The organism is Psychroflexus aestuariivivens (genome assembly GCF_004010055.1).
GTDB classification, from domain to species: Bacteria; Bacteroidota; Bacteroidia; order Flavobacteriales; family Flavobacteriaceae; genus Psychroflexus; species Psychroflexus aestuariivivens.
Genome location: NZ_RQVT01000011.1, coordinates 1 through 46,401, shown reverse-complemented (window position 1 = coordinate 46,401; position 46,401 = coordinate 1). Strand labels below are relative to the sequence as shown.

The 46,401-nt window shown below is 33.9% G+C and carries 47 protein-coding genes and 2 pseudogenes; all 49 read right to left on the bottom strand.

Features of this window, described 5'->3' with window-relative positions; genetic code table 11:
- Positions 1-402 precede the first annotated feature (402 nt).
- A complete protein-coding gene (locus tag EIG86_RS02055; RefSeq protein WP_127844485.1) occupies positions 403-1,395 on the bottom strand; it encodes a sugar-transfer associated ATP-grasp domain-containing protein in 993 nt (330 codons plus the stop codon).
- A 315-nt stretch (positions 1,396-1,710) separates the two neighbouring features.
- Positions 1,711-2,667, bottom strand: a complete 957-nt coding sequence (locus tag EIG86_RS02050; protein ID WP_127844484.1) for a GDP-L-fucose synthase family protein — start codon at positions 2,665-2,667, stop codon at positions 1,711-1,713.
- 13 nt (positions 2,668-2,680) lie between these two features.
- Complete coding sequence (gmd, locus tag EIG86_RS02045; RefSeq protein WP_127844483.1) at positions 2,681-3,826, bottom strand: GDP-mannose 4,6-dehydratase; 1,146 nt, start codon at positions 3,824-3,826, stop codon at positions 2,681-2,683.
- Positions 3,827-3,870: 44 nt separating this feature from the next.
- On the bottom strand, positions 3,871-4,890 hold the full coding sequence (locus EIG86_RS02040; RefSeq protein ID WP_317129901.1) for a mannose-1-phosphate guanylyltransferase: 1,020 nt from the start codon (positions 4,888-4,890) through the stop codon (positions 3,871-3,873).
- 9 nt (positions 4,891-4,899) lie between these two features.
- Positions 4,900-5,241, bottom strand: a complete 342-nt coding sequence (locus EIG86_RS02035) for a phosphomannose isomerase type II C-terminal cupin domain (protein WP_127844482.1) — start codon at positions 5,239-5,241, stop codon at positions 4,900-4,902.
- A 107-nt stretch (positions 5,242-5,348) separates the two neighbouring features.
- Positions 5,349-5,702 carry a four helix bundle protein gene (locus tag EIG86_RS02030; RefSeq protein ID WP_127844481.1) on the bottom strand — a complete coding sequence of 118 codons (354 nt, stop codon included), beginning with the start codon at positions 5,700-5,702 and terminating at the stop codon, positions 5,349-5,351.
- Between the two features lie 537 nt (positions 5,703-6,239).
- Positions 6,240-7,367, bottom strand: coding sequence for a hypothetical protein (locus tag EIG86_RS02025; protein WP_127844480.1), 1,128 nt, complete (start codon positions 7,365-7,367; stop codon positions 6,240-6,242).
- Positions 7,368-7,509: 142 nt separating this feature from the next.
- The gene (locus tag EIG86_RS02020; protein ID WP_127844479.1) at positions 7,510-8,661 is read right to left on the bottom strand and encodes a glycosyltransferase family 4 protein; all 1,152 of its coding nucleotides are present in this window, start codon (positions 8,659-8,661) and stop codon (positions 7,510-7,512) included.
- A 157-nt stretch (positions 8,662-8,818) separates the two neighbouring features.
- On the bottom strand, positions 8,819-9,943 hold the full coding sequence (locus EIG86_RS02015) for a glycosyltransferase family 4 protein (protein ID WP_127844478.1): 1,125 nt from the start codon (positions 9,941-9,943) through the stop codon (positions 8,819-8,821).
- 51 nt (positions 9,944-9,994) lie between these two features.
- A complete protein-coding gene (locus EIG86_RS02010; RefSeq protein ID WP_127844477.1) occupies positions 9,995-10,180 on the bottom strand; it encodes a hypothetical protein in 186 nt (61 codons plus the stop codon).
- A gap of 64 nt (positions 10,181-10,244) precedes the next feature.
- The gene (locus EIG86_RS02005) at positions 10,245-11,303 is read right to left on the bottom strand and encodes a glycosyltransferase (protein WP_127844476.1); all 1,059 of its coding nucleotides are present in this window, start codon (positions 11,301-11,303) and stop codon (positions 10,245-10,247) included.
- Positions 11,303-12,217: an ATP-grasp fold amidoligase family protein gene (locus EIG86_RS02000; RefSeq protein WP_127844475.1), complete on the bottom strand. Its 915-nt coding sequence runs from the start codon at positions 12,215-12,217 to the stop codon at positions 11,303-11,305. Before EIG86_RS02000 ends, EIG86_RS02005 begins: the two co-directional genes overlap by 1 nt.
- A gap of 65 nt (positions 12,218-12,282) precedes the next feature.
- Positions 12,283-12,531 (bottom strand): annotated as a pseudogene (locus EIG86_RS01995) (transposase); the annotation flags it as partial.
- Positions 12,532-13,200: 669 nt separating this feature from the next.
- A complete protein-coding gene (locus EIG86_RS01990) occupies positions 13,201-14,070 on the bottom strand; it encodes an ATP-grasp fold amidoligase family protein (protein WP_127844473.1) in 870 nt (289 codons plus the stop codon).
- Between the two features lie 90 nt (positions 14,071-14,160).
- A complete protein-coding gene (locus EIG86_RS14085) occupies positions 14,161-14,319 on the bottom strand; it encodes a hypothetical protein (RefSeq protein WP_157983103.1) in 159 nt (52 codons plus the stop codon).
- On the bottom strand, positions 14,316-14,579 hold the full coding sequence (locus tag EIG86_RS01985) for a hypothetical protein (protein WP_127844472.1): 264 nt from the start codon (positions 14,577-14,579) through the stop codon (positions 14,316-14,318). The genes EIG86_RS14085 and EIG86_RS01985 overlap by 4 nt, the downstream gene beginning before the upstream one ends.
- A 61-nt stretch (positions 14,580-14,640) precedes the next feature.
- The gene (gene asnB / locus EIG86_RS01980) at positions 14,641-16,527 is read right to left on the bottom strand and encodes an asparagine synthase (glutamine-hydrolyzing) (RefSeq protein ID WP_127844471.1); all 1,887 of its coding nucleotides are present in this window, start codon (positions 16,525-16,527) and stop codon (positions 14,641-14,643) included.
- Position 16,528: 1 nt separating this feature from the next.
- Positions 16,529-17,662 (bottom strand): hypothetical protein, encoded by a 1,134-nt coding sequence (locus EIG86_RS01975; RefSeq protein ID WP_127844470.1) that lies wholly within the window; start codon positions 17,660-17,662, stop codon positions 16,529-16,531.
- Between the two features lie 5 nt (positions 17,663-17,667).
- Positions 17,668-18,651, bottom strand: coding sequence for a sulfotransferase domain-containing protein (locus EIG86_RS01970; RefSeq protein WP_127844469.1), 984 nt, complete (start codon positions 18,649-18,651; stop codon positions 17,668-17,670).
- 3 nt (positions 18,652-18,654) lie between these two features.
- Complete coding sequence (locus tag EIG86_RS01965; RefSeq protein WP_127844468.1) at positions 18,655-19,833, bottom strand: glycosyltransferase; 1,179 nt, start codon at positions 19,831-19,833, stop codon at positions 18,655-18,657.
- A gap of 292 nt (positions 19,834-20,125) precedes the next feature.
- On the bottom strand, positions 20,126-21,430 hold the full coding sequence (locus EIG86_RS01960) for a hypothetical protein (RefSeq protein ID WP_127844467.1): 1,305 nt from the start codon (positions 21,428-21,430) through the stop codon (positions 20,126-20,128).
- 487 nt (positions 21,431-21,917) lie between these two features.
- Positions 21,918-22,997: a hypothetical protein gene (locus EIG86_RS01955; protein ID WP_127844466.1), complete on the bottom strand. Its 1,080-nt coding sequence runs from the start codon at positions 22,995-22,997 to the stop codon at positions 21,918-21,920.
- Between the two features lies 1 nt (position 22,998).
- Positions 22,999-23,721: a sulfotransferase family protein gene (locus tag EIG86_RS01950; protein ID WP_127844465.1), complete on the bottom strand. Its 723-nt coding sequence runs from the start codon at positions 23,719-23,721 to the stop codon at positions 22,999-23,001.
- Entirely contained in the window at positions 23,699-24,550 is an 852-nt protein-coding gene (locus tag EIG86_RS01945; RefSeq protein ID WP_127844464.1) for a capsular polysaccharide synthesis protein, read from the bottom strand. The genes EIG86_RS01950 and EIG86_RS01945 overlap by 23 nt, the downstream gene beginning before the upstream one ends.
- A gap of 65 nt (positions 24,551-24,615) precedes the next feature.
- A complete protein-coding gene (locus EIG86_RS01940; RefSeq protein WP_127844463.1) occupies positions 24,616-24,816 on the bottom strand; it encodes a hypothetical protein in 201 nt (66 codons plus the stop codon).
- Positions 24,813-25,823: a glycosyltransferase family 2 protein gene (locus EIG86_RS01935; protein WP_127844462.1), complete on the bottom strand. Its 1,011-nt coding sequence runs from the start codon at positions 25,821-25,823 to the stop codon at positions 24,813-24,815. Before EIG86_RS01935 ends, EIG86_RS01940 begins: the two co-directional genes overlap by 4 nt.
- Entirely contained in the window at positions 25,814-26,620 is an 807-nt protein-coding gene (locus EIG86_RS01930) for a sulfotransferase domain-containing protein (RefSeq protein ID WP_127844461.1), read from the bottom strand. The genes EIG86_RS01935 and EIG86_RS01930 overlap by 10 nt, the downstream gene beginning before the upstream one ends.
- The gene (locus EIG86_RS01925; RefSeq protein ID WP_127844460.1) at positions 26,613-27,587 is read right to left on the bottom strand and encodes a hypothetical protein; all 975 of its coding nucleotides are present in this window, start codon (positions 27,585-27,587) and stop codon (positions 26,613-26,615) included. Before EIG86_RS01925 ends, EIG86_RS01930 begins: the two co-directional genes overlap by 8 nt.
- A complete protein-coding gene (locus EIG86_RS01920) occupies positions 27,584-28,792 on the bottom strand; it encodes an ATP-grasp domain-containing protein (protein WP_127844459.1) in 1,209 nt (402 codons plus the stop codon). The genes EIG86_RS01925 and EIG86_RS01920 overlap by 4 nt, the downstream gene beginning before the upstream one ends.
- A complete protein-coding gene (locus EIG86_RS01915; RefSeq protein ID WP_127844458.1) occupies positions 28,793-29,875 on the bottom strand; it encodes a DegT/DnrJ/EryC1/StrS family aminotransferase in 1,083 nt (360 codons plus the stop codon).
- Positions 29,876-30,312: 437 nt separating this feature from the next.
- Complete coding sequence (locus EIG86_RS01910) at positions 30,313-30,453, bottom strand: ATP-binding cassette domain-containing protein (RefSeq protein WP_157983102.1); 141 nt, start codon at positions 30,451-30,453, stop codon at positions 30,313-30,315.
- Positions 30,454-30,505: 52 nt separating this feature from the next.
- On the bottom strand, positions 30,506-31,855 hold the full coding sequence (locus EIG86_RS01905; protein ID WP_127844456.1) for a capsular polysaccharide export protein, LipB/KpsS family: 1,350 nt from the start codon (positions 31,853-31,855) through the stop codon (positions 30,506-30,508).
- Between the two features lie 29 nt (positions 31,856-31,884).
- Positions 31,885-32,934, bottom strand: coding sequence for a pseudaminic acid synthase (gene pseI / locus EIG86_RS01900; protein WP_127844455.1), 1,050 nt, complete (start codon positions 32,932-32,934; stop codon positions 31,885-31,887).
- Complete coding sequence (locus EIG86_RS01895; RefSeq protein ID WP_127844454.1) at positions 32,931-33,647, bottom strand: PIG-L deacetylase family protein; 717 nt, start codon at positions 33,645-33,647, stop codon at positions 32,931-32,933. The genes pseI and EIG86_RS01895 overlap by 4 nt, the downstream gene beginning before the upstream one ends.
- Positions 33,625-34,302: a formyltransferase family protein gene (locus tag EIG86_RS01890; protein ID WP_127844453.1), complete on the bottom strand. Its 678-nt coding sequence runs from the start codon at positions 34,300-34,302 to the stop codon at positions 33,625-33,627. The genes EIG86_RS01895 and EIG86_RS01890 overlap by 23 nt, the downstream gene beginning before the upstream one ends.
- Positions 34,299-35,306, bottom strand: coding sequence for a GNAT family N-acetyltransferase (locus EIG86_RS14080; protein ID WP_157983101.1), 1,008 nt, complete (start codon positions 35,304-35,306; stop codon positions 34,299-34,301). Before EIG86_RS14080 ends, EIG86_RS01890 begins: the two co-directional genes overlap by 4 nt.
- Positions 35,293-36,012 (bottom strand): acylneuraminate cytidylyltransferase family protein, encoded by a 720-nt coding sequence (locus EIG86_RS01880; protein WP_127844452.1) that lies wholly within the window; start codon positions 36,010-36,012, stop codon positions 35,293-35,295. The genes EIG86_RS14080 and EIG86_RS01880 overlap by 14 nt, the downstream gene beginning before the upstream one ends.
- On the bottom strand, positions 35,997-36,740 hold the full coding sequence (locus EIG86_RS01875) for an SDR family oxidoreductase (RefSeq protein ID WP_127844451.1): 744 nt from the start codon (positions 36,738-36,740) through the stop codon (positions 35,997-35,999). Before EIG86_RS01875 ends, EIG86_RS01880 begins: the two co-directional genes overlap by 16 nt.
- Positions 36,733-37,641: a Gfo/Idh/MocA family oxidoreductase gene (locus tag EIG86_RS01870; protein WP_127844450.1), complete on the bottom strand. Its 909-nt coding sequence runs from the start codon at positions 37,639-37,641 to the stop codon at positions 36,733-36,735. Before EIG86_RS01870 ends, EIG86_RS01875 begins: the two co-directional genes overlap by 8 nt.
- A complete protein-coding gene (locus EIG86_RS01865; RefSeq protein WP_127844449.1) occupies positions 37,626-38,468 on the bottom strand; it encodes an aldo/keto reductase in 843 nt (280 codons plus the stop codon). The genes EIG86_RS01870 and EIG86_RS01865 overlap by 16 nt, the downstream gene beginning before the upstream one ends.
- A 33-nt stretch (positions 38,469-38,501) precedes the next feature.
- Positions 38,502-39,878: an aminotransferase class I/II-fold pyridoxal phosphate-dependent enzyme gene (locus EIG86_RS01860; protein ID WP_127844448.1), complete on the bottom strand. Its 1,377-nt coding sequence runs from the start codon at positions 39,876-39,878 to the stop codon at positions 38,502-38,504.
- A 5-nt stretch (positions 39,879-39,883) separates the two neighbouring features.
- On the bottom strand, positions 39,884-40,237 hold the full coding sequence (locus EIG86_RS01855; protein ID WP_127844447.1) for a four helix bundle protein: 354 nt from the start codon (positions 40,235-40,237) through the stop codon (positions 39,884-39,886).
- Between the two features lie 32 nt (positions 40,238-40,269).
- Positions 40,270-41,289 carry a UDP-N-acetylglucosamine 4,6-dehydratase (inverting) gene (gene pseB / locus EIG86_RS01850; RefSeq protein ID WP_127844446.1) on the bottom strand — a complete coding sequence of 340 codons (1,020 nt, stop codon included), beginning with the start codon at positions 41,287-41,289 and terminating at the stop codon, positions 40,270-40,272.
- Positions 41,290-41,317: 28 nt separating this feature from the next.
- Positions 41,318-43,114, bottom strand: a complete 1,797-nt coding sequence (locus EIG86_RS01845; RefSeq protein WP_127844445.1) for an ABC transporter ATP-binding protein — start codon at positions 43,112-43,114, stop codon at positions 41,318-41,320.
- 68 nt (positions 43,115-43,182) lie between these two features.
- A complete protein-coding gene (locus EIG86_RS14305) occupies positions 43,183-43,311 on the bottom strand; it encodes a hypothetical protein (RefSeq protein WP_262707793.1) in 129 nt (42 codons plus the stop codon).
- A gap of 432 nt (positions 43,312-43,743) precedes the next feature.
- Positions 43,744-44,766, bottom strand: coding sequence for an NAD-dependent epimerase (locus EIG86_RS01840; RefSeq protein WP_127844444.1), 1,023 nt, complete (start codon positions 44,764-44,766; stop codon positions 43,744-43,746).
- An 86-nt stretch (positions 44,767-44,852) separates the two neighbouring features.
- Positions 44,853-45,044 (bottom strand): annotated as a pseudogene (locus tag EIG86_RS01835) (four helix bundle protein); the annotation flags it as partial.
- 15 nt (positions 45,045-45,059) lie between these two features.
- Complete coding sequence (locus EIG86_RS01830; RefSeq protein WP_127844442.1) at positions 45,060-45,323, bottom strand: GIY-YIG nuclease family protein; 264 nt, start codon at positions 45,321-45,323, stop codon at positions 45,060-45,062.
- A 24-nt stretch (positions 45,324-45,347) separates the two neighbouring features.
- The gene (locus EIG86_RS01825) at positions 45,348-45,500 is read right to left on the bottom strand and encodes a four helix bundle protein (RefSeq protein WP_127844441.1); all 153 of its coding nucleotides are present in this window, start codon (positions 45,498-45,500) and stop codon (positions 45,348-45,350) included.
- Between the last annotated feature and the right edge of the window lie 901 nt (positions 45,501-46,401).

Below are 46,401 nucleotides of genomic sequence, written 5' to 3'. Positions count from 1 at the left end.
CTCTAAGAAAATCTACGGAATCCCCCGCCACAGATGAAAAATAACTCACTCGATTTCATCGAGTTCAAACAGATTTTCATCTTCTCATCCTACGCTGCTTCCTTGATTTTTAAAAGTTTTTTTGATAAGCCGGTTTTCTCAAATGCTTTGATTTCAGATGTTAGACTCATAAATTTGAAATATCCTGCTGTCAGTTCGAGTGTTTATTACGACCAGCGAGGGCATAATAAATGTACTTCGACTATGCTCAGTAGAGCTATCGAGAACTATTAATGATCTAGTTAGAAAGACTTCTCGATCCTATTTTCCTTCTGCTTGCCGCATCAGTAAAATCACTCGAAGTGATATTTTGTTGATTAAATTTCAGACAAAAACTAATTACTAGTCACTGCCAACTACTCACTAACCCTTAAGTTTCTCTTTCAAGCCCTGATTCACTGGTAATTGCCAGACCAATTTACACCAATCGTGGTTGCCTTCGATTAGTCCAGGGCCGTTAGGGGTTAAGACCACATCCCAGCCGATGGATTTGTTTTGTGGATGCAACAAGCTGGCCTCTTTGACCATTGCCATGATTTCATTCCAGTATGGAATTTGAAAACCTGGTAATTTTGTACCGGTGATAGGGTGGTGCGTTTCAGGTGACTTGGTAATGTCTGAATAAACACCAGGTCCACTAATGATTCCTGTGGCTTCATCTATGGGAGCAGCTAAGTTGCCTGCAGCTAAATTATCGACTTCACAATCTACTGAAATACGCATTCTACAACCTAAGACTGAATAATTATTATCTTCATCCAACTTTGTGAAAATTCTAATGGTATTCACCGCCGATGGTGATAATTTATTGATTGACTCGTGCTGCTGTATGTAAGTTTCCACCATATCGAACTTATTGGTTTTCATATAATTCAACATGGATGATGGCGTTAATTCACTGGTTGGTTTAATGGCCACCCCTGCGCCACACTTGCCACTGGCTTCTTTGAATACAATTTTCTCGTGCTTATTCAGAAAATCGTCAATAAGCTTGGCATCGGCTTCCAATTCTTGCAAAGTATGCACTTGATTTACCACATACTTGCCGTAAGATTTTAAAAACAAACGTTTATCATCTAAAATCTGTCGTTCATTAGGTGGATTGGCTTTTAACTGAAACTCATATAAGGTTCCAGTCCCAGCCCATTTTAGTTTTTCTTCATGACTTTTATGCAAGAAATTAAATTGGTAAAATTCCAAAATGGAAATATTGTATTTCAAGGAATTTCTTAGAATCATCGACCACTGTTTAGCTTCAGAAAGTCCGTGTTTTCCTTTGGTATGCGCCATAAATTTCTTCAGCAATTTCCAATTGAGTTGTTTCAGGTAATATGCGAAATATAATAGTCGTTTCATTTATTTTTTTTGATATATATGGAGTGGATGACTGTTTAATTAGTAGACTGGTTAACTGGTATACTAGTGAATAGTGACTAGTAATTTGAGGCTTCTTTGTTGCAGGTTATTCTGATATTTTCTTAAGATCATCAGATGTTAGATTTCAAATGTCAGACTTATAAATTTAAAATATCGAATTTGAAATGGAAAAATTTGATATTTTAGGCTTAATTCCTAAAGCTTACCGCCTAAAGGCTCTTTTATCATTTCTCTATTTTAATAATTCCAGATTTCAAACGAAATAGTACTTGTCATTCACTCAATAAGCTAAAACTAAGCGTTCAATTTAACTTCTTTATAACTGTCACTGTGTTTCAAAAACCACTCATAAGTTTGTTTAATGCCTTCGTCTAAACTGACTTGATGATGCCATCCTTGTTCATGAAGTTTAGATACATCTAAGAGTTTTCTTGGCGTTCCATCTGGTTTTGTAATATCCCATTGGATTTCGCCTTGATGGCCAACAATAGCCTGTATTTTTTCTGCCAATGCTTTGATACTTAAATCTGTTCCCGTGCCCACATTATAGAGATGTTCTTCCAGTCGATTTTCCAAAGCATACAGCACGGCTTGTGCCAAGTCATCTACATATAAAAATTCTCTTTTCGGTGTTCCTGACCCCCAAAGTTCAACTGGTGCATGGGCATTAAGTTTGGCTTCATGAAACTTACGAATCATCGCTGGTAAGACATGCGAAGTTTTTAAGTCAAAATTATCTTGTTCACCATAAAGATTTGTTGGCATTAGGCTCACGTAATCCTTGCCATATTGTTGACGAATGGCCTGACAAGCTTTAACGCCTGTAATTTTAGCGATGGCATACCACTCATTCGTTGGTTCTAAAGTATCGGTCAACAAGTAGTCCTCTTTAAGTGGTTGTGGTGCTAGTTTTGGATAGATACAAGACGAGCCTAAGAAAATAAACTTTTCAACCTCGTGCTTCAATGAGGTATCGATTAGATTATTTTGAATTTGAAGATTCTCCATTAGGAAATTATATGGATAATCCTTATTGGCTAAAATACCGCCGACTCGTGCTGCAGCATCAATGACTACCTCTGGTTGTTCTTTATTAAAAAAGCTTTGAACAGCCTCCTGATTTCTTAAATCTAAGTCTTTACTGCTTCGTCCAATCAGATTAGTGTAGCCTTTAGCTTCCAAAGCTCGCCAAATCGCACTGCCCACCATTCCTCTATGTCCAGCAATGTATATTTTGCTCGTTTTATTCATAGTGTCTTTGTCTTTATTCAGCTTGTTTTAAGACGGCATAACCGCTTTTTTTCAATTCTAAGTCGCGTTTAAATAAAATCACATCTGAAGCGACCATTTCTTTAACTAAGGCTTCTAAATCATACTTTGGTTTCCATCCCAATTTCTCTTGTGCCTTACTGGCGTCTCCAATCAATAAATCAACTTCTGTCGGTCTGAAGTATTCTGGGTCGATAGATACCAAAACATCACCTTTCTTTAACTTGGAATCCTTGGTTGCTAAGCCTGTCACGCTTTCGAAAATCTCAGCATTGAAATCCTCAAACCGTCCGACTTCTTGTTCATCTTTACCTTCAAAACTAATCTTGATGCCTACCTCAGCAAATGACATACTGATAAAATCTCTGACTTTTGTGGTTTTACCTGTTGCCAACACATAATCTTCAGCTTCATCTTGCTGAAGTATTCGCCACATGCCTTCAACGTAATCTTTAGCATGCCCCCAGTCTCTTTTGGCATCTAGATTTCCCATAAACATTTTATCCTGTAAACCTAAAGCAATTTTAGAAACTGCTCTGGTGATTTTACGCGTTACAAAGGTTTCGCCTCTAAGTGGAGATTCATGATTGAACAATATGCCATTACAAGCGAACATATTATAAGCTTCACGATAATTTACTGTAATCCAGTAAGCATATAGCTTAGCAACTGCATAGGGTGAACGCGGATAAAAAGGAGTTGTTTCACTTTGAGGAACTGCCTGTACCAAGCCATACAACTCTGATGTAGAAGCTTGGTAAATTTTAGTTTTCTTCTCCATTCCCAATAAGCGAACAGCTTCTAAAATTCTCAATGTTCCTATACCATCGGCATTTGCTGTATATTCTGGGGTATCAAAACTCACTTTGACATGACTCATCGCTGCTAAGTTATAAATCTCATCGGGTTGAGTCTCTTGAATAATTCGAGTTAAATTCATCGAATCTGTCAAATCCCCATAATGTAATTTCAAGCGAATATCTTTAGCATGAGGATCTTGGTAAAGATGGTCTATACGGTCGGTATTGAACAAGGATGCTCTTCGTTTGATACCGTGCACCATATAGCCTTTTTCCAAAAGTAGTTCAGCTAAGTAGGCACCATCTTGACCTGTGATTCCTGTTATTAATGCTGTTTTCATTGTCTTGTTTATTTTAATAAAAGCTTATTTTTTTATCCGTTAGTTTAAGTCAATTCTGGATGTGCTGTTTTAATCGAATTATGAATCTGTTTGACATCCTGGGCTTGATTTTTATCTACCAAAAGGACTGCATCCTTAGTTTCTACGTAAATATGCTCAGAGACATGCGGCAGTTCAATATGCTTATTTGAATTTAAGATCAAGTTTTGAGACTGGTCAAAGCGTCCTAAGTCATGTAATTTAAAGTAATCATAAATCGCTGAAAATGATCCCAGATCTGACCAATAAAAATCGGCAGACACCACTTTGATATTTTTTGAACGTTCCATCACGGCGTAATCTACACTAAGTTCAGGAATCTGCTCACTCTCATGTTCTGGTAAAAAGTCCTTTTGTCTGGCTTCGTAAGCTATACGACTTTTTTCATATATCTCTGGTTCAAATTGTTTCAATGCCTCTAAAAATACTTTAGCTTGAAAACAAAAGATACCAGAATTCCAAAGGAAGTTTCCAGCTTTGATGTATTTTTCTGCTAAATCTTGATTTGGTTTTTCCTTAAATCCTAAAACATCTAGACCTTTATGCTCGATATAACCATAGCCAGTTTCTGGTTGATTAGGTTTCACTCCAAAGGTCACAATTGCGCCTTGTTCGGCGAGTTGAAAAGCGTATGTTATGGCTTTTTCATAATTTTCTCCTGCATCTATCACATGGTCGGCTGGTGTCACCAACAACAAATCTTCAGGATTAGTTGCTAAAGCAGCAAACGCAATAGCTGCTGCCGTATTTTTAGGCACTGCTTCTATAATTTCATCATAATTGAAGCCATAGTCTCCTGAAGCCTGTGTTCTTGAGTGCTTATAATTATCCTTGTTTCCCACAATGATTCCTGCATCTACCAGACCAGCATTTCTTTCGATGCACAGTTGAAATAGAGATTTGCCTTGAATGAGTGGTAAGTATTGTTTAGGGCAGGACTTGCGTGATAAGGGCCACAAACGGCTACCTACGCCACCTGTCAATAAGATGTGTTGTTTCTTCATAGAATGTGCGCTGTCTTCCAAATTTAGAATTTAGGAGCGTTGATAATCATCTTCCAAACGAACAATATCATCTTCTCCAAAATAAGTTCCCAATTGTACTTCCACAAAAATAAGCTTTTCTTGACCAATATTCATAATTCTGTGCTTTGCTTTTAATGGGATTTGTATCACATCTCCAGATTTATAATCCGTATCGACGTCATCCAAGGTGATTCTTGCTTCCCCTTTGACAATTGTCCAGACTTCTGACCGTTTGTGATGGTATTGATAGGACAGTCGTCCTCCAGGTTTCACTTCTATGCGTTTCACCTTATGCGTGGGACTGTCTTCTAATACGAAGTATGCGCCCCATGGGCGTTCATCGTGTTCCATATTGTTTGGTTTTTAGATTTTGTTGATGGTTTGAGATATAAGCTGTTGGCTTTTGGCTATTGGCTGTAGGCTGTAGGCTGTAGGCTATTAGCTGTAGGCTTATTGCACTATGAAGTTAACTTTTTACTTAAACTAAAAATTTTCTTTTTGAGAGTGTTAATATTATTGTCTAACTCTTGAAACTTAATTTCATCTAAATACCCTAAGTCTTTAGACAAAAAAATGAAATATTCTAATTCATGTGCTGATCCAAGCGATATTTGAATGAAGCGATTAAATTCCTTATCTGAGTACCTACCTGCTCCTTCACTGAAATTAGAGGGTATAGAATAAGCCGCTCTTTGCATTTGAGATATTAACTGATACTTCTCACTATTTGGGAAATTTTTTGTGATATGATAAATCTCTAAAGTGAGTTGATGACTTAACTTCCAAATATCATATTTTTTAAAATTTCTCATTATGATGAAGTTTAGATTTGATTTTCCTCTTATAGCTTTTAAATTCTTGGCTTAATTAATGGCTTACAGCTTATTGCCTACTGCTTAAAGCTTTTATCTCTATAATTGTGATTTTAGGTTGCAAGCTACAGGTTTAGGCTTCTCTGTCAGTTCGAGTGGCTTGACATAAAAACAAGGCATCTCTGATGCTGGTAGTTTTTAGTCAAGGTGTATCGAGAACTATTTTTGATCTAGTTAGAATCACTTCTCGATAATATTTTCCTGCTGCTGACCGCATCAGTAAAATCACTCGAAGTGACAAACCGATACTATTTTCCTGCTGCTTGCTACATCAGTAAAACCTCTGAAATGAGGGCTCTGGGTTAAACCTGTCAGGTCTTGGAGACCTGACAGGTTTAAGATTTTTCAATGCGATTATAAAATATTGAATTTAAGATGTTAGTCTCATAAATTTGAAATGGAAAATTTGAAATATTCAAGCCTACTGCTTATAAGCCTTTAGCTTAAGGCTTTTATTTCTACAATAGTGATTTCAAATTACAGGTTTGAACCTGCATTAATTTCTTCGGCTAGTTGATCGACTGACATGAACTCAACCTCTGGATATTTTTGTACTACTTTTTGGAGTAAAGCTTTTAAGATTATTAAACCCTTTGTTCTATTTTCAGGGTCGATATGCCCGCAATAATTGACACGATGTGAACTGACAATTACTGGTTTATTGAGTCTAAACGCAGCTTGAATTTGCTTAAACGTAAACTCAACCCAATCAACACCTCTATCTTCCGTGGGTTCAAAAACCACATTTCTCACCATCGTAATGTGTTCTTGATTATTTTGATATCCTAACTTATTTTTTTCCTGAATAAACTCATTTTGACCAAGATGTCGCTGCATACTTCTTGACTTATCAATTGAAATTACACCTTGTTGATTGATATAATTATAGAGTTTAGGGTGCAACTGCTGAGCTGGGGGCGTAAAAGTTACCGACTTATAGCCATAAACTTTTTCAAAACATCGTAAGCCGTCTTTAATTATGGATTTATGATATTCTACTTCCTTTTCATCCCAAAACGCAAAGGCTTGGGTAAAACCCACAGTGGGTTTTTCTGCAAGTTTTGGAATACCTGCATAAGAACGATTTTCCAAATTAGCCATCAGGTGTGGATGTTCAATATTGAGCAAATCTTGAAACAAACTGACATTCAAATGTTCCCGACCGTGAAACTGAGGTTTAATAAATTTGTTGGCGATGCCTTCCTGCAACATCTCGAAAGCACCTTCATAAGCCAAATCGTCTGCCGCTAGTTTTTTGTAGGTTTCTGGCAACAATTCGTATTCATATTTGCGTCTCTCTTTCAAAACCTTATCAAAATCGATATTTGCCGATAAGGCATAAGATGTAAAAATCGCCGGGTTTAGGTATTTGTCTTTAATACTGCCCAAGACCTCGAATAATTGTTCATAATCTTCTCTCGTATCCAATGCATCCAAGTAATCAAAACGCCCACTCAACTGCACGCCTTTTGACTTGAGTTTCTCCACACTACTTGGACTATGCAGCCTTATATTGCCATAATCATCCACAGCAAAACATAATATCTTACGCTTGGTGGTCCATCCGCCTATATTCTTAATATGATTGGCTAAAGTTTGTTTCATTGTTAAGTATTGAGTTTTTTGTATTCTAGTGTTTTGTTGTAACACAGTGTTTCTCGGGGTTTGTTCACTGTGTTGCATGGTGTCTTTTCTCCTTGTAAGTCTGTGATATTTTTACGCTGTGATATAGTTCATTTATTTAAACTTATTGGTATAAATATTTATTAACAAATTTATCTGCATTTGAACGTTTAAAATCTTGAGCCGCATCCTCTGCATTTCTAGACATGAGTCTCTGTTGTTCTTTATTTGTACTCAAATTTTCAATCCAATTTGCTGCGTCCTTTAAGTGTTGTTTTGTAAACAAACTAGCATGTTGATAGCGTTTGGCATATACTGATAGTTGACTGTCTTCAGCAGCAATATACAATGCCGGGATGCCATAACTCATTAAGTTGAATGACTTACTAGGCACACTACCTTTGCTTGTTTTTTCATCTAAAATAACCACCCCTAAGTCTGCTGCTGACAAAGAGTAAGGAAACATCTCATCTGATTGAAAGGGCAAAAACATACAATTGGGTAAGTTTTTATATTTAACCAATTGCTCTAAATAATTTTTCCTAGGTCCTCTACCGATGATTTGAAATAGAATCTTTGGATTGTGTTGAAGTTCTTCTGCGATGTCTACCAAAACTTCAACATTATGTGTCAAACCGATATTACCTGAATATTGCACTATAAACTTGTTGTCTAATTGATGTTGATTGATGAACAAATTGTCTTGCTTTGCAATTTTCTGATTCTTCTGAAAAATCGACCAAATTGGCTGAATGATTATTTTATCTCTGTTGACATAGGTTTCTACCAAATCTGCCATTTTTTCACTAATGGTAAATAACCGGTAAGTTTTTTTAAAGGATTTTCTGTTAAGGTATGACCATATTTTATACACTGGATGGGATTCCTGCATCCCTGTAATTTTAAATATATCTGGATAAACATCCCATATTACCATGCTAAAACGGTGCGGTAGTATTAAATTTAAAAGGTAGCCCATTGGTGGTACAGACACAAACATCACTTCGTGTTTACGGTATTTGGTCATGAGCAACCACCACATATTGAATAGTGCTTTTAAAAATGAAAGCATTTTTTTTGCCGTTGGGGCTTCATGCCATTGGTTGATTTTGTGCCAATGAATATCTGGGTCGAGTTCTTCTCCTTGTGCATGTACTGATCCTGCAATGAGTACGACTTCATCAAATTTTTGATTGAATGCGTTGGCGAAGCCAATCGTAAGATAATTGGCTGCTTGGTTGAGTATGACTAGCTTTCTAGGCTGAGTGTCTGGCATTGTTTAAGTGTTTATTTACCACTGTGTTTTTAGGGTTGTTCTACCACTGTGTTTCACGGAGTCTTTTCACGGTGTCGCAAGGTGCTTTTTTTACCTCGATGTGACGCAAAGTTTTTACACTGTGTTTCACGGTATATTTATACTGTTTAACACAGTCTTACTCTGTGGTTCTTTTGGCCAACGATTTACACAGTTCAATATACTTCTTTGCCCGATCCTGTGGGCTGTCGAAAGTTTTTAACTGCTCATCTCCCTTAGCTACCAAATCTTTTTGCAGTTCTGTATTCTCTAACAATTTTTCTATCTGATCCGCTGCCGATCTTGCATCTTTTGGCTCAAAATATAAGGCCGCTTCACCACAGATACTTTTTGCAAATCCAAGGTCTGTGGTGACAATAGGCTTTTTCATCATCATAGCTTCCGGATAAGAGGCTGAAAAACATTCGGCTAAAGTTGGTAAAAACAAGGCATCGCATTCATGATATAAAGATGGACAAGCTTCTGGTGGTATCGGTCCCACATTGTGAATTTGTGGATGATGACCAATGTAAGTTTTATAATCATCAGACTGTAATGTCAATACAAACTCTATATTGTTAATCCCTTTTTGTTTTAATTCCTCAAGCATTTCGGGAATTAACTCCAAGTTTTTATGAGGATAATAAGAGGATATGCAAATCAAACGAAATACGTCTTTTGGCTTTTCTGGCAATCGTTTGGGATACACTTCCCAATCTTTATAATAATTACTGGCGGTATTCGTGACTGTAAAGACTTGATCAGTATCTAGTGCTTTACGCACACGCTGATTCACATCATCAGTTTGGGTGACATAGGCTGCGGCGTCTCGTTTGAAATAGTAAAAATGCGCTTTCCGTTTTAAAGCTAACTTTAGCTTAGATTTCCAAGACATCTCTTGAACATAAGGCGACTCTGGGTAAATGTACAGAGGCAAATTAAAGCCTATAATTTGTGGTGCTTTAGAATGAAAATAAGTTGGTCCAGAGGTCGAGATCAACACGTCTGGAATGATTTGGTGTTCTAAAGCTGACAGCTGATTTTGGATTAGCTTGATTTTTTTAAAATTGATGACACCAAAATCAAAGTGGTAAAACTGAAAATTATCAGGAAAACTGTCTGTTTTAATGGACTTACTTACACCATAACCTATCCATACATGGTACTCATGTTTAGGAAAATTTTTGCATTCATTAATGAATGATAAGGCGACTTGTATGGCACCCCCAAAACGTTGATGGGCGGTGTTAATGATTATTTTCAAGGTATCGGTATGTTTCTGAGTCTTATACTATGTTGAATATACCACGGTGTTTCACGGTGTATTTTCGCGGTTTAGCACGGTGTAAACTTCAACAGAGAGTTTTACAATGTATTTTAGTGGTGTTGCTCCGTGTATTTTATACCACGATGTTACTCGGCTTTTTTTCAGAGTTTCTTTGTTTGATTTCATCACAGGATTTCTCCTTGATACACTGTGGCAAACTCTAAGATATAACATGGTAGAATTCGTTTTATACCCCAACTAATTTAAGCACTATGTTTTTCAAATTTCTTGCTCTCGCTTATAAATCAGCAGTAATAAATTGGTAGAACTTTTCAGCAATTTGATCAGCTTCAAACAGTTTCATTTTTTCTCTAGCATTCTTTCCGAATTTTTCTCTTAGGGCTTGATCTTGCATTAAATGTTTTAGTTTATCTTGAAATAGTTCATGATCACCTACTGGAATTAGAAATCCGTTTACGCCATCATCTATGATATCAGAAGGCCCTGCAATACAGTCGTAAGCTATACAAGCACAACCCGCTGCCATAGCTTCTCCTAGAGCATTAGGAAAACCCTCAACGGTAGAAGTGAATGCGAAAATGGAAGCACGTGAATAGTTTGATTTTATATCTTTTACTACCCCATGAAATACAACTTGCGAGGCAATATTTAATTGTTCGGCTAAGGCACTGCATTTTTGTTTCAACGGACCGTCTCCGGCAAAATGAAGTTTCCAACCCTTGTTTTTCAACTCACTAAAATAGCGAATCAACCAATCTTGGTTTTTATTACCTCCAATACTTCCAACATTTAAGATTATATTTTCTCTTTCAAGTTTAGGATAGTCTAAATCTATGGGGTTACCTATCACTTCAGTTCGCTTGAAATCGTATTTATCTTTTAATAGTTCAATGGATTGCTTTGTTTGTAACAACACTCCTGCAGCGAATTTATAGGCAAACGGATTTAAAAGACCGTAACGACCTTTTAAGCTTGAAAGCGGTGAAGTTCTGTTGGCTAAATAAATGGGGGTTTTTATTCCCGCAAGGAAAAACATCACGTACGGATTATATTTTTCACCGAAAGAACAGATGACATCGGGGTTAATTTCTTTGACCGTTTTTCTCAACCATCCTCCGTTGGTGAAAAAGCGTATTTTCTTGTTTTGCCGTGTGATTTTCTCTGGTGACTGAAGTAATTTTACTTCCTTATGTAACGAATAAAAAGGAGGCTCGGAGTCCAAGCTGATCAAGGTAATTTGATAATTATCTGTTCCCCGATTAGCCAATAAAGAGGCGACACGCTCTAGGCCGCCAGCTTTTAAGGAGGGAACTAGGAATGTTACACATTTCCTCATCAATTACTGTAAATTTTTTCAACCTTTAAATCTTTATAGCTATAAAATGATTGCCATAAATTGCCAAAATTCAAATCGTCTTTATACGTAGTAAAAGGCTCATAGCCTGATCCATGATGAAAAGTTAACTCCCCAAAATAAACCTTCCCATTTGTATCATATAGGTCAACTCTAACAAAGTCAAAAGGTTTTGATAATCGTTCTGCTATCGAAATTAATTCAGCAAGATTGTTTGGTGGTGATATTGTTTCTATTTTCATTGGATATAAAGTTGAAAAATTTTGTTTTGACCAATTCGGCTTATAAAAACTCCTTGAATGAAAAGTGTGTCTGTCATGATCAACTTGAATATAATGTACTTCACCATGAAAACAAAAAAGTTTATAATCCAATAAATTTGAACCCAAGCAGTCTTCGATAATAATTTTAGGTTTTAAATTCCTATATTGGACTTCTCCAGTCGTGGCATCTAAATTAGTAGTTAAACATTTATCAATCCATTGATTAACTTGGTCTAAATCAAAATCTTCTTCGTTATTAATGATAATTATCTCACCTGATAAATGAGTTGGTTTCATGATAAAAGGTGGTGAAAGTTGATCCAAATTCTTTTTCTCCAACTTGTCTTTTATAACTAATTGTGTGGGAACTATATATTGCTCCCCTATTACACTACTGATTATTTCTTTTGCGGATTCTTTGTCCACCAATGGGCTTAATTTCTTATGCTGATTTATACATTTTGAGTGTATTGTTTTCTCATTAAATGTTTTGGGATTACTTATGTTAGGCCAATATGTATGTTTTCCGAATTTTTTATGAATTCTAAAATGCTGAATTTTATAAAACAATCTAGGATTTATTTTTAAAAAAATTTGGTATATATATATTTTAAATTTATTTACATTTTTCATATAAATTATTGTTATCTAGAGTTTAGACAAAAAATAGGATTTTCTCAGAAAGTCAAAATTTGAAATTAAAGATTTCGGCAAGTTTTACAAGATTTGTTATAAAAGAGAATAACTCTAATCCAACTGTGAGGTGTATTACTGAGCTTATCTTTAATATTGTTGAGGTCATAAGCTTGTTTGGCTTGTCCAAATTTCCCTTCTATCTGATTTCTTTCATTATATTCTTCCTTTTGTTTTTTCTTTTGATAATCGGTTAAGTCTAGCTTTTTCCCTTCTGGAATCACTTTCATCTCGATTTTTCTTTCTTTATACCACTTTCTATTTTGTTAGAGCCATAGATTTTATAAACTTGTTAAAGTCCGTGAAATTTATTTGCTCGTCAAAATCTAATTGATTGGCTAAGGCACTGCATTTTTGTTTTAACGGACCGTCCCAGCAAAATGAAGTTTCCAAGCATTGTTTTTCATCTCACTAAATATCGAATCAATTAATCTTGGTTTTTATTACCACCAATACTTCCAACATTTAAGATTAAATTTTCTCATTCAAGTTTAGGATAATCTAAATCTATAGGGTTGACTATTACTTAAGTTCGCTTGAAATTGTATTTATCTTTTAATAGTTTATAGTCAAACGGATTAACAAAAACCATAACGTCATTTTAAACTTGAGAGCGGTGAAGTTCTTTTGCCTGAATAAATCAGTATTTTTATTTCCCGTAGATATATCTTCATGTAAGAATTATATTTTTCGCCAAAAGAACAGATGACATTCTGGTTAATTTCTTTAATTGTTTTTTGCAACCTAAGACCATTAGTAAAAACGTATTTTCTTGTTTTGACTCGTGATTTGGTTTGATGGCTGATGTTATTTAGCTTCTTTATGTAAAGCATAAAAAAGCAGGCTTAGAGTCCAAGCTAATCAGCGTAATTTGATGACCTCTTACTTTCAAGTTAGCTTAAAAAGGAACAATAATTGTTATTTTAGTCATCCTTTTTTATAAGACTTAAATCAATTAAGTCACCGAGTTTTTTGTCCCACTTTTCGTCATTCCATTTCATGTAACCACCCCAAGGTCTGAAAGTATATTCACCGAATAAAATTCCATCAGGTGTGTCGTATAAGTCTATGCGCACATAAGGGAAAGGCTTAGATAGTTTTTGTGCAATTTCCAGCATTTCGTTCAATTTTTTAGGACGTTCAACAATCTTATGTTCACTTGCGAAATACCACATATCTAGGAATTTCCACTCTGTATTATACCAAGTTTCTTTTGCTCCCTCCGCACGATCACTGATCATTTGAATAAATTGCGGTACACCATGGAAGCAATGTATTTTATAATCATTCAACAGTGAATTACCGGTACCGTCAGACATAAGTGGCTCTATCAAAATCCTAGGCTTTATATTCTTGTATTCCCATTCCATGTTGGAATAAAAGAAGTTCACTTTCATTTTACGGTCAAAATGTCTTTGAAGATCTTTAAAATCAACTTTAGATTTATCACGAATAAATCTTGTACCGCCACTGTCGTGATTTGCTTTGATAATCACAGGTGCATCAGGTAAATTTTCTGCATGTAATTCCTTTGGCGATTGAAGTACTTTAAGTGTAGGAATAACGAACGGTGATCCCAAAATACTTCTCACTCTGGTTTTAACTCCTATTTTATCCACACATTTTGTGTAAATAGGTCTACGATCATGATGTTTTAAATATTGTAACTTTTCAGTAAATGTTTCGGGATGTTCAAGTGAAAGCGTTTTACCAGTACGTTGTTTATAACGGAGTTTTAAATATAATACATCCCCTATTAACCTATAAGTATAATATAAGAGCTTTTTTTTCATCTTTTGATTTTTGAAGTATATTAATTTTATTTACAAAAAATTCGGATCATTTTACCAGTTGAAGTTTAAAACGACAATTATACTTAATCTTTAGGTTATATTCCGATTTCTTCCTATCAACACCAAGGATACTTCTACATTTTCTCTTTGCGCAAAATCATTAAGCAAAATAGACATCACACGCTCCATACCACCAATACCTAATGCATGAATAATGCAGCTTATTTTTTTTGTTTTAGTCGTATTCAAAATAAATTGTGTTTTGCGTACCTAGCCCGTGTCAGAAGCCGATATTCCAATTTAGCCTTTTGAGCTTGTATTTTTGAATGATACAATTTAGGCGATTCGAGTTGATCTTGATATGTCAATGCAAATTTTGTGTAGGATACCATCCAGCAAATCAATTCCAAATAGTCAAAGTTATGTTTGGGATAGCGTTTGATTTCTTGCATGATAACTTTAAAAGCTTCTATATTCACGTATGATAAGTGATCTTTATTTGCGATCACATAATTCAAAATTTTATCATACAAATCATACTGAATAATATCTGTGTAATTGTGGTGTTTTTTATGCTTCCCATTTTTCCCACCACATCATAAACATTAAGAGTTTCCAAATGATTGGCGTATAGTGGAGTTTATTTAATTTAAATTTATTAATTAATAAAAGTGCATATTCCGTATTGATTATTTCAACTTGGTCTAACTTTTCCTTACTTAAATATTCATCTACATAAAATGACAAATCTTCTCTAAGCCATTTTAGTACTGGAATTGAAAAACCAGTTTTAGGACGTTCCATCATAGATTTTGGTACATAGTCATGAACTATATCTTTTAAGATGCGCTTGGATATTCCGTTATTATATTTAAAATCTATAGGTAATCTTGCCACGTATTCAGCCAAACGATGATCTAACATAGGCTCTCTGCCTTCTAATGAGTGTGTCATAGTTGCTCTATCTACCTTTGTTAAAATATCATTATGTAAATACGATTGATAATCCACAATCATCAGTTGTTCAATAGATTCTAAATTTGTATTTGCTATTTCAAATCCTAATTTAGGATTGGCTTGTGTATTAAATAATTTTCTAGTGTGAAAATTAGGCATTTTCCTAGCTGACTCATAAAGTTCTACAGCAAGTTTTTCGCCTTTACCTTTAAAGTTGTTAGATAAGGATTCTAATATGTGTTTTGGTCTTTCTTGATTATTTGGCATTACAGAAGAAATCCCTTTTAACAAACCTGAAGTCCATTTATTTTGAAAAAGACTCCATTTAGATAACTTTCTCATCTTCTCTGGAAAACGCCAATATTGACTATAACCCGCAAAAATTTCATCACCACCATCGGCAGATAATGAAACTGTAACCTCTTGCTTTGCAAACTTACTCACCAAAGTTGTTGGTATAGCTGAACTATCTGCAAAAGGTTCATCATAGTAATAAGCTAGATCAGGAATTAATTCTTGGGCTTCTTTTTCTGTACAATAGTACTCATAATGATCTGTGCCTAAATATTTTGCTGTTTCTTTAGCAAATGGTGCTTCATTATTCCCTTCTTTGAACCCAATGGTAAAGGTTTTAATTGGCTTTTCAGATTTGTTTTGCAATATAGCAGCCACTGAAGTACTGTCATAGCCCCCACTTAAAAAAACCCCAACAGGCACATCTGACACCATTCTGTAAGCATAAGATGACTTTAACAACTCATGTACCTCATGTTTAGCTTCTTCATAGCTGATTTTTGACTTTTCTTTATTGTAATAAGTATCTATTGACCAATACTTTTTTTTCTTAAGCTCTAAATTATTTAAATTATAAGTAATGTACTCACCAGCATTAACTTTATAACAATTTTTAAAAATACAGTGTGGACTCGGTACGTATCCAAAATCAAAATAAGCATGAACGGCATTGATGTTAAGATCTTTTTTAAATAAAGGGTGCTCATGAAAAGCTTTCAACTCTGATGCAAATAATAACAAATGCTCATGCTGGTATACAAATAAAGGTTTCACTCCAGCGCGATCTCTACATAAAAACAATTCATTGTTTTGTTGATCATAAATAGCAAAGGCGAACATGCCGATGAATTTATGAATTGCTTGTTTCCCCCAAACTTTGTAGGCTTGTAAAATAACTTCTGTGTCAGATGAAGTATTGAAATGATGTCCCAACTCCTTCAGTTCATCTTTAATCTCCTTATAATTATAAATTTCACCATTAAACACTATTTGCAAATGTTCAAATTGCATCGGCTGATTTGCTACAGATGTTAAATCTATGATAGACAAACGTGCATGCCCTAAACCAATATAATAATTACTTCTTTTTAAAAGCAAATGGTCTTGACTATCAGGCCCCCTATGTTTCAAAGTTCCAACCATAGCTCTCAAATGCGCTTCCGTGCTTTTTTGTTTTATATCAACAAATCCTACTAGACCACACATATTATTTATTTATCAAGTTGATAAGTTGATCTGAAGACATAAATTCTACATGTTTCCATTGTTTTGTAATTGCCATTAATAAAATATCTAATTTTTTAATATTCTCAGTTCTATTTTTATAATTTAAGCCCCCAATATAGTTTAGCCTGTGTGAACTAATGATTGCAGGTTTATTGTACTTAAACGCCAAGTTGATTTGCTTGAGCGCTTCATTAACTACATCTACTTGAGGGTTTTCAGCAGGTTCAAACATCACATTTCTATTCAAATACACTTGCTTTAAGGCATTAATCTGCCCAGTAAAATGATATTTTTTTTTAACTTGAAAACCTGTTTGAAGCGGAACTCTTTGTACATGCGTCCCCTGTATACCTTTTATTTTATTTTCTACTAATATTTGTTCTAGATTAGGATGCCAAACATAACAAGGGGCAATAAAAGTTTGTGAATTGAAACCCCAAGCTTTAAAAAACAATTCTTGAGACTCTCTTATATTTTTGGAATAGTCATGATACTTCCCTTTAGTTTCGAAACTACCATAAGTATCCAAATTATCTCTTCTACCACTGACTTTACCAGAACCTGTTACAGTATACATTTTCTGTTCAAAGGCATCTAAAAATCGTTGTTCTTTTGCTTGTAATCTTTTTAACCATAACTCCACATTAATATGCTCTCTACCGTGGAGTTGGGGTTGAAATAATTCTTTTTGAATCCCTTCTTGCAACAAATCCACGACTTGATCTGCATCCTCATAACGTGATAAAGTCGTTTGAAAGGTTTCATAATGATATTCTTGAAAATCTGATGCTTTGATTTTATCAAAATCAGGATTCGCTACTATATTGTTTAATGTAAATTTTGCTGGATGGTTAAACTGATCCTTATACTTCAATAAAGTTTCTGCTAAAACACTTACATCTTCATTACTTTCAATTCTATCATTTCTATTGTAAGGACAATTATCTACCGGATACCCTTTATTCAACAAATATTTGTAAGCGTCTTTATCGTACATTCGTGTGGCTCCCCAATCATCACTTTCAAAGACGACAATCTTTCGTTTGGTATGCCAACCTGATAGATTAGTAAGGTTTTGTTTTGCTATTTCTAAAATCTTATTAATTATTCTCATTCGCTTTAATAATAATTCACTTCTGACAAATCACGATTTAACAAATGACCTAATGCTATATTTGAAGGCTTATAGTATTCCAGTAATTTTGACTTTAATTCTTCTGTCAGTACAATTTCATCACCTCTAACTGATTTAGAATATTCACTTTTACTTTTGTAAGACTTACTTAATAAATTTCTAAGTTTTAAATTAGTTGATGCTCTCAAATCTACAGCTATAGACTGTGGCCATAACAACCTCATATAATTATTCACTTTCACTTTAGCTTTTTCTTCGGAACTAAAGGGTCTTAATTTCCATGTATGTTTTGAAGATTTTCTTGAACTTGAATTGGCATTATTAGAGAACATCGTCTCTACTTCAAAGTTTTTTAGTTCACAAAAAAATTTCAATTCTTCCCAGAATTTTTTAGTTTGAATGTCTTCCATCAGCAAAACACAAACCTGATCTTTACTAAAAGATTCATATAAGTCACTTACCCAAGCTACATAATCCAAATGCTTATTGTTTTGTTTGATATGATTATCAATATATCTTTCAAAATCATATTGTGAAGCTTTAATGTTGGTAACCGAAACCTGCGCATATTCAGAAGCCAATCTTTCAAACTGATTGCGTATGACCATGACAATTTTCACCTCGCCTTCAGTCCAAATATTTCGAGAAAAGTATTTCAAAAATGGGATGATTGGTCGTTCTTTAAACTTATTACGGTTTGCATACATTTCTGAACTCGCAATAAGGGGTGTTTCGTCAATACAGTTTAGGTTAGAAAATTCACGAACCTCATCAGCCCATTGTCTAGTTTTATTCTTACTCCATGTTATACTCGGACCTACGGGAGAAATACGTTGCAATTTTTTGGCTAAGTTATTTGGCATCGTCTTAGCCGTACCAAGATAACTTTTCTCGTTAATAAATACTCTATTTTGTAGCGTTGTTGATGCACATTTAGGATGTCCAATATGAAATATAATGTCTTTCATAAATTAAGGTTTCAATAACTCACGGTTAAAAAAAGAAATCCATTCTTGACCAACCTTGTTAATTTCAAATTCCTTCGCATTATCCAATGCCGTTTGCATGAGTTGATTTTGGCGTTCTTGATTTTTGGCTAAGGCAACCACTTCCCTTGCCATATAATCCACCTTAAATGGCGGAATCAACACACCGCTTTGACCTTCTTTGACTGCCCATGAACAAATGGGATAATTGTCATATACCACTGGAATACTGGCATAAGATTGGGCTTCAATCAAAGTATTTGGAAAACCCTCAAAGGCTGAGGTCATAATATAAATCGGGGAGCGTTTATAATAGGCCTCTGGGTTTTGTTTGCCATACAAGGTGATTCTTGGAATCTGTTCTTTTTCAATTTGTTGTTTTAAATCTTCATAGGCATCCCCATTACCGACTACATCGAATTGCCAATCTGGCAATTCATGCATGACTTGTTTCCAAAACGGCAGTATTAAATCTGCTCGTTTTTGTTTATAACTCAGACGGCTTAACCATAAGATGCGTTTGTCTTTAGGCGGCACTTCTGGCAATACACTTGGAATTGAATTCGGAATTAAATGGGTTTTGTGTAACTCATAATTCCCAACAAAATACTTTAACTCTTCCATATTTGGCGGTCCAAACATTACAAAGTAGTCGTAGGTGTCTAATATAAATTTTAGATCTTCTTTATGTCTTGATTTGTGTTTTTGCAATAACAACTGTTTTCCAACAGCATTATTGAATAAGGGCTGTAGTGGCTTCGGTACTGCTGCTTTTACATAATCATCTAAGTTAAGTTTTACCGAATAAAGTGTATTCCTTAAACAGCCTAAGAGTAAAAAATCACATTTGGATTTGACTTGCCTTAAGGCTTCACCTATTGGACGCTCATAAGGCATTTGGTTAATGACTACGTTTGGTTTTAAACTCAATATTAAATCTTGAAGTTGTTGGTTATTTTTTTGTTCATTATTACCGCCTTTTTTAGCAGCAGAATGCAGGGTTGCGACTTCTTGTTGAGCATGTCCACCAACATTATAAGAATATACATGAGTGTCATGTCCCTGATTGTTGAAATAATTGGACATTTTATAAGTGGACATCTGTACACCTCCAGTATTGGGGTCAAAAGCCGGGGTGAGTATGATTAATATTTTATAAATCACATAAAAGTTTTTAAGTTAATATTTGAGTCGTCAATTCTTATCTTCTATTATTTTATTTATCACCATATCTGCTCTTTTGTTATTAACGCAATCTTGATCCGCAAAATAAGCATCACCAAGATTTTGTATTTCAATAACTTCTTCAGTATCGTCTATAACTATAAGATAAAGACTTGTGACTTGGAAAATTTAAAAGCTATTGGTAAAGATAACAGAAAACTAGAGAGTTGAATTGCAATTTTAGTTAATGATTTTAGCGCCATAATTCAAAAGTTTGTTTTCATAATTTTAATCATATAAATAAATCGATAAACCCTCTAATATTAATTGCCATATCTGGATTAATCCAACTAAAAATCGGCATAAAAGCTACATAAACACTTGTCTTATAAATAAAGTCAGAGAGTAGAAATAACAAATATGGTGTCATTAAAATAACAGCTAAACTCAGTGGTAATTTGATTTTTAATGTGGAAAATTTAAAACTTTTTAAATTGTTTTTAGATAAAAAAATAACCATCAAAGCTAAGATTAAAAATCCTGCAATTTGCCAGCCCCTATTATGTACTGCATATATTGAGGTTAAAAAGTTAGAAAACGATGCCATGGCAAGTCCATAAGAAAACAGGGTTTTTTCAATATCTCCAAAATGCCTGTTTGATAATATTAAAAAAATAAATATTATTATAAAAGTCAATACATGGTGGTGTATTTTGTTACGTTCAAAATCTTTATAAAATCTTTCTTTTTTGGCAATATTTTCAACCTGTTCTTGTCTAATATCCGCCCGTTCATCATCAACATGGTAAGCATTTACTTTGCTAGCGCCAAGTTCGGTTTGAGATAAATTTTGCTTCAAACTTTCTTGGTTGACAATATTAGAAGCTAAAGTTGATACTAAAAAAATAATGAAATATACTTTAGGATTTCTGAATCCTGTAAAAAGCACCAACCAAATTGGAATCGCAAGCGCAAAAAAACCAACATGAATTAAGGGAGGCGTTAATGCCAGCAATAGGTATTTCCGTCTTTTGGTTTCATAATACGAAATAACCGCATAAAGCAATACGTACATCCCTGTCCATGTTCTGACAGTTTGCATACTACCCGGAGCCTTCCATAGTATAAAAAGCATTAAAAAAAATAGCAGATAGAATTTATTGTATTGGCTTTTCCAATCTACATAACTCAATAATTTCACCATAGTTCCTGAGTAAAAATAGGCAAATACAAATGCAACACACACAAAAAACAAGTCTGGAACATTTAAAACACCACCAATAAAGTAAGACAGTAAGTGAATATAAACATCAGCATTTGTTGAGGGCAGAGGTTTAAAACTAACAATAGCTATCAATTCTTCCCAAAATACTTGAAATTCTAAATATTGATAGTGATCATACACTCTTGCCCAATGACGGCTTCCGTCTCCTAAAAATGAAGTATGAAACAAAGAGCCATAGATTGTTACAAATATAAGCAGGAACACCCTCAAATATTTTTTATCACCTAACCTAATGGCATAATACAATCCTAGTGCAGGGGAGAAAAAGGACAATAATGCATGTGCTTTTATATAATGTTTGAAACGGCTCAAAGGCAAGTATTAGTATGTATTAAAGTTTAGATTATAAATGTATAGTATCTCTACCATTTTTTAAGTTCTAATGTCCATCTGTAAATTTTCCAAAACCATTATCTGGATAAAATGTCAATTCTTCTAAATAATTTCTCATATCTACATTAAAAAATCTACTTGTTAAAAAGGAAAATCTTAAGCTAATGATTGGGCGGCAAATAACATGTCTTCAAAAACATTTTCTTAGTATTCCTGTTTATGAATAGATTTTAATATTATAAATATTCAAATTAATCTTGAGTTAAAAAACCCTTGAAATGAAAAGTAAATATCTGACAAATTTCATGAAAATTGTTCTAAAAAAAATAAAAAACTCTTTAAGTATAAAAATTTATTAGACAATTGTACCACATCTTAATCATTGAATATCAACAAGCTATATAAGTCAATGGTAGAAATAATAAGTAGCTAAATATTATTTATAAATAAATTAAAAATTCTTTTTTTAATTTTTACAGAAGTTAACTATTGCTTTTACAACCTGATTTGGTAATAATTTTTTAAATTTTTGCTTTCTTTGCCAATTAGTTTTTTGTTTCAGAAAAGTTTTACTTGAGGCAAATGACATTAGTTCTGAAACCTTAGTCAGCTGGACTTCTGTAAAGCTATATTCAACTGATGTTTGATTTACAAAGTTTTTATTAATAAAGTTTTTAGGTATGGATATTTGCCCGTTTGTCATATTTATATTACACATCTCCCAAACATTTTGATATTTTACAAGATGTTGGGCAATGACGTCCTTATAAAAAGACTTTAAATTCGATTCATCCGACTTTTGCTCATCTGGGATTTCAATCATTTGTTTATAGAACATATTAGATAAATATGCATTCTGAACTTTGATTTGACTCATTAGTTTTAATTCAGATAAAGTTAGCGAAGGATTAACACTCGTGTGTTCAATTGTGATTTGCTCATCTAAGCCCATCCACTTGTTGATGCACAGATCCACTAAATATTTACTGTTTTTTTGATAAGCATATTGGTTAAGAACAACATTTAGGTCTTCAATATTTTGATAGAAATTTCTGATACAATGTGCTAAATTATATTTCTCTCTTAACCATTGGTGAATAGGCATCATATCGCCATTTTTAGATCGGTGTTTATATAATGACAAAGCCTGACCAACGGGGTCTCTAATGATTAACAACAAAGGCTGTAACTCAAAACCCTGATCGCTTGCAACCTTGATAAAATTAGATAACGTAGTTTGACCTGAAAAAGTTTTGACTAAAATCTCGTTGGATAAAAGCAATTGATTGCAGTTGTTATTTTTTGTCGCTTTATATTTCATTTTCAGCCATTGTTCTACTTTAGCCCATGATTTTTGACTTAACAAAGTATTAAGTTCAGAAGCATTGCCAGGAGAAATCTTACCACTTAGCATATCTGCCTCTCTAAGTCCAGCCTCAGGAAAATGTACACCGTGTTTTGCCAACATTTGTCTATTTTTGGCTAGGTAAGATTGTAAAAAAGAGCTGCCCGTTTTTTCTGTACCGATATGAATATATAATTTCATTTTATTTTGAGACTTGTTTTCTTTTGTTGCGTTCTGCTTTGTTGTATTGCTTGTTATTAAAACGGTCTCTTTTATCAGGGAAGCCAAGTTTAAGTAGCAACTTGATCCGTAATTGCCTTAACCAATTTGGACTTAATTGTCTTAAAGCGTGAACAAATTTATCTTTCAAAGTATAATTATGCTTGCCTTTATTGGAGTGTGGGAATGCTTTTTTAGGAATGGGTTGGTTGAGAAAACTGCAAAGTTTCTCCCAAGAATCCCCTTGTTTGAAATCCATCACAATCAAGTCATCAGGCCGATCTTTAAAATAAGCCTTAACTTCTTCGTAATGCGCTCGATAGCGTTTTAAATACAAGTCTTCATTACCTTCCAAAACACCATTTCCATAAAGCCATTCATGAAGCTTAAAATTTCCATCTTTAAAATGTTTTTTTGCTGAATTAAGCCATGCTTGCTCTTCTCTAGTAGTCAGAATAAATTTACTATTGGGAAAAGCTTGATCTAATTCTTTAAATAATGCTGCCCATGGCACGTCTTGGAGGGCTTCAAAATCATCAGCAACAGTTAAAGCTGGTTGAATATTCTCTTCTAAAAGCGAATATGCCAAATCTTCCCTAGCACCAATGACTTTATAGCCTAAACTTAATAAAGCATCGCCCATTGTGGAGGTGCCAGTTTTGTGCCAGCCAATGCAAACCACTTTAGGCTTTGTCTGTGTGTTCATTTTTGTTGATTTGATTAAATAAATAAGCTAAATTCGAATCTTGGGGAATCTTGTCTTGTTTAATTTTCCAAGTCAATTTGAATAAAGGCACTTGTTTATCATCAATTATTGTTTTGATAGTATCACTCAAAGGACTCATCATTCCAGCACGTTGTAAAGCATGAGGTGGTTCTGCAGATAGTTTAGGCATCTGGTCAAATTGCTGCTTAATCTTGTTGTCTTTTGACATGAGATGATACAGCATAAAATGGTAAACCATATAAGGATAAATACGTAAAATTTTAGTAAATATGAGGGTAAACCATAATCTAGGTAAAACTAGATTACGATTTAATATGCGATTAATAAGCTTTTCATATGACGTATCCTGTCTGCCTAAGTTCTTGAAATTATTGCTATTCCAATAATTGATCAATGCTTGATATAGTTTTTTTAAAAGGTCGTTGCCCTGCTCTGCTGATATAAACCAATTGGAGATGATGCGATCTCGACCTGGTTTATAAAAAAAGAAAAAACCTGCTGATATGTACTGCGGCAACCAACCTTCTAGCTTTTGAAGCGGAAAACAGGTTGGGTCTGCCCAAACACCACCATACTTAATCAGTAGCTGGGTTCTTAGTAAATCTGAGCGATGCGCTAAAGTCATTTTGTTTAAAATGTTAGCATCTATGTCCAGAGGTTGTACATATTCATAAATATTATATTGGTCAAGCAAATGTATCTCCCAGTCCGGATGCAGATCCCGCCATTGCTGGACACAAGATTGTATAATAGGCGGAACTTGGTCAAAGCCTTGATGCCAATACATCCATATTACTTTAGATTTCATCTATATAGAACTTTTTACTATCTGACATTTTTTTATTGAGACTATCTACTATTTCTTTAATTGAATTATGAATTTTTTGTCATATTATGAAGGTCATTGATTATGCTTCGAGATTCTTCAAAATGTGATTTTTTTTCTTTATTTGAATCTTCACCAAGAGGAAAATAAATTCCATGATTCCTAAGGTCATCATATTTATGAAAAAGAAAGGATTGCAGGTAAGATGTTCCTGTTTTAGGAAGACCAATATGAAAAATTAATTTCATTGATATTTGGGTTTATAAAGCTTTAGTAACTTTAGAATATTTAAAGCTGTTTTTTTTAATCCTTGTTTAAATCTTTTTTTATATAAGCCAGATTTAAACAAAAAGCTTATTAATTTTACTTGGTGATTAAAACTAGAAGTTTCTACTTGTTTAAGTTGCATTTGTCTATACTTAAATCCATTTACACGTTGTTTTAAGCCTGCTTCATGTTTTGTGCCTCTGTAGCTTTCTAAAATCACTTCCCAAGTTTTAAGTCCACGTGTATTACGCTTCTTCTCTGATTGCAAACTCATCACGCCACCTTCGTGTACACTCCTAATGGCAGGTTTAATATCTTTTATACAAGCAAGTTTACCTTGCGTAGATAAATGAAATCTAAATGCTTGATCACCATTAGGGGCTTTATACAAAGATTCTGGTAAATCTAAAGTTGCTTTACTTCTAAATAACCATGTTAAAAGCCTAGGCTTAAATAAAATCTGATTTACTGGTTCATTGAAACCGATGGTATTATCCTCTGATAAAACATTTATCTTATTCATAAATCCATGATAAGTCAATACATATTCAGGATTGGCTTCCATAAAATCTACCTGCCTTTGCAACTTATAAGGGTCTGTCCAATAGTCATCACCTTCACAGAGCGCAATATACTTACCCTTAGCTGTATACAAATTATACAAAAAATTAAATCGTCCTGTCGGTGATCCATTTATTTTAATGTTATTTTTACGATGATGCAAAAATAAACGTATTTTATCAGGGTGTTTTTTAGCATACTTTATACAAATTTCTCTTGTTCCATCCGATGAAGCATCTTCACCAAGTAAAATTTCATATTTGAAATCTGTTTTTTGCATTAAAATACCTTTCAAGCAATCTTCTATGTAATCTGCATGCTGATAAGTCTGTACACATACTGATATTAATGGTTCATCTGAAACGTCATTCTTATTTTCAATAACTGACTCGTATTCGTATTTAGCCCTAAATTCCTTCAGATCCATTTAAAAATTTGATTTAATTTAATGAAATCCTCGTCTTTTTTAATTTTTTCTTCTATAAATTTTGGTAAAGTTTTTTGCCATCCTAAATCATTTTTCTTTTCTTTAAAGACAGAATAGGCATCTTCAGATTGATATTGAGTTGACTTATTTATAAACTCTTGCGTTTGCAAAGAAAAATCTAATTCACAAAACCTATAAAGATTTTCAATTTCAGATTTAACATCAACTATTAATTGATTATAATTGATTAGATAAAACTGTTTAGGATATTTTTCTTGATAATTTAAAAACATAAAACAAACCTCTTTCCATTTATTATAACCAAAATAATTTGATTTGAGATTACCATTTTTTAAAGGCGCATCTTTCCACTCTTTTTCAACATCCCAATCTGGATTAAATTCTTTTGGTATGCTAAGCCAAGAATTTATTGTTGCGAAAGGTGATCTAATTAATCCAATAATTTTTGTTTCTGATTTTTTTAACAAATTATCTATAATATTTAAATAGTGAGTTTCTTTAAACAACAGTGTTGAAGGATTCTGTTTATAAAATTTTAAATCCCTTTTTTTTCCACTTATGCTTAATCTACCATTCACAAAGTCATCTTTAGAAACATAAAGTCGTTGAAAAAAATCATCAATTTCATTTTTACTTGAATTTGATTTTAATTCAGCTTCAAATGAGTAAGCAAAATTTGGTTGAAATTTATAAATAACCTCTGGTGAGCTATTTAAAATCTCACCTAACCAGCTTGAACCAGATCTTGGAACCGAAAACAATGCTAATTTATTCATTTCTTTCTAATTTTTTTTTTATAGACACTGCTAAATAATTCATATCTTTATGGTTATACCTCTGATCTATTGGCAGATGTAGCATATTTTCAACTAATTTTGCTTCTAATAAATCTTTTCTTGGCAGCCAATCTAAGACGTTACTCCAGTATTTTGGAGTATATATCTTTTGTTTAACTAAGTCAACTTTTATCTTTTCTACATTAAATTGCAGGAGTAGTGGATAGCTCAAAGGTGCTTCTTTAGATGGTTTAATATTTAATTGATTATATTGATTTAATTCTTTGGCTAAAAAACTGAAATTCTCATTACGTTTATCCATTACCCATTCATAATCGACTGATTTCAATAATTTTTTGGTGATACTTGACATTGATTGCAAAGAATACTTTTCAATGTTATTTTCATTACGTTGATAATCTAAAAACCCATACTCTGTTGAAACATCCAATTGCTTAATTAAATGTGACATACTATCATGTGATTTTGATGCTTTCAAATCAATTCTTGATTTTTTTTTTGAAAATGCATATCCACCATCTGGAATGCCAAAAAACTTTCTTGGAGAGTAAAATGTGTTTAGACTTGATAATGGTTTGGCATAAAAAGCTTGGGCATTATCAATTATAATATTTTCATGCCCCTGAAGGTTATCTCGAATATAATCAGATTTTAGACCAAAATAATTTGTGTATATGAACCCTTCTCTTGGAGAAATATTTTTGAGATCAAATATTGGCTCTAAGTTTTGGTTAATCTCATAAAACTCATAATCTAAATTTAACTTTATAATAGGCTGCAGTACTGCATCACAAGTAAAGAAAGGAAGATAAATCTTAGTATAATTATTGCACTTTAATATATACTCCAAGGCACTTCTACCAGAATTTAAAGCAATTGCATCAGAATAAAACTCTTGACCATCAGACAATTCTAACCCTAAATACCCTCCTATTGATTTTCTCATTTAATATTGACTACGACTTTAAAATATCTGGAATAGTGCTTTAAAACTTTTTCCATAGTTTCCTTGTTGTCAAATTGTAAAACAACTGTACCAATCGCATCATTAGCCGCATTGAATGCATTAACTATTTCTCCTTGTTTTACCCACAAATCAGTTTCAACGACTGCTTTTCTGATTTTATCATCTATAACGAATTTCTCAAAGATCCCTGTAGAATTGCTATATAGGATGATTTCAGCCCAAAAACCTTTAAAATTGTTAAGTTTAATATCATCAAAATCTTCGCCTAACGCAGATTGAACAGCACACCTAATAAAGTCAGTTCCTGTAGCATACCTAATCATTTCAGATAAACGATTTCCTCCACCTCTAGGAGAGACTTCCATAATGTATGCCTTTTGTTCTAGAGTTTCCCTGACCTCAATATTATAAACTGATGATTTTAAATCTAATAATGTGATCAACCTCTGTAATTCTGTTTTTAAATAAGCTTGGTTATTTTCGGATATATTAGATGGCCAACTGTATGCTGACGGTGTAAAAGGGTTTGGTGATTTAGTATCAAAACGTTGTGCAGAAAAAGTAACTGCTACTAACTCTCCATTAATAGAAAAGGAGTCCGAATCAGAAGAAAAAACTTTACTTTCAAGAAATTCTTCAATGATAAAAGTTTTTGAAGGTGAAAACTTTAAAGCATTCAGTATTGCTAAATTCAGTTCTTCAAAACTTTTTACTTTGTTCACTCCTTTACTTCCTGCGGCATCAACAGGTTTAACAATAACGGGATAATCATTATTTCCTTCAAAATCTTTTAATGCATGAATTCTATCAGAGTAGCTTTTTGAAAATGGTACATTAAAGTTATGTGATTTTAAAAATTCTCTAAAAAGTGCTTTATTTTGTAAAATTTCAATGGATTTTAATGGTCCTGGGCTAGGTAAATTCATCTTTTCTGCAACATAAGCAGCAGTAACAACACCTGGATCAACAGCAAAAGACATAATTCCATCTATATTAAGTTTTTTTGCCAAACTCAACACTTGTTCTTTATCTGTTATGCTTACATTATGATATTCATCGCTATAATTATGAGCAATATTCTCAGGAATATAATCACAGGTAATAACATAGTGCCCTAACTGTTTTGCAGCTTCAATAACAGGGATTAGATACCTTAAGCCTCCTAATAATAAAAGTTTTTTCATTTAAAAAACGTATAAAGTTTCTCCTAAAATTGAAATAATATGTATAATCTCTTTTTCTTTTAAACCAACATACAAAGGTAAACACAATACTCGACTGGCTAAATCTTTAGCAATAGGACATTGGTTAGAATCTATATAAGGTAAAGCTTCTAAACTCGGGTAGAAATAACGTCGTGGAAAAACATCCGCCGCATTCAATCGGTCGATGGCATTTAACAAATCGGTTTCAGTAGGAAAAATCACAGGGTAATAACTATAATTCCATTGGGTTTCTGGTCGTATTTTTAGCTTTTGTAATTTGCTAAAATCTAAATGTGCATCATAATAGTCAACGATTGTTTTACGAGCTTCTAGAATATTGTCCATATAAGGCAATACACTTAAGCCCATGGCGGCTTGTAACTCACTCATTTTGGCATTCGTCCCTAAGCCATGGTATGCTGTTGGTTCATCATGCCCAAAATTATGCCTAAAAAAAATTTCGTGTTTCATCGCCTCATCTTGCACAAAAGCCGCCCCGCCTTCTCCTGTATGGAATAATTTGGTGGCATGGAAGCTACAAGTCGAGACATCGCCATAGTTAAATATGGATTGCCCTTTATACCTCACGCCAAAACAATGTGCCGCATCATAAATCACTTTTAAATCGTATTTTGTTGCAATGTTTTCTATCGCTTCAACATCACAAGGATTGCCATACACGTGGGTCGCTAAAATAGCCGTTGTTTGTTTGGTAATCGCTGCTTCAATTTTGGTTTCGTCAATCGTCAAATATTCAGGATGAATATCTACAAAAACCGGGGTACATTGTTCCCACACAATACTGGCGGTTGTTGCCACATAAGAAAAAGGTGTGGTAATCACCTCTCCACCCTTAGCCAAAGCCTTTAAAGCAATATGCAAAGGTAAAGTTCCGTTGGTCATCGGGATGATGTGTTTCACCCCTAAATGTGCGACGAGTTTCTCCTGCAACTCCTGCAAAAGCGCACCATTATTGGTCAACCATTGGTTGTCCCAAATGCGCTGGACTTGCTTTTGATAGTCTTCAATAGGTGGAAAAAAGGATTTGGTTACCGGAATCATTGTTTAGTTTTAGATTATTTAGATGTTAGAGATTAGATTTAAAATTTTGTTGTATTCAATTGTGTTAATTAGAATCACTTCTCGATATAATTTTGCTGCCACATAACACATCAGTAAAATTACCTGCCTGAATAATATCATAGGCAGGAAGGCTCGAAGTGACAAACTGACTTTTATTTCAATATTTTTTTTTATTCATTCGAGAAGAAAGTGGCTGCCTAATCATCAAATTTTGAATTCTGTAAAATCTTTGGATTTTTCTAAGAGTTCTTAATAGATGTCGACCTTTTCAATACATCTTCTCTTCAGGAATACCATTCGATTCAGAACTTTAATTGTTGAAAACCTATGATCTACCAACTGAATTGTATATTTTTTTCAACGTATATACTGTCCTGAATACTTTTTTCTGTCTTACTGTCTAATACAGAAGTAGCTTAGTCCATGATCAAAATTTCGATGTTAATGTAAAGCTCCCTAGCAATAGCAATTCGTTGTTTTTGACCGCCGCTTAGGTTAATGCTATTAATCCCTATATACGTATTTTCTTTTTGGACAATATTTTGTAAAAAAATCATACAATCACACCTCAAAAATCAAAAGATTTCATGACTATATTTAATTTCATTTTTAATAGTTAAGAATGTTTAAAAATGCTCTATAAACAGCTTCCCTATTTTCTTTTATCTGTTCTGGAGTATCAATTCGTTTAAAAGCATAAACCACACCTTGATGTGTGTACTCCATTATGGTATTATAGGCTTTTTCTACTTCATCATGAATAATTTTTGTATTGGCGATTTGTTCCAATTCTAAATCTTTATTAAACAGATGGACACCTGGTATTGTTTTATACCAAGTCCCAAAGCCAAAAATAATTACGGGCTTACCTCCAGTTACTGCTTCCCAACCAACAGTCCCAGTGATAGTTGCAGCAATTCGACTATTTTTGAGCAAGCTGTATGTATCGAAGGCACTATCTACCAAGGTGACGTTGTCTATAGCATTAAGCCGCTTAAAAAAATACTTGCTTCTTTGAAAATTTTGTTGTTTTGGATTTTCTTTTACATATATTTTCCAACCTAATGGCAGTATTTCACTCAGTTGCTCTATAGCTAATACTTGATCACAGAATATTCCTCCCCAATTTGAGGTTGTCATTTCAGGCTGCAAATGCAGAGCAAAGTAGATGTAATTTTTTGATAAATTTACCTCTGAAACAGCATATGTTGCTAAATTTTTTTTGTAATTTTTTAATAGTTTAAACCTATACAATGAACTGAAAAAATTATGACCTTTATAGTAATCAATGAATAATTGAACTATGCTCGAATTAGTCAACTTCCCTTTCAAGGATTTTTTCTTTTCATAGTAAGAAATCATATAATCGTGTTCTTTTTCATATTTCCTCTCAACTTTGAAAAACTCAGTTTTATTTGATGATTTTATAGAAGTATTGAAATCACCAAAATCTTCATTTTCGAAAACATGAAAAAATCTATTTTGTTGATGAGCAAATTGGTGTAGAATAAGTGTTTTGATATTTAATACTTTAGCTAATTTGTAGAGTGTAAAATCTTGCGAAGTATGATAAGGTCGATTAAATATAACTAAGCTTATTCCCTCATCTAACAGTAACCTTAAATAATGATAAATCAAGATATTATAAATATCCAGTACCTCATGATAACTTAAAAGGTTGTAATTATTCTGATTTGCCTCGTTTAATCGAGAATAGTATTCGTGAAAATCAGCAAAGTACTTTCTCATCTCCTTAACAATTTCAATCTCAGTATTTGCATATTTTTCATATTCATATACAAATTTCGGTACTAGCCTTTGTAAACCTGGCTTTTTCACAGTTACAGTCGAATTTTCTAGAACGACATTATTCCAAAAACCTTTATTTTTGAGTTGGTTAATTAACCAACCCCACAATTTTTGTTTACCTGTTCCTTTTATAAAAACATTTTCACCCATTGATTTTATTTATAATTCTTAAAATGTGATTATAGCTCTGTATCAAGCATTTTAAAATTGAGACGCTGCCCTCTCAGTAAGTTCATTTTCGCCAGTTTACCCAAAACCTCAGGTAAATATTTCGGGTGCAAGCCATGACCAGGACGAATGCTTCTTACATTATCTTCCGTTATGACTTCTCCTTTCTTAATGTCTTTAACCACATAAAGCGACCGGCTAAAATCTTTGCCTTTAATTTGTTTTTCAGTTAAGGTAAAATCGACTTTACCTACTGCTTTTTCAGCTTCGCGAACGGCTTTGACCATATCAGTAAATTCCTGCTCATCTAAAGAGAAGGATGCATCTGGGCCGCCAACCGATTTATCTAAGATAAAGTGTTTTTCAATAATTTTAGCCCCTAGGGTAGTCGCCACAATAGGAACTGTTGCGCCCAAAGTGTGGTCTGATAAACCGGGGATAACCCCAAAGCGTTCTTTAAATTCAGGGATCATAGCCATATTCGCTTCATCAATTGGTGCTGGATAAGAGGATGTGCATTTCAATAATGCAATGTCATTATTTCCAGCTTTTCTGCAAGTATCTAGTGCTAATTCTATATCCTCTAAACTTGCAATTCCTGTCGAAAGTATAATAGGCTTACCCTTAGATGCTGTATATTCAATTAAAGGGATGTCAGTAATTTCAAAAGAAGCTATTTTATAAGCAGGAACATTCAAATCTTCCAAAAAATTAACAGCAGTTTTATCAAAAGGGGAAGAAAAACAAATTAAGCCTTCTTCCTTAGCAATGTTAAACAGTTCTGCATGCCACTCCCATGGTGTGTAGGCTTCCTGATACAATTCATATAAATTTCTTCCCTCCCATATAGTTCCTTTAATGACAAAATCATCTTTTGATGAGTTTATTGTCATTGTATCAGCCGTATAAGTTTGAAGCTTGATCGCATCAGCGCCAGCTCTTTTTGCAGCTTTTATCGTTTCTTTTGCTGTTTCTAAACTACCGTTGTGATTGGCAGAAAGTTCAGCTATTATAAATACACTTGAGTCATCTTTATCAAGATTGAACGTTCCTATTTTCATATTTTTTGTATTGATCTTATTATTTGAAAAGCTTCTGCCAAATGTACTCCATTACTCACACCCCACATTCCTGCTCTTATTCTTAAAGCTTCAGGTGATCTTGGATGTGGAAAAGGTCTGCTTTCATATTCATAAGCCTCCATGGCTTTGCATTTTACTTGAATAGCTTTTTGAGAAATCTCGAAAAATAAATTTGGTATAAAATGCTTAGGATCTGAAGAGGCTCTCCACTCTGTACCAGACATAGTTTCAAAAGTAATTATCGTATTTACTTTTTCGTCTGACATGGGTCTTGCAGCTGTTATCACCGCTTCAAAAGTTTTTTGGTGATCAATGTTAACATCACCTCCATGATGAGTAAATATAACTTCAGGATCAAATTCCTTTTTCTCTTTCTCCACACATTTTATAATATCTAATAAAGCCACAGTATCAAATCTATTATCAGGAAAATCATAAATCCCAGTTGATTCATAGCCGATTATTTTAGCAGCACTTTTAATGTTAGACCGATGTATCTCTAATTCTTTTTTTCTTTTGACAGTGTCTCTGGATTCATCTCTAGAGGTGATGCCTTCTCCTAATATAACTGCTCTTACTTTACAATTAAATTCATTAATAAGTTGATATATTGTAGCACCAAGCCCCAACACTTCATCGTCGGGATGAGCAACAATAACTAATATTTTTTTATTTTTTAAGTATTCTAACATTTGCTTTTATTTGTGAATTTTCGCTTAATTCTGCGTTTGTAAATTCAATACGTAAATTATCAGTTTCTATAAATGCAGGAGGATAATCTTCTCCGTCTAACATTCGTATGTAATCGTAAACTTTTTCTAATTCATCGATATTGTTCATTTTGCCATCTTCTGGCTTTCTCCTTTTAAATGTAACAGAAGTGCCTTTTTGTTGCTTAGGTTCCAAATTATGATCAATAATCCTCTCGATCATATTTGTAATTATAGGAACTGATCTTTTAAAAATTTGAGAGGCGGTTCCCAGTAAAGAAAGATTTTCTTTACAATAAATATCGCCAGTATCAATACCTTCATCAACTTTCAAAGCTGAAATTTTAGTTGACTCATAGCCTCTAACTATAAGATTTTGTAAAGGGCTACCACCTCTTCCAAAAGGTAAATCTGTCATATGAAAAACGACGCATTCATATTTGCTCCATATCGGTTTAGGTATGATGTAACTCCAATGAGGAATGAATATCTTATCAGCTTCAATTTTGTTCAAATATTCAATGTTGAAGAGAGATTTTTCATCTATCAAAACCCATTTTTCATTTGGTCTTTGTGAAAGATGTTCAAACATTTTTTTATGCCAAGACTTTTCTGTTATAAGTATGTAGTTTTTCATCTTGTCAATTTATATTCGTGTAAGATATTCTCTCCATCTAAATTACCCTTTTTGACTTTCAAAAAATTTAAATTCTCAAAAACCTTCTTAGAAGCTTTATTTTCTTCTTTAACTAAAGCTTTAAAATTCTTTAAAGGATTACTATGGGTTATCATTGAAATCATGCTCTTCCCTAAGCCCAGACCGCGGTATTTTTTATCGACTGAATAATCAATTTCCCAAAACCCATCTTCTAAATCTAATCTTACCTGACCAACAGGCATCTTTTCACTATTAAAAATATAAATTTCGGTTTGTGTAGATTCTAGTTTGGAAGAAAACCACTTAATATGATCTTCGTATTTGATGGGTTCAGAGTTTAAAGAATTTGATCTCACTTCTTTATCATTCGCCCACTCATAAAAAACATCAACATCATCGCTTATGATTCTTCTATATTCTAAACTATGTCCTGGGTTCCAAAAAGCATTTATTAAAACATCTTTAAACTCTTCGTTATATTTACAATGCCCCATTAATCTTGCATCTTGAACAAAGCCAGCTTTGTTTAAAGCTGTGTATAATCGAGGTCTTAAATCAAAAGCATAAGTATAAATCTTATGTAAATTTAAATCTTTAAGAGCAGGTCGTTTCAAAAGATTCAAAAATAATTCCCAATAGGTTTCAAAATAAGATTCTTCTTTGTCTGAATTCATGACAAAGGAAATTTCTGCATTTTTATCAATCCAATTGATATGCACCAAACCTCCGTAGCCAATACATTCGCCATTTTCTAAAAAAGAAAATAGAATTTGGCTAGGTTGTTCTTGTTCAAATAACTTAGAGATTATGTTTTCAAAATAAGCATCTTGTTTTTCTTTGGTTAAAGGTTCTGCCTGTCTTAGATGATACATTTGTTCGTTACGCCATTGCATAATTTTATAACGGTCTTCAAAACGGATAGGAACAAGTTTAAATTTACCTAAACTGTGTTCCTGAGTTTTTAAGCATTTATATTTTTTCATTTCTCAGAATATAAGCGGCTTTTGCAAGTTTAAAATCTTCGTAATCATCTATATCTACTGCTTCTTGCCAAGTAATTTCAAAAAAGGAATAATTTGGGCTGTAAAAGGTACCGTACTTTTTTAGATTTTCTGATGTACTAATCCAGGTTGCACCAGTTGGACAAACCAAGTCCTTCAAATCTTGAGAGCGAGAATCATCATCAAAATTATTCATCAGTTTTCTGTAATTCCCTTCATTATCTTTTATGTGAGCCCACCAAGGGTTAAACATACCATATTGAAATCCTGATAAAATACTTTTTTGTAGGTTATTCTTCTCGAAAGATTTTACTTGATCAATTATATTTTTAGAAGTTCTCATTGGGCAATTTGCCATAAGTTGAACTACTGTTTTGTATTTTTTCTCATTGAAATCTTCGAGTTGAACTAAACCCGTAAGAGTAGCTTCACTTACTGTACTATGATCATCAGCTTTCTTATTTCTCAAAAAAGGTACAGAAGCTCCATAAGACACTGCCACTTCAGCTATCTCCCTGCTATCTGTGCTCACCAAAACTGTATCAAAAAGTTCAGTCTCCAAAGCAGCCTTGATTGTCCATGCTATCATAGGCTTTCCAAAAAAATCCATAATATTCTTTTTGGGTAAACGCTTACTTCCACCTCGAGCTGGGATTATTGCTACTCTGTCTTTTACCAAATTGTCCATCCCCCATCTACTTTTAAAGTTTCACCAGTCATATTTAAGTCAGGATTGTTTAAGATATATTTTACAGGAGGATATAAATCATCATGAGTTAACATTCTTCCGCTTGGTGCCAGTTTAGAATATCTCTCCTTAAATTTATCGTCTACCCGTCCTTCAACACCGCCATAGCTTATAGCATTTGCTCGTATTCCTTTAGTAGCTAATCTTACTGCTAATTCCTTAACGAGGTGCAATTGTGATGCTTTTACAACACCATAGTTAATAGGGGATTGAAGCTCAAAATTATCATATAAACTCGGATTGGGAACTACTACTCCATACATGGAGCTGATAAAAACTATATCACCTAAAGGGGAGCCTGAATCGATGAAAAAGTGATTTAATTCCACAGGAAAAGTAATACCGTTGAAAAATTCTTGTTGAAACTGATTCTGTGATAAACGTCCCTTTTCGCTAATTTTCAAAGAGTCTAAAGATCGAGCATTATGTATTATTGAATCGGGCAAAAATTTAAGCTGATCCTTCAAATTCGCGAGACTTTTTTCATCGTTAAAATCCAATTCAACCGCGAAACACTTATTAGTATTCAGCTTATTTTCTGATATTAGCTTTTCGCCAGCAGCTTTAGAACGTGATGTAAACATAACCTCATGACCATCTGCGACCAGATCTTTAACCAATCTCGCGCCTATATTTCCAGTACCCCCTGTTATAAAAACTCTACGCATATTGTCCTTTTTCTAAAATTTGAATCATTTCCATTGTGAATTCTCTTGAAATATTAGGCTCATGATCTTCAATTACATCTAAAAACCTATTTAATGCAGACTTAAAAGCACTATAAGTATCTTTTATATATAAATCCTTGTATCCTTCAGTTCCAACAATACGAATAGAAAGTGGTGCTCCTAATTTTCCAAAAGTTTGAAAGTTAGCTGTAATTTCAGAAGTCCAATTAACCTGTACACTTATAATATCTTTCACTTCTGTTTTAATACGTTCAATTGATTTAATATTCCCTCTTTCGGGAATCAAATTTAAAACTGGCTCTATTATATGAACAGCATATTTTTCCCAACTTTTAGGAACCATTGCAGAAATGCTTTTTATGGCACCGATTTTAGCTAAATCTAAGTTTATAAGTTGAAATTCTTCAGCAAACTGTAAAGCTGAGCAGGTAAATATTTGATTAGGATGCTTTGCTAAATTTAAGAGTTTATCGGCGTCAGTTGTGTTCAGTGCAAAAGGTTTGTCTATATAAATAGGTATTCCAGCTTTTAAAACTGGTTTTGCATATTTTAAATGATTTTCTGCATCGTCTCTTGCCAATAGGACAGCATCAACGTTGGATACCATTTCTTCTATAGTATTACATATATTAGGAATGTTTGAACATAAAGCGATATGTTTTGTAACTTCAACGTTTTGCGTCCAAATATGTGAAACTTCAGCTCGATGAGTTAAAAAATCATCAGGAAATATTTGTTGAGATAAATATTCTGGAATTACCGGAAATGGACATCTAGACATTTCATTTTTATTATAGCCATTAAAAATAGCAGCCCATGAGTATGGATGTCCGTTCCCCTCACTCATTCCAATAATACCAATCTTTAATTTTGCGGCCATGAGGAAGGAGTTAGAATGTTGTTATTAATTTGTTTGTTCATAACAGGTAAATCAAATAAATTTTGATCTAATTCTTTAGTATTTTCTTTCAATTGATTTAAATTATTCACTCCAATATTTACGACATCAATAAAGTCTATATTAAGAGAATGAGCTAATAATCTGTTTGCAAGATTGTCGTAGCTCTGTAGAATTTTAAGATCTTCTTTGATATCCTGAAAAAAAGGATGCAATGAATCAGTTGGATAAAAAAATAATCCTTGCAAAAAAGTAGATCTTGTATGGATTTCACAACCGTTGTCCTTTAATTTTCTCATGATTAATTCAAAACGCCGGTCGAAATAATTATAAGGAACCTGGATAATATCTAACTCGATTTTATGAGATTTTAATTTTTCAAATTCTTTAATAGTATTAAATGAAGCTCCTATCTTTTTTACTAATCCCTCATTTTTTAATTCTTGTAATTGTTGCCATGCCTTACATTTATCTTCTAATAAATCCAAAGGCCTATGAGCCATATACCCATAAATACTGGATAATTTCAATCGATTTAATGATTCTTTGAATTGAGAATTCAAGTTAAATTCAGGCTTAGGAATATATTTTGAAATAATTTTAAAGTCAGAAAGGTCAAAGTTCCCAAGTACTTCTTCAGCATTACCATAGGCGAAAGCCGTGTCGATATATTCTATTCCTATATTGAGGGAATACTCCAAGATTTTTTTTACCTCTGATAATGGAGTTTTCCCTTCATTATTTGAAATACCATAATCAATTCCAAACTGAACCGTGCCAACCCCTATTTTATTGATTAAAGTACTCATTTATATATCCATTTATATAATTAAGAATCTATCCTATTGCTTTAAAAATTCTTTGATCTTTTTAATAACAAACTCCTGCTCCTCTATTTTTAAACTTGGGAACATCGGCAAACTAATACAACTCGTGTAATAAGCTTCCGCATTAGGCAGATCTCCTTCTTTCCAGCCTTGTTCTTTGTAGTAGGGCATCAAATGACAAGGAATATAATGGATCTGTGTATAGATATGATTCTCTCTCAAATAATTATAAAGCCCAAGTCTGTTTTCAACTTCGATGACGTAGAGATGGTGGGCGTGGGCATTAGCTGTTAGCTGTTGGCTGTTGGCTGTTGGCTTGCTTTCAGCTGTTGGCGATTGGCTGTTGGCTGTTGGCGTTTGACTTGTATTAGACTCTATATTTCGATCTGTGATTTGTGGTATCGATTTAAATGCTTCAAAATATCTAGCTGCAATTTCGTGGCGTTTTATTAAACCTTTATTAGCTCGTTTGAGTTGGCTTAAGCCTAAGGCTGCTTGAAAATCGGTTAGCCGGTAGTTGTAGCCGAGGTTTTGCATTTCCATGTACCAGTTCGGATAGCTGTTAGCCGTTAGCTGTTGGCTGTTGGCTGCTTGTTCCTGGCTGTTGGCTGTTGGCTGTTGGCTTTTTGCTAATTGCCAATCGCCAAGGGCTAAATGCACATTATTTTGAAATTTACTGCTGTCTTTGGTGATGCCGTGTGTTCTTAGTTCTGTGAGCTTTTGGTATAGCGTTTCGTCATTGGTCGTAATCATTCCGCCTTCACCTGCCGCGATATGTTTGACTGGGTGAAATGAAAAAATAGCTAAGTCAGCAAAATTGCCATTCCCACAGTGTTGCTTTTGGCCTTTACTATCGGTAAAAAAGCCGCCAGGTGAATGGCAGGAATCCTCAATAATCCAGCAATTAAATTCATCTGCTAATTTTCTAAAGGCTTCCAAATCTACTGCTCTACCCGCAAAATCAACGGGGATGATGCCTTTGATTTCTTTTTTTGTATCTGCTTCCAGAAGTTCTCTTACATTTTCAATATCTAATAAATAGGTCTTTGGGTCTATATCGGAAAAAACCACTTCACCACCACAATAGCGCACACAATTGGCGGATGCAGCAAAAGTGATGGGTGTGGTAATCACTTTATCGCCAGATTTGACTCCTAGCGCTAAAGCATTTAAATGCAAAGCTGCGGTTCCATTAGACACTGCTATGGCATATTTTGAACCGACATAGTTGGCAAATTCTTTTTCGAACTCAGCAATTTTTGGCCCTTGGGTCAAGTAGTCTGACTTTAAGACTTCAACAACGGCCTTGATATCTTCTTCAGTGATGTTTTGTTTGCCGTAAGGTATGGCTGTTGGCTGTTGGCTATTAGCTTTTGGCTTTATGGATGACATACTAATTATTTATTAAGTTTTGAAATAAATGCATTGAGTTGCTTTTGTATAATCTCATTTTTCTTCATGATGTCATTAGAATTTTCAACAGAAATATAACCTAATTCCAAAGATATTTCCAAAAGTGCTTCTATTTCAAATGAAGACCCTAGGGACATACTTAAAAAATGTTTGAAATTCTTCTCTGATGATCTGCTAGAACCTTCCGCAATATTTGCAACAATTGAAATTGATGCCCTTCTCAACTGACTAATTAAGCCAAACTTTTCATCATCTGGAAAGTCTTTTGTAAATTGGTAAATCAAAATTGAACAACTTTTTGCATTATTATAAACGTCCCATTTTCTAAAATTTCTCATTTGGCTAATTGCTAAAGGCTAAAAGCTAATGGCTATTCGTTCACTTCAAACGATGGATCTACATGCTCTTTAATCAAACTTCTAAGCGATTCCACCGTTTCCCATTCGGTGTTTTCTCCAGAGTTGTAGGCAAAGCCTTCCTCTACTTTTTTAGCTTTGTGTTCAGCAATAAAATCATCTACTTTCCACTTTGGTTTGGATGGGAGAATGGTGTAATATTTTCCTAAATCGTAGGTATAAAAAGAATCTGACGGGGTGATCATTTCTTCATGTACTTTTTCCCCAGGTCTGATTCCGACAACTTTGTGCTCACAATGAGGCGCAACGGCATTGGCGACATCCATAATTCTATACGATGGTATTTTCGGGATAAAAATTTCACCACCCCAAGCCTGCGCTAAGGCATGCATGACCATATCTACGCCACCCTGCAAGGAGATATTAAAACGCGTCATGTTAGGATCTGTAATTGGTAAAATGCCTTCATTGCGTTTATTTAGGAAAAATGGGATAACCGAACCGTTACTACCCATGACGTTTCCATAGCGTACTACAGAAAACTTGATAGGATTCCATCCGGTGATGTTATTGGCTGCAACGAACAACTTATCTGAAGTTAACTTTGTGGCTCCATATAAATTGATTGGAGCACAAGCTTTGTCTGTTGATAAAGCTACCACTCGCTCTACATTGGTTTCTAATGAAGCATGAATCACATTTTCAGCACCGCCAATATTTGTTTTTACGCATTCATCTGGATTGTATTCTGCTAAATGCACATGTTTCATCGCTGCCGCATGAATGACATAGTCAATATCTTTAAAGGCTCTTGATAGTCGGTCTTTATCTCTTACATCTCCAATCAAAAAACGTATTTGCGGATATTGATCTGTAGGAAACTCTTGTGCCATCTGGAACTGCTTCTGCTCATCTCTTGAGTAAATCACCAATTTTCTTACACCCTCATAGTTAGATAAAATATGGCTTGTTAACGCTTTACCAAGAGAGCCTGTCCCTCCTGTTATTAAAATTGATTTGTTTTTTATATTCATTTATCTGGTTATTTGTTATACAAAATCCTTAAACTTCCTGTAATTCAACCATTTTCTTAAACTTAGGAGCTCTATCAACCAGTTCTTCATATCGACCGATATCTTTTATTTGTCCGTTTTCCATGAAAACTACTCGGTCAGCATTCTTTATTGTGGATAAGCGATGTGCTACTACAAGTATTGTATACTGCCCTTTTAAATTTTCGATATTTTTCTTTATGCTCTTTTCCGTTTCACTATCAAGAGCTGATGTCGCCTCATCCATAATTAAAATATCAATATCTTTATAGAGTTCTCGTGCAATAGAAATTCTTTGTTTTTGCCCTCCGCTCAAATTTATACCATTATTACCCAACTCCGTATCTTCTCTATTGGGCAGGGTTTGAATAAAATCCCAAATAGCTGCTTGTTTGCAGGCTTTTTTAAATTGCCTTAAAGTATTTGGATTTGGTTCTGACCAAAAAGTTACATTATTTAAAATAGTATCATTAAATACCACCGGCTCTTGGGTAATGTAGCCTATGCGTCTTTGGTATGAATGCACATCCAAATCATTACGTTCAATACCATCAACGGTAAATTCCCCACCATCAACTGGCATTAATCCAGCTAATAAATTTATAAGTGTTGTTTTCCCACTACCACTTTCCCCTACAAAAGCTACTGTTTCATCTTTTTTAATGTTCAGGTTTATATCATAAAGAATTCTTTCCTCACCATAATTAAATGAGACATTATTCAATGATAGCGCTTTCTCAAAAAAAACAATTTGTTGATCTCCTTGCGTTTCCTTGTTTTCTTCTAATTCACCCTGAAACTCTTTCATATTTTCCATTGACCCTGAAACAGACAGATAAGCATTCCATTGTGATTGCATAACCAATAATATAGCTAAAGCTCTGTAAAAAAACAGAAGGCTAATCAAAATAGGCCCTAGCGTCCCACCCAAAAATTTAGTTTGCAAGATAATTACTAAAGCTACAACCCCTACCATCATTGGTTCTTTTACAGACAAAAGAAATGCATTTAGAAAACCTATTTTCTTTCTTGAGCCCTCTATTTGATATACTGAATTTCGTAATTTTTTTTCATACAGCTCTTCTGTTCCTGTTGATCTTAAATATTTAAAATTTCCGACTTGTTGAAGCACTAACCCTTGGTATTCATGGTTTTGAGTAGTTAATTCTTTTGAAGCAGACTTCGTTTTAATGTATACAATACGGTAGATGAAATTCGTTAAAAAACCACCAATTACTACTAAGATTGCAAATTGAAAATCTATAAAAAATGTAAAAACAATATAAACACTCACTATCACACCTTGCTGTATTGCACTAAAATAACTACTGAATGATTTTGCAAGTCTTTCTACCTCGCCAGTCATCGTATTCTGAATACGACCAGAGTCAGAAGTTATAAACTTTTTAAAGCTAAGTGTTGACAGCCCTGTTAGGATTTTAAGTCTTAATTTTCTAACGAAAAATTGTTGTATTGATATATTGTATCTTCCACTAACATACTTTGCTATACCCTTTAACAAGAAGAAGAAAAACATAAATGCAAGTACACTTACGAGTGTGAGTTCAATTCCTGAATCCTCTATAAAATCTACTAAAAACCTAAGTTTACCCATACCATCGGTATCAACATTCGATGAGTCATTAACCATTTGCAGCAGGGGTAAAAACATAGAAAGTCCAAAACCATCTAAGGTCCCTACGGCTATACTCAAACCTACAGCAACAAAGATTCTGTACCTAAGATGGCGGTAAAAATAGGTAAAGTTAGTGAAGTGTTTAGCTATCAGACGTTTAATTTTATTCATGTAATTTCATAATTAAATTGTTTTCTATGCTCATTAATATAACACAAAAGTATTAGATGATTAGAATCTCAGCAATGTTTGCCTAAATTTAGAGTCATTTGTTTTTCGTAATTCTGTCTTAATTTCTTAGCTCTTATAAATATTTCAGGAGAAGCACCTTTAAACATACTATCCTGATGATAAGGCGATTTTTCCATAGATTAAAACTTTGCTGCTGACTTTTAGTTTCTGTTTTAAGACAAGTAATTAAGGTTAACTTGAAATTATTTTTTTGTAATTTTTGTTTTTGCTCCTCCCGATATTCTTCGGGATAGGGATGGGGTCAACAAAAACAAAAATTTACTTTTTGCTTCTACTAATTTCACTTCATGATAGGGCTTAGTCAACAAAAAAAATTCTTCATTCTACCATCTTTACCCCAGACTTTATCTCATATAAATTGACTCTGTATTTTACGGGACAAGCAGGGTGGATGGCTGCTCTATATAATGTGTTCAATATCGCCATCTTTACCCCAGCCCTAAAGGGTGGATGGCTACTCTTTAGTTGTATTGATAGTTTCTTTATGAGTTTTCATTTGATATTATTTTGTCACAAATCACTAGTTACAAATTACCAGTTACGAATAACTAACCCCCAAAATACCCTTTATACCAATCTACAAACTTTCCGACGCCGTAGGTGATGTCGGTGTTGGGTTTGTAGTTGTAATCTTGTTCCAAGGCTTTGGTGTCTGCCCAGGTTTTTTCTACATCGCCGGGTTGCATGGGCAACATTTGTTTTTCGGCGGTTTTGCCGATTTTGTCTTCAATGGCACTGATGAAGTTCATCAATTGCACCGGACTGCCATTGCCGATATTATATAAGCTGTATTTCTTATCATCAGGTTGGTCTTTCAGTAAAATATTTTCAACGCCTTTGACGATGTCATCGATATAAGTAAAATCTCTGGATAAACGCCCTTCATTAAACACTTTGATTGGGCGGTCATTCAAAATAGCGTCTGTAAACAAAAACATCGCCATATCGGGACGACCCCAAGGGCCATACACGGTAAAAAAGCGTAATCCAATCGTTTGTAAATCGTATAAATGGCTGTAAGTGTAGGCCATCAATTCGTTAGATTTCTTGGACGCGGCGTAAAGGCTAATCGGATGATCGACGCGGTCGGTGGTTTCAAAAGGAATTTTGTCATTCATGCCATACACGCTGGAACTAGAGGCATATACTAGTTTTTTGACGCCATGGTGTCGCATGCATTCCATCAAATTCACAAAACCCACCACATTACTATCGATGTACGCCATCGGATTTTCCAAACTGTAACGCACCCCAGCCTGAGCGGCTAAGTTACAGACGCTATCAAATTGAAAGTCTTCAAACAACTTCGGCAATTCGGTGCGATCTGCTAAATCCAACTGAATGAATTGGCATTGCTTGCCATGGATTTCGCTCTCCACCATCTGCCCTTGTTTCACTTCCAGGATTCCCAATTGCTTCAAGCGATCGAGTTTCAATTGCACCGCATAATAGTCATTCAAATTATCCAAACCAATGACTTGGTGACCTTGTTTAAGGAGTGTTTCAGCCAAGTGGTAGCCGATGAAACCCGCGGCTCCTGTTATTAATATGGTTTTGTTGCTTTTATTCACTTTATAATTGGTTTTAACGAATGCGGTTGGCGATTAACCTTTGGCTGTTGGCTTTTGGCAGTTGGGGATTAGCCTTTGGCTGTTGGTTAATATTTTTTAAGTTTTGAGATGAAAGCGTTTAATTGTTTTTGGATAACCTCATTTCTACTGCTGATTTCCTTATAATCTTTTTCTGTAATAAACCCTAATTCTAATGAAATATCTAACTGAGCTTCAATTTCGAAAGATGAGCCTAAAGACATCGTCAAAAAGTGTTTAAAATTCTTATCTGTTGATCTACTAGCACCTTCTGTCTAACCTGTGAAATACGATTTGAGTCGTTTTTTTAAAAACATTTTACCATAATGCGTTTTGAGGTATTTTTCTCTTTTCAAAGCATCATTTTGTGACAAACAAGCCTCAAAATAAATAATCTTCAAAGGTCTTCGGTTTTTGGTAGATTCTACATAACCTTTATTGTGCTGCTCAATTCGTAAATTCAAATCATTTGTATATCCAGTATAGTTTTCACCATCAACTATACTTTTTAAAACGTATATATAGAAAAAATCTTTCATAAGATTTTGAATTTATTTCACAGGTCAAGTATTCGCCACTACCGAGACGGAAGCTCTTCTTATTTGACTGATTAATCCAAATTTTTCAACTTCTGGAAAGTCTTTTGTAATTTGATATACTAAAACTGAACAACTTTTAGCATTATTATAAACTTCCCACTTTCTGAAATTTCTCATTTGTTGTTGATTGGCTTTCGGCGATTGGTTTTTGCTAATAGCCAAAAGCTAAGAGCTAATAAATTTATGTTTTTCACAAATTACAATCTTTAGGCTTTTTTTTGCCAATAGCCACTGACTCTGATTCTACCTTGGCTAAAATTCTCCACGGCTTCGCCACTCTGAGTCCCATTTTCAGGTCAGAGATGAAATGTTTTCATTTTTGTCTTAGCTTTGGTTAGTCAGCTTTTAGAATCGGCTAAAATACACTTGCCATGTTATGCAAAAGTTGACTAAACATTAGCTTTATAAGCAACTTATAATCATCGCTTACAACCTACAAATAAAGACGTTTTCTTAAAGAAAACCAAAATAAAATCACTAAATTTCTTTGTTAATGTTTGCCTTGTCGTGAATGCAGGGATTTCAGTGCTAAAACATGTTTGAGGTGGTGTGAGATTGGTGACTTGAAGCTGTTGGCTTTTGGCTTTTTGCATTTAGCTTATTGATTACAGCCTATAGCTTATAGCTGGAGAGGGAGATGTTGGATTTTAGAATTCAGACCTATAAATTTGAAATGAAAAATTTGAAATCTCACTCTGTCAGTTCGAGTGTTTAGTACGACCGGCAAGGGCTTAATAAATGTATCGAGAACTATTTATGCTTTAGTTAGAACGACTTCTCGATACAATTTTCCTACTGCTTGCCGCATTAGTAAAATCACTCGAAGTGACATTTAGCTAATAGATTTCACGTTTCTAGGTTTTTTTAGATAAAAATGATATTTACGTTAGAAAAACAACATTCCATTCTTTTTTCTATTGATGAAAAAAGAAACAAAAAAATCTAGGCGAACAATAAAACTCTAAGAAAATCTACGGAATCCCCCGCCACAGATGAAAAATAACTCACTCGATTTCAT

What these genes read in the sequence shown, in the direction of transcription:
- EIG86_RS02055 (WP_127844485.1), bottom strand. Translation starts at nt 1,395, where the DNA reads ATGAAACGACTATTATATTTCGCATATTACCTGAAACAACTCAATTGG.
- EIG86_RS02050 (WP_127844484.1), bottom strand. Translation starts at nt 2,667, where the DNA reads ATGAATAAAACGAGCAAAATATACATTGCTGGACATAGAGGAATGGTG.
- gmd (WP_127844483.1), bottom strand. Translation starts at nt 3,826, where the DNA reads ATGAAAACAGCATTAATAACAGGAATCACAGGTCAAGATGGTGCCTAC.
- EIG86_RS02035 (WP_127844482.1), bottom strand. Translation starts at nt 5,241, where the DNA reads ATGGAACACGATGAACGCCCATGGGGCGCATACTTCGTATTAGAAGAC.
- EIG86_RS02030 (WP_127844481.1), bottom strand. Translation starts at nt 5,702, where the DNA reads ATGAGAAATTTTAAAAAATATGATATTTGGAAGTTAAGTCATCAACTC.
- EIG86_RS02025 (WP_127844480.1), bottom strand. Translation starts at nt 7,367, where the DNA reads ATGAAACAAACTTTAGCCAATCATATTAAGAATATAGGCGGATGGACC.
- EIG86_RS02020 (WP_127844479.1), bottom strand. Translation starts at nt 8,661, where the DNA reads ATGCCAGACACTCAGCCTAGAAAGCTAGTCATACTCAACCAAGCAGCC.
- EIG86_RS02010 (WP_127844477.1), bottom strand. Translation starts at nt 10,180, where the DNA reads ATGTTATATCTTAGAGTTTGCCACAGTGTATCAAGGAGAAATCCTGTG.
- EIG86_RS02005 (WP_127844476.1), bottom strand. Translation starts at nt 11,303, where the DNA reads ATGAGGAAATGTGTAACATTCCTAGTTCCCTCCTTAAAAGCTGGCGGC.
- EIG86_RS02000 (WP_127844475.1), bottom strand. Translation starts at nt 12,217, where the DNA reads ATGAAAAATGTAAATAAATTTAAAATATATATATACCAAATTTTTTTA.
- EIG86_RS01990 (WP_127844473.1), bottom strand. Translation starts at nt 14,070, where the DNA reads ATGAAAAAAAAGCTCTTATATTATACTTATAGGTTAATAGGGGATGTA.
- asnB (WP_127844471.1), bottom strand. Translation starts at nt 16,527, where the DNA reads ATGTGTGGTCTAGTAGGATTTGTTGATATAAAACAAAAAAGCACGGAA.
- EIG86_RS01975 (WP_127844470.1), bottom strand. Translation starts at nt 17,662, where the DNA reads ATGAGAATAATTAATAAGATTTTAGAAATAGCAAAACAAAACCTTACT.
- EIG86_RS01970 (WP_127844469.1), bottom strand. Translation starts at nt 18,651, where the DNA reads ATGAAAGACATTATATTTCATATTGGACATCCTAAATGTGCATCAACA.
- EIG86_RS01955 (WP_127844466.1), bottom strand. Translation starts at nt 22,997, where the DNA reads ATGAAATTATATATTCATATCGGTACAGAAAAAACGGGCAGCTCTTTT.
- EIG86_RS01950 (WP_127844465.1), bottom strand. Translation starts at nt 23,721, where the DNA reads ATGAACACACAGACAAAGCCTAAAGTGGTTTGCATTGGCTGGCACAAA.
- EIG86_RS01945 (WP_127844464.1), bottom strand. Translation starts at nt 24,550, where the DNA reads ATGAAATCTAAAGTAATATGGATGTATTGGCATCAAGGCTTTGACCAA.
- EIG86_RS01940 (WP_127844463.1), bottom strand. Translation starts at nt 24,816, where the DNA reads ATGAAATTAATTTTTCATATTGGTCTTCCTAAAACAGGAACATCTTAC.
- EIG86_RS01935 (WP_127844462.1), bottom strand. Translation starts at nt 25,823, where the DNA reads ATGGATCTGAAGGAATTTAGGGCTAAATACGAATACGAGTCAGTTATT.
- EIG86_RS01930 (WP_127844461.1), bottom strand. Translation starts at nt 26,620, where the DNA reads ATGAATAAATTAGCATTGTTTTCGGTTCCAAGATCTGGTTCAAGCTGG.
- EIG86_RS01925 (WP_127844460.1), bottom strand. Translation starts at nt 27,587, where the DNA reads ATGAGAAAATCAATAGGAGGGTATTTAGGGTTAGAATTGTCTGATGGT.
- EIG86_RS01920 (WP_127844459.1), bottom strand. Translation starts at nt 28,792, where the DNA reads ATGAAAAAACTTTTATTATTAGGAGGCTTAAGGTATCTAATCCCTGTT.
- EIG86_RS01915 (WP_127844458.1), bottom strand. Translation starts at nt 29,875, where the DNA reads ATGATTCCGGTAACCAAATCCTTTTTTCCACCTATTGAAGACTATCAA.
- EIG86_RS01910 (WP_157983102.1), bottom strand. Translation starts at nt 30,453, where the DNA reads ATGATTTTTTTACAAAATATTGTCCAAAAAGAAAATACGTATATAGGG.
- EIG86_RS01905 (WP_127844456.1), bottom strand. Translation starts at nt 31,855, where the DNA reads ATGGGTGAAAATGTTTTTATAAAAGGAACAGGTAAACAAAAATTGTGG.
- pseI (WP_127844455.1), bottom strand. Translation starts at nt 32,934, where the DNA reads ATGAAAATAGGAACGTTCAATCTTGATAAAGATGACTCAAGTGTATTT.
- EIG86_RS01895 (WP_127844454.1), bottom strand. Translation starts at nt 33,647, where the DNA reads ATGTTAGAATACTTAAAAAATAAAAAAATATTAGTTATTGTTGCTCAT.
- EIG86_RS01890 (WP_127844453.1), bottom strand. Translation starts at nt 34,302, where the DNA reads ATGAAAAACTACATACTTATAACAGAAAAGTCTTGGCATAAAAAAATG.
- EIG86_RS14080 (WP_157983101.1), bottom strand. Translation starts at nt 35,306, where the DNA reads ATGAAAAAATATAAATGCTTAAAAACTCAGGAACACAGTTTAGGTAAA.
- EIG86_RS01880 (WP_127844452.1), bottom strand. Translation starts at nt 36,012, where the DNA reads ATGGACAATTTGGTAAAAGACAGAGTAGCAATAATCCCAGCTCGAGGT.
- EIG86_RS01875 (WP_127844451.1), bottom strand. Translation starts at nt 36,740, where the DNA reads ATGCGTAGAGTTTTTATAACAGGGGGTACTGGAAATATAGGCGCGAGA.
- EIG86_RS01870 (WP_127844450.1), bottom strand. Translation starts at nt 37,641, where the DNA reads ATGGCCGCAAAATTAAAGATTGGTATTATTGGAATGAGTGAGGGGAAC.
- EIG86_RS01865 (WP_127844449.1), bottom strand. Translation starts at nt 38,468, where the DNA reads ATGAGTACTTTAATCAATAAAATAGGGGTTGGCACGGTTCAGTTTGGA.
- EIG86_RS01860 (WP_127844448.1), bottom strand. Translation starts at nt 39,878, where the DNA reads ATGTCATCCATAAAGCCAAAAGCTAATAGCCAACAGCCAACAGCCATA.
- EIG86_RS01855 (WP_127844447.1), bottom strand. Translation starts at nt 40,237, where the DNA reads ATGAGAAATTTTAGAAAATGGGACGTTTATAATAATGCAAAAAGTTGT.
- pseB (WP_127844446.1), bottom strand. Translation starts at nt 41,289, where the DNA reads ATGAATATAAAAAACAAATCAATTTTAATAACAGGAGGGACAGGCTCT.
- EIG86_RS01845 (WP_127844445.1), bottom strand. Translation starts at nt 43,114, where the DNA reads ATGAATAAAATTAAACGTCTGATAGCTAAACACTTCACTAACTTTACC.
- EIG86_RS14305 (WP_262707793.1), bottom strand. Translation starts at nt 43,311, where the DNA reads ATGGAAAAATCGCCTTATCATCAGGATAGTATGTTTAAAGGTGCTTCT.
- EIG86_RS01830 (WP_127844442.1), bottom strand. Translation starts at nt 45,323, where the DNA reads ATGAAAGATTTTTTCTATATATACGTTTTAAAAAGTATAGTTGATGGT.
- EIG86_RS01825 (WP_127844441.1), bottom strand. Translation starts at nt 45,500, where the DNA reads ATGAGAAATTTCAGAAAGTGGGAAGTTTATAATAATGCTAAAAGTTGT.